Consider the following 57,671-nt stretch of genomic DNA (forward strand, 5'->3'; position numbering starts at 1 on the left):
ATGTATGAACTCTTCATTTATAAACCCCAGGAATGTTACACTTTTTTGAACGTTCAATTGTTTCGCTATTTTTTCATATTCGTTGCGGTGCGGCCCATCTCCTGCTATCACAAAATGGATTTTGGGAAAACGTGCCAAAATACCCGGTATCGCTCTTAAAAGAACATCAAACCCTTTTTCTTTTACGAGTCTTCCCATTGAAAAAATAAATGGCCGTTCCAATAGAGATCCCATTTGATGCTTATTTGAATTTTTATCATACATATTATTTTTAAAAGGATTTATTCCATTAGGAATGATGGATAATTTTTTAAAAGGGATCTTAAATTGCTTTATGAGTTCTCCCTTCATATAGTCACTGCACACAATAACTTTGTCAGCGGCCTCTACAAGCAGCCCCTCTTCTTCATGGATATGCTTTTGCATCGATGAAACGATCTCGCTGTTTCTGCCTAGTTCTGTTGCATGAATTGTCGCGATCATCGGTACATGAAAAATCTTCTGAATGGATTTTCCTGCTCCCGCTGTAAGCCACTCATGGGCATGAACAAGGTCAAAGTCAATCATTCGATTGCTCAATAGAAATTGAACAAATGCCAGATTGTGATTCATTATCCATTCCACAAGCGATCTATTCGAAATCTGAATAGGTTTTAACCGATAAATATGGAAGCTGGGATAAGGGTTTTCATAGTCAGGAAGCTCTTCCTCTGAAGAAATGGTAAGAAGAGTAACCTCGTAATTCATGTCAGCCAATGCATGTGTAAGATCAAACACATGTCTTCCAAGTCCCCCAACTATATTAGGGGGATACTCTGTTGATAGCATTAAAATTTTCGGTTTTTCAATATGTGAAACAGCCTGAAATGGGTCTTCAGTGTATAAAATAAATTTAAATAAGTCCGCTGCTGGGCGATATTTTTCCATTTGACCGTCGTTAAATGAGCAAATTTCATTGAATTGATGAATGTGTGTTTGGATCCGCTTATGCCCATAGTTTATCGATGTTCCATTCTCAATCATAAATGTCCAGTCACTGCTGACTGCAAGCATCCATTCTTTTATAAGAGCCGCATGCTGTTTTTGTTTCATTTCCCGGGAATTTACATATGATTGCCGCCAAGTCTTAAATAAATGGTTTTCCATAAGGTGAAATTGATGAAAGTAGCCTGCTGTTTTTTCATTAAGCCACATATCACCGAATCCGTTTTTCCCCCATGTAGAAAATGACAGTTCCATTTTTTGCTCAATCTGTTTTTCTTTCTTCAGCCATTCTGACGGTAAAATAAAAGGGTGATCTGAGTCCAATACTCCAGCCAGAAATTCCGGTCCTTCAAACCACCAGTGTCCAAATAACTCAAAATCAAACGGAAGCACATTGAGCCCATTTGCACGATTGAGCTTCTGCAGAAAATCATCTGCGTCAATCTTTGTTTGTGCAAAGGCTTTTTCAGGATGATAGATCTTTTTATCATCTGTCTTTCCAGTTATACCCCAAAGTTTCAGACCTGTATTTACTCTCACCTTTTTAAGGAAAGCAAACTCACTGATTTCATCCCACTCTCTTACAAAACCGACATCACGATAATATTCCCGGTACTCAGGATGAGAAGGGTACCCGCTATATTTATCCCAAACGTAATTTGTCTGCTGCCGGTTTCGCTTAAAGATTGTCAGCCCATTGTAGGTTATCGCAGGTTCTGAAAAATCAGGGGAATCAGAGAATGTATATTGAATTCCTTGTTCACAGAGAATTTTCGCTGTTTGCTCATTTATCGCCATTTCGGGCAGCCAAAATCCTTTAGGCACTGCTCCAAAATGATGTTGAAATGTTTTGATTCCCCACTCCACTTGTATTTTCACGCCTTTTTCTGTACAAAGATAAGGCAAAATGGCGTGTGTAGCAGATGTTGTGATGACTTCAATCTTTCCTTCTCTATACAGATTTTTATACCCATCAAGGATGTTGCCTCCGTACCTCATAAACGTCTCAATCAGCCGATTGTAATGTTTCAAATAAAAATCTAAAACTGATTGTTCAGTCTGAACCTCCCTGCTGTATTCCGCATGAATTAAAGCAATTGTTTTATGCAGATACCCAAGATAATTAGCTTGAATGATCTTATCTGCCATCATCTCCATAAGGGTAGGTGAAAAAGAAATAGTAACTGCAGGACGTTTCAATTCATTTAACTTCCAAAGCATAGGTATATAGGATTCTGAAAGTGCTTCATATAGCCATCTCTGCTCATATTGAGATTCGGAATAGTCCGTAATAAAAGGCATGTGGGCATGAAGGATTATTATACTGCTGCTTTCCATCAGAGTCATTCCCCTTTCCATCATTCATAGGCAGAGTATGCAGAAAATTGTCTTTTCCAAACACTCTCCTCCGGGTCGAGAGTTACCCATTTTAAATCGTTCATATATATTCCTTTCATTTTTATTTCGTTTGATTTAAGAATGGTAAGTCTATGCATACCGGATTGGAAGACAATGAATTCTGCATAGTATATGCCCCTGCCCTCAGTTTCTTCTATAAAAAGAAAAGGGTCGTTATCTGTAATGTTTATATCTTTAAACAAAACAGAGTTACTCTCTTTATGATAAAGACGAATTGTTTTATAAAGAGTGGAAAAAGGTACATTGCAAATAATAGAAAGACTCTTCTTTGTTTGAGCACTTATATTCCACTGCAGGAACAAGGTCGATTTATTTTTTATTAAAAGAGTCATTGCATCCCCATATGCTGGTTTTTGTGAACGTATTGTATTAAGGTTCTCTGATTGATGATGAACCACGATTTTTCCCCACTTTCAGATTAAACATTTGTTTTTATTATGACATAACATAGATCCGTGATAAATCGCACTGTAAGTAAGACATTTTTCGACATTTCACATATAACTCTTTTGAATGTACGAAATCTATGATATAAAGAATAAGGGAAAAAATATTAGAAGGTGAATAAAAATGGAGATTATTATCATTGCCCTGTTTGTTGTCAGCATTCTTTTAATTGGAATTTCTTTTTTCCAAAGAGACCAAGTAAAGGATATTGAACAGGAACTTGATCACCTGTCCGTTTCTTCCATGCAGGAGATATACAAGTTAAAGAAAAAAGTAAGAGTTTTAGAGGAAGAAATTCTTCAAAATGATTTAGAAATTTCCGAAGATGATTCGATTGATCCTCAAACACTTCAGCGCATTGTTATGAAACATAATCAAGGACTATCAAATGAAGCAATCGCCAGATCTGAATACTTAAGTGAGGAAGAGATCGAATCGATTCTTAAACAGAATGAGAGGGTCTTAACATGAGTAAAAAGGGATTTCAATCATTTGCAGCTGGGATGATTTTATCCACCTCTGTTCTTGCCGCTACTTATTACATGGGAGAAAGCAACGAAAAAACAGTTGCTTCAGTCAGCAAAGAAGTGACCGAAAATGATATAAAAGAATATTTAATAAAAAACGGTCAAACAGCCATTGATAATAAAGAATATGACGAGCTTGTTGCATTTAAAGAAACAACTCTTATTGAAAAACAAAAACAGGCAGAAGAGCAGCCAAAGCCTGAAGAACAGCCTCAAAATGAAAAATACACATTGAAAATTGTTGAAGGAATGAATACAGGGGATGTTTCAAATATCCTTGAACAAGAAGGTGTCATCACTTCAGCAAAAGATTTCAATGAATTCGTGATTTCCGGCAACTATCATACAAAAGTACGCATGGGAACATTTGAACTAACTAAAGGCATGAGCTTTAGTGAAATTGTAAATATTCTCGTTAAATAACTGATAAAAAAGCTTGTCACTCTGAGAGTGACAAGCTTTTTTGTTTAAGCATTTAAATCGTATCTTCTTCCTTTTACAAGATATAGGATACTTTCAGAAATATTTGTAGCATGATCTGCAGTTCGCTCAATATATCTGCAGACAAACATCAATTGAGTAATTTGCTGCATAAGTTCTTTTCGCTCAGGCATGATTCCAAGAAGTTCACGAATGGTTTGACCGTAAAATTCATCCACCTGATCATCCATATCAGCTACTTTTTTTGCTAAAACTACATCCTCCTCATTATATGCCTTAATCGAAAGAGACAGCATTTCTACAGCAATAGCATGCATTTTTTTGATCGTTTCAATCGGTTTAAATAATGGATCATCACCGATGCGAATCGTAGATTTAGCGATATTAACAGCAAAGTCTGCCATTCTCTCAATGTCATTTGAGATTTTTATGGCAACGATAATACGTCGCAAATCAATGGCAACCGGCTGCTGTTTAGCGATAAGTAAAATGGCAAGATCATTGATCTCCTCATCTAAATCATCAATACGCTCATCATTTTCGATGATCTCTAATGCTGCTTCTACATTTTGATTTTCTAATGCATGAATAGAAGCAGTTAACGCTTTTTCAGAAAGTTGTCCAATTTCAATTAATTTATCGCGCAATAATTTTAAGTCATATTCAAATTTTTCTCTAACTACCATATTATTTTCCTCCATGTTGTCGTTTAGTTTCTATTATATAGGATTTAATTATGATATGGGAAAAAGTCGTGCGAATTTCATTTGCACGACTTATTTATTTATAACTTATCCAAATCGTCCAGTAATGTAATCTTCTGTACGTTTATCTGATGGGTTTGAGAATAAGCGATCTGTTTTTGAATACTCGACTACTTCGCCATTTAGGAAGAAAGCAGTACGATCAGAAATCCGGGCAGCTTGCTGCATGTTGTGAGTAACAATGACGATGCTGTATTGTTTTTTCAATTCCTGAACTAGCTCTTCTACTTTTAATGTTGAAATTGGATCTAGTGCAGACGTAGGCTCATCCATTAGGATGACATCTGGCTCAATTGCTAGACAGCGGGCAATACATAAACGCTGCTGCTGACCACCTGATAAACCATAAGCATTTTCTTTAAGGCGATCTTTTACTTCATCCCAGATTGCAGCGCCTTTTAAGCTCTTTTCAACGATTTCATCAAGTGTCTTTTTGTCGCGGATGCCATGAATTCTTGGTCCATAGGCAACATTGTCATAAATTGATTTTGGGAATGGATTTGGTTTTTGGAAAACCATGCCAACACGGGTTCTAAGATCTTCCACACCGTATCCTTTGTCAAAAATATTTTTTCCGCGGTAAATAATTTTTCCAGATGTGCGAACGATAGGAATTAGCTCTACCATGCGGTTTAATGTTTTAATGTACGTTGATTTTCCACAGCCGGAAGGTCCGATAATGGCCGTTACTTCATTTTCATAGATATCAAGGTCAATATTTTTTAATGCTTGATCATTTCCGTACCAAAGATTAAGATTATCTGTTTTGTAAACGATGCTTTTTTCTTTTTCAGCCTTCGTTTCAAACTCCTCATTTTCTTTGCGCTCTTTCACAACTTTTGTCATTTCCATCGTGTGAAACCTCCTTCATCCTTATCAAAAAGCTTAGTAACGTTTTTGGAATTTATTACGAATTAACACTGCAATAGAATTCATGACGATCAAGAAAATAAATAATACGATAATCCCAGCAGCTGCTACGTCTTGGAAATCAGCTTGAGGTCTTGATGCCCAGTTGAAGATTTGAATTGGCATTACAGTAAATGTGCTCATAAAACTTTCAGGCAAATAATTAACAAATGCAAATGCTCCTACAACAAGAAGAGGTGCTGTTTCACCAATTGCTCTTGAGAAAGCTAATATACTCCCTGTTAATATACCTGGTATTGCAGCCGGCAAAACAACTTGACGAATCGTTTGCCACTTCGTTGCGCCCATTCCATAAGACGCTTCCCTCAATTCTTTAGGAACGGCACGGATTGCTTCTTGTGATGCTACAACAATGACCGGCAGCACAAGCAGTGCCATTGTGAATCCCCCGGCCAGAATGCTTCTTCCAAGTTCAAAGTATCGAACAAATACAGTTAAGCCTAATAGTCCAAATACAATCGATGGAACACCTGCAAGGTTTGCAATATTGATTTGCAGGAAATTTGTAAATCTGTTCTTCTTTGCATATTCTTCTAAATATAATGCTGTGCCTACTCCTAGAATCAAACCGACAGGAATAACGACTGCCATCACCCACATAGATCCGACTAATGCAGCCTTAATCCCTGAGGCAGATGGTCTCCTAGATGCAAAGTTTTGAAAAAATTCTGGAGTTAAATAGCTAAATCCTTGAGTGAATATCCGATATAAAAGGATTGCCAATACAACCAATGCAAAGCTTGTAGCTAATAGGAAGATACCTTTATATATTCCATTAACCGCTAATCTGCTTGACATTTTTTTAGCGACTTTCTCTTTATTGATGTAGTTCATTTTAATATTCCTCCCTAAAACGACGAGAGATAAACTGAGCCAGTAAATTCATCAGCAATGTGAATATAAACAGGGTCATCCCTACAGCGTAAATACTATAGTAAATCGTTGTTCCATATCCAGCATCACCTGAACTTACCTGAACAATATAAGCTGTCATTGTCTGAATCGATTCAGTTGGATCCAATGTTAGCTTAGGCGTAGCACCGCCTGCAAGAGTAACAATCATCGTTTCTCCGATAGCTCTTGAAATAGCTAAAACAAATGATGCAACAACACCTGAAACAGCAGCAGGCAAGACAACTTTAATTGCTACTTCAAATTTAGTAGAGCCAAGGGCCAAGGCTCCTTCTCGCATTGATTTAGGCACTGAGGTCATTGCATCTTCAGAAAGCGATGCAATCATAGGAATAATCATAATGCCTACAACAATTCCGGGGCTAAGCGCATTAAAAAATCCCAAGTCTGGCATGATGGATTGAAGCAATGGTGTCACGAATGATAAAGCGAAGAATCCATAAACAATTGTTGGGATTCCTGCTAAAACTTCTAATATCGGTTTAATAATTCTTCTTACTCGATCAGAAGCATATTCACTCAAATAAATAGCAGATGCTAAGCCGATAGGCAAAGCAACGATCATTGCGATGACAGCAACAAGAAGTGTTCCCGAAATTAATGCGATGATTCCATATGATGGATCACCTGCGAAGAATGGATACCATTCTTTTTGTGTAATGAAGTCCATAAATTTAACTCTGCTGAAAAACGTAAATGTTTCAACAATCAATGTGAATAATATACCAACGGTAGTTAGGATTGATATAATGGCTGTCAGCAGTAAAAAAGCAGGAACTAATTTCTCTGTAAATTTCAACCAAGATTTTTTCTCTTTTTTCTCTCTTATCATTTCGCTGACTGAGCGACTTGTTTGTGTAGCCATATTGTGAAAACCCCTTTCCAAAACATGGGAAGATGAGAAGCAGTTATGCTCCTCATCTATTAGATTTTGAAATTATTTTAAACCTTCGATTGTTTCAAGCTGCTCTGTGTATTTCTCTTCAGGAAGGCTTACATAGCCAACTTCTTCAGCTAACGCACCAGCGTTTTCCATGTAGAATTTAACATATTCTGCAACTTGTGGTTTTTCTTTCATTGAAGCGTTGTTTACATAGATGTATAATGGGCGTGAAAGTGGGTTGTATTCACCAGACTCAACTGATTCGTTTGTTGGTTCTACAGCTTTGCCCTCTTCATTTACGATTGGAACAACTTTTAAAGTGTCTTTGTTTTCTAAGTAATAAGCATACCCAAAGTAGCCCATTGCTGTTTTATCGCTTTGAACGCCTTTTACAAGAACGTTGTCATCTTCAGAAAGTGTTGCTTGTTTTGCTACTGCTTCATCTTCAAGGATTACTTCATTGAAATAATCATAAGTTCCTGAGTCAGTTCCAGGTGAGAAAAGTTTGATTGTTTCGTCTGGCCATTCAGGGTTAATATCTGACCATTTCTTTTCTTTGCCGTCTTCAACCCAGATCTTTTTCAAATCTTCAACCGTTAATTCTTTAATGAAGTCATTTTCTTTGTTAACTACGACAGATAATCCGTCAAATGCTACTTGTAGTTCTGTATATTCAATTCCAGCGTCTTTCGCTGCTTGTGCTTCTTCATCTTTAATTGGACGTGATGCTTGAGAAATATCAGTTTCACCAGCTACGAACTTTTCAAATCCTCCGCCAGTTCCTGATACGCCGATAGGAGCTTTAACATCTTTGTTTTCCATTGCGAATTCTTCTGATACTGCTTCACCGATAGGAGCTACAGTAGATGAACCGTCAATTCCAACTTCACCTTCTAATTGAGCTGCTTCGTCTTGTTCAGAAGATTTTTCACCAGTTGTGCCAGTGTCCTCTGCATTTTCACCATTTCCACAAGCTGCTGCGAATGCAAGCAATGATGAAATCATAATTGTCATGGCTAAAAATTTGAAGCTTTTCATATTTCTTAATTCCCCCTACAAAGTGGTGTTTTTGTCCTACAAGTAATACAATACAGCCTAACTGTAAACATGGTTTTAATCGAATGTTAAGGTTTTGTAAATACGTGAATATTTTTGTCGCGTTTTGTAGAATACATATGGCCGTAGAAAAAAGCACTCTATAAATAAGAGTGCTTTTATTTTCTACAGTTCTTTGTTAATTATTCATTTTCTTGGTCTTCCAATACCCTGGCATCCTCAGGCTGGCCAACACCTTCCTGAATTCCTTCTTTGCTTTGTTCGCTTTTCAGTTCATAATATTTATCCATCACCCGTCTGCCAATTTGATTATTAATAGGGTGAGAATTTTTTGCTTCGTCATATGCCCATGGCACTACAACCGCAAATGCAACTTCTGGATTATTATGAGGTGCATATCCAACAAGGGTTAAGTTATAGGTAGGTGACAGGAATTTATCTTTGTTCGGCCCGTCATAAAAAGCCTGTGCTGTTCCTGTTTTTCCTGCAGGAGAATAATCTGCTCCGGCAAAATAGGTATATGCTGTTCCGTTCTTCTCTTGTGTAACACGTCTAAAACCTTCTTGCACTCTTTCAATGTATTCACTCTTCATATCAAGTCGGTTTAAAATTTCTGGGTTAATTGATTCAATGACAGATCCGAGATTATCTTTCGGAGAAGGTTCTCTGATTTCTTTTACTAGCTGGGGCTTCATCCGATATCCGCCATTTGCAATTGTAGATACATATTGAGCCATTTGCAGGGGTGTATATGTATCATATTGACCAATTGCTAAATCAAGCAATAATCCTGGTGTCACATCCTGGCCTTTAAAGCCTGTTGCTTCATTGGGCAAATCAATTCCGGTTTTGACCCCAAGTCCGAATTGGCTGTAATAGTTTCTAAGCGTCGAAAAAGCTTCGATATCGAGCGGCAATGATTTATTTCGTCGATATTCTCCATTTGCCATAGCGATCGCTGTTTTAAACATATATACATTTGATGACCGCTGCAAAGCTTCTAGATCATTTATATTTCCCATATTGCGATACGATTTTTTTGGAGGAGATCCTTTTATATATAAAGGTTCATCCAGCAAAACAGATCCGGGTTTAATGACACCAGATTGAAATCCAGACAAGACTGTTGCACCTTTAACTGCTGATCCCATTGTATAAGAGCTTGTCATGGCACCTAAAGAATAATCCTCAAGAACCGTCTTACCATTTTCATCTTTTTTGATTTGTTTTCCTGCCATTGACAGCATTTCCCCGTTCCGAGGATCCATCATTACGACAAATGCGCGATCAAGCAGCGCTGTTCCCGGTTTCTTTTTAGCAGCAAGTAATTCTTCTTCAATAATTTTTTCAACTTCCTGCTGAAGGTCTACATCAATAGTCATGATTAAATCCTTGCCGCTTTCTCCTTCCGAAATGACCTCTGTTTCAAGAATGTTCCCTGATTTGTCGGTAATATTTCGAGCTTTAGCTTTTTGTCCTTGTAAAATATCTTCGTACTGATATTCCAGGTAGCTTTTCCCTACTCGATCATTGCGGCTGTATTCTCTGGACATATAGTAATCAAGACGTTCATGCGGAATCCCTTCATTTGATGAAGAGATGCTTCCAATTAATGTTCTTAATGTTTTATCGAACACATATTGGCGCTCCCAATCTGTCGTAATATCAACTCCAGGCAAATCTTCCAAATGCTCGCTTATATAAGCAAATTCCTCTTGTGAAATATTGTCTTTTTTTATAATTTGCGGTGTTAGCGCATATCCGCTGTCCATCTCTCTTTTAATCGCGAGGGCTTTCAATTCGTCTTTAGAAATATCCTGCAAATCTTTTTCTGTTATACGCTCAAGTTGAAGGTCGTAAAGATCATCATCGCTTATAACGCCGTCAAGAACCTTTTGTTTATCTGATTTGGTAATCTTTTTTTCTGCCTGCTCAGGCCGCGTTAAGATCCAATAATCTTTCTTGTCTCTTTCTGTAATCTTTTTCAAATCTTGTTCAATTGTCTCTTTATCATCATTTGAGGGATCTTGTTCAAAAATCTTTGCAAGCTTTGCTGCAACTTCTAAACGCTCTTCCTGAGAAGTAGTATTTGACCTCGTATATGTGATTGCATTGATTGGTTTGTTATCAACAATTGTATTGTAATTCCGGTCAAAGATTTTCCCCCTTGGAACTGAAGTACTGATATTGACTTCCTCATTCCGTTCAACTTCCTTGCGGTAATCCTCTCCGTATACAATTTGAACAATTCCAAGCCTCAAAATAATTCCTGAGAAAACGATAAAAACTAGAAAAAACAAGATATTAAGGCGAAGTGGGACTGTTCTTTTCTTTTTCTTTGTCATATAGCACCGCCTTATTTTCTTTATAAATAACACAATAGACACCCTAGAAGGTGTCTATTGTTATAGTTTATGAAAAATATCGACTAATTTCTATAAAATTCGACACTTGTAACATGATTGTCATATCTGTCTAACTGCTCTCTCCATCTACAAGATTCGGTTCAGTCATATTTTTCTGTCCGCTATCATCAATCTGTTCATTTGTTTTTTCCAGGTTCATCTTTCGAATGAAGAAATAGATAAAAGTGTGACCAGAACCTATGATGGCAAGCAAAATAGGTATACTTTGCTTTTCATCAAACATTGTAACTGACACAATAAATAAAATAATGGAAGTAATTCTGCCGAGGTTAAGGAAGAGTTCTCTGACAACAATATATTCTATTCTCGCTTCAGCTGCATTCCACGACCTCCCAATTACATCGTACGTTAAGGAAACATAAGGTACAAGGAGCATCGGATATGCTATTGCAATGGCAATTGCGTACATAATCAGCTTTGAGTAAGAAAGGTCAAATATCAGCAAAAAGATGGAAGCATATAATAAAATCCCTCCAGCCAATATTGATTTTTTTCTCATTTTCTTTGTTATCAGCCGAGTTGCCAGATAGTAACTTACAAAAGCGACCGCTGAATTCACGAGGCCAAATTTTCCTAATGCAAGCTCACTTCCCGTTGTAATAAATACAAGAACTCCAACAACAAAGATAAATGTGCCTTCACGAACCCCTTGGAAAAAATGGGCGTTTGTAATCATTCTCCAGTTCAAATTTCGTTTTCTTTCTTTTAAGACTTCAACCAGCAAATAGCGGCCGTGAGCGTTTCTTCTATTTAAAAACATGCTTAAGATAACCGCACAGAAAAATAGTCCCAGGGATATTGTAAAAATGGTTTTATATCCATTATCATCAGCCAGCCTTGAGATTACAAAACCTGCTACAATCGGGCCGATCATTCCCGCTGAAGATGTCATAATTCCCAGAAATCCATTAAAAAAATCTCTTGTTTCAGGTTCTGTAATTTCAAATGTAAGGACATTAAATGAAAGCCAGTAAAAACCAGATCCAATACCCAGCAGGCCTCCAAGAAGAACGATATTGTTAACAGCATTTTCTCCAATAAGTAAAACGGTTAAATAAAAAATGGCTAAAAAAGTGACTCCGAGTCTGAACACAATCACACGGTCAATTTTTTTCGCCCATCTGCCGGCTATCATAAATGTAATCGGCTGCATAATGACAATTGATAAATTATAAATGCCCAGATCCAAAAAGCTTTCCGATTGCTTCCATAGATACACATTTACAAACGAATTTGAAAGGGCAATCCCTAATGAATACATACCGCCGATAATCAGCAACAGTGCTAAATCCTTATTTACTTCTACTCCGCCAATTAGTTTTTGCAACTTAGACATACTTAAAACTCCCCTTTATGAACTAACCATTAGTCTGTCTTTATGAGAGGGAGATATGTATCCTAATTTCACATTAGAAAGATGGAGAACAGCACTAAAAAAAATTTAACACAAAAAACAGGGGATCAAAAGATCCCCTGCTTTTTATAGAGTGATTACTTTGCTTCTTCGTAACGTCTTGTTACTTCTTCCCAATTAACAACATTCCAGAAAGCAGAAATATAATCAGGTCGGCGATTTTGGTAGTTTAAGTAGTAAGCATGCTCCCAAACGTCAAGTCCAAGAATAGGTGTTTTACCTTCCATTAAAGGAGAGTCTTGGTTTGGAGTGCTTGTTACTTCTAATTCGCCATTATTGACAACCAGCCAAGCCCAGCCAGATCCGAAACGAGTTGCCCCAGCTTTTGCAAATTCTTCTTTGAATGTTTCAAAGCTGCCGAATTTGCTGTTGATTTTATCAGCAAGTTCTCCGGTTGGAGCTCCTCCGCCGTTTGGAGAAAGGATTGTCCAGAATAGACTGTGGTTTGCATGTCCTCCGCCATTGTTTCGTACAGCAGTACGGGCAGCTTCAGGAACTGCATCTAAATTTGAAACTAATTCTTCAACGCTTTTGCTAAGAAGATCTTCTTGACCTTCTAAAGCTGCGTTCACATTTGTAATATACGTATTGTGATGCTTTGTGTGGTGAATGTTCATTGTTTCCTTGTCAACATGAGGTTCCAATGCATCATATGCGTAAGGCAATTGCGGTAATTCGTAAGCCAATTAAATCTCCTCCTTCAAATGTATGTACACCTTAAGCTTAATCATCAACATAAGCTTGTCACATTAAGATTACCAAAATTGTCCGATTGTTTCAATTTATATGCATTAAAACATGTCAATTCTTTTTAAAATGTCCCATTTATAATACAGCATATAAAAAATACCCAATCATGATCAGCTGAATAATCGATTTTGCAAACACTCCTGAGATAAAACCGATCAAAGATCCAAGTCCAACTTTGGCAGACTCTTTCAGATCCTTTTTATGAATAAGGAGTTCAGCAAGAACAGCTCCAAGGAAGGGACCAATGATTATTCCGGCAATCGGGATAAGAAACGGTCCAATCAATAATCCGATTGTACTTCCCCAAATCGCAGCCTTGCTGCCGCCAACCCGCTTTATTCCCATCAAGTTTGACACATAATCAGCTGCAAACAACACCGCAACAAATACACCTTCAATCATCCAAAACTGGTACCCGAATTCTTCAAATCCAAAAAATGCCCCATATAGAAGAAATCCAGCCACTATAAAAATGACACTTGGAATTACAGGATAAACCAAACCTGCGAACGCAATGATAAACATTATAATGATCAGCGCCCAATAAATAAATTCCATTTCATCCCTCCATCTTAAAAAATGAACTGAGATAAAAGCAAGGGAATCTGCCCTTGCTTTCATTATAACTGAACATGTCGTTTTTAAACATTATGGCTTTTTCGTAAACGATAGTTGCTTTTCCAATCAAGTACAGTGTTTTCAATCGTTTCATTCGATTTTATTAGAAAAGAGCACGATATCCTAATAAATTCGGAAAAATTTATGCAATGACATGACAGCCAACATTATTTACGGTAGCCTAGAACAGCTTCCGCTATGTTTACTGAATGATCGCCAATTCGCTCTAAGTTGCTGATAATATCAACAAAGACAATTCCTGCCTGACCTGAACAGCTTCCTTCATTGATACGAAGAATGTGTTTTTTGCGAAGCGTTCTCTCCATTTTATCGATTTGCTCTTCTGATTTCATCACTTTCGCAGCCAATGATGTGTCCTTATCATCTAAAGCTGAAATGGCATCTTTCAGTGTTTCAATCGTTAATGTAAACATTTCTGATAAGTCAAAAAGCGCAGATTCAGTAAGTTTTACTTTATTGGTTAATTGATAATCTACTAGCTCGACAATATTCTCAAAGTGATCACCGACGCGCTCGATATCTCTCACCGTATCCAATAATGCTGAATGTTCCTCAGACTCGAATGCGGACATTTCCGCTCTTGAAATGAGGACCAGATATTCGGTAATCTTACGGTCAAGATTATTGATTGCGTCTTCAATTTGATAGGCTTTTTCTGAATGCTTTTGCTGATGTGATTCAAGATATTTATACGCTTCTTCCAATCCGCGTAACGCGAATTTACCCATACGCAAAATCTCTTCTTTTGCCTGTCCTAAAGCAATTGATGAGGATTGCTCGATGAAAACGGGATCAAGATGCTTAGCTTTATATTCAATCATTGCATCTTCGCCAGGTATAAGCTTCGTCACAATATAAGCAAGCAGACCAATGAACGGGAGCTGAATAATAGTATTCGCAACATTAAATGTACCATGCGCAAATGCAATGGTCATTTCAGGATTAAGGTCAATATTTGTTTTAAGCATCATGATAAAAGCAGTAAATAACGGAAGGAATACTAGAAAAATGGCAGCACCTATTAAGTTGAATAGAACATGTGCTAATGCAGCTCTGCGTGCAGCAACTGATGCGCCAATTGAAGCTAATACAGCAGTAATTGTCGTTCCTATATTGTCACCGAAAAGAACTGGAAGAGCACCTGTAAGGTCAATTAGACCTAATCCATGTAATTCCTGCAGAATTCCAATCGTCGCACTTGAACTTTGGATAATGACAGTAAAAATTGTTCCTATGACAACACCTAACAGAGGATTGTCACTCATGCTGACTGTAAGGTCCTGGAAATCTTCTAATGTGTGCAGAGGCACCATACCGTTACCCATTAATTCAAGTCCGTAGAAAAGAGCCCCTATGCCAAATATAATTTGCCCGATATTATGAATTTTTTTATTTTTAAAAAAGAAAAGTAAAATAGCGCCTATGAACAAGACCGGTAAAGAATATTCTGAAATGTCGATTCCGATAATGAATGCTGTGACGGTGGTACCAATGTTGGCACCCATGATGACACCAATAGCTTGTCTTAAACTCATGAATCCTGCACTGACAAGTCCGACAGTAATAACAGTAGTTCCACTGCTGGATTGTATGAGGATGGTCACAAAAATACCTGCAAGAACCCCCATGATGGGATTGGTAGTAAATTTATCTAAAACATCTCGAAGCCTGTCTCCGGCAGATTTTTGCAATCCGTCGCCCATGAACTTGATTCCGAACAAGAAAATACCTAGTCCGCCTGCAAATTCAAAGATCATTTTCTGTAGATCTAAATCCAACCTGTTTCAACCCCCTACCTCTTTAATCGACAACATTCTACAACCTCCCCAATTATTAACGAATTGTTGATTAATTGTAAAGGATTTTAGGGTGAATCCTTCAAAAATTTACATTATCTTAACATTCGTCTTCTTGCTGTACCTTTAGCCTTGTTTCTTTCTGATGAGATGTATAAAATGAAAGCTGTATTACTATGAAGGATGTGTACCATAATGAATATTTTTAAACAATTTGCTAAAAGTCTGTACTCTCCAAAAACGATTTCTATGTTTCGTTTTCAAGGAATCGGAAAAACCATTCTTTACGTGTTTTTACTTACCCTCCTTGCTACCTTGCCAATGGCTATTTATATGTCAACTGGCCTTTCAGGGCTGCTGAAAGGATTTGATTCCACGTTACAGGAAGACCTTCCCGATTTTAAAATAGAAGACGGCACATTAATCTCTGAAACGAAGGAACCGCTCGAATTTAAAAAGGATGAATTGTTTATTGTGTTCGATCCTACTGGTTCATTTACTGCAAATGAGATGGAAAATAAACAAAATGGAATTGGCTTTCTGAAAAATGAGTTTGTGTACACAGTAGCAGGTCAGGCCCAAAGCATCGACTATTCTATGCTAAATGCTGATATGACCAAGGATGACTTGTCTCAATACTCTTCCCAATTCGAGAGTGTTCTTCCAATTGTCCTAAGTGTTGTTATTTTCATCTTATTTATATTTACGTCCGCTTCTAAATTCATAGAGATTACTTTTTTGGCATTTGTGAGTATCCTATTTAGGAATAGCTTAAAGCGAAAAGTGAATTTTAAACAGCTTTGGGTCATGGCAGCCTATGCGATTACCCTTGCAACTTTCTTCTTTATTATAATGGAGTTCCTGCAAGTAACCGTTCCAAGCGGTATTTTTATCAACTGGTTCGTAAACCTGATCATTATGTACTTAGCATTAAAAGAAATTCCTGCTTCTAAACAGCCTGTTGAACGGAATTAGAAAAAGCGAACTCTCATACCGAGAGTTCGCTTTTTTAACTTACTTTATACTCTTTCGTTGTTTTTGACAGTTCACCGGAAAGTGTATTCAGCTTTAGTCCAATTTCATGGGTGCGATTCATGTGTGCGTTTTGTTCTTCAGAAGCTGCAAGCATCTGCTCCGCACTGGCAAGTGTTTCCTGGGAGATGGAGGCAAAGCTTTCTGCAGATTGTTCCATAACAGGAAGAGACCCGTTCAGCTGCTGAATATGTTCCTTCATATCCGAAAGTTTTACGTTTACAATGTCAATTTCGCTCATTAATTCATCAAAAGTAGCTTTTGATTGAGATGCTTCAGCAAGATGAGAATGGATATTGCCCAGCATATATTCAAATTCTTTGGATGCTTGAACTGATATTTGTTCCATTAATTCAATGGATTTTGTAATATCTTCGGTTGCCTGTGAAGACTGTTCAGCAAGTTTCTTAACCTCGTTGGCAACTACTGCAAATCCCTTCCCAGCTTCTCCTGCACGCGCTGCTTCAATTGTTGCATTGAGTGCCAGAAGCTTTGTCTGCTCTGCAATGGTTTGGATAATCGCCACAACATTAGCAATAGAAAGCGAATGCTCTTTCACACCTCTAATTGTCTTTGTCATTTTTTCAAATTCTTTTTCAAAGGAATTCATCGTTTCGATCATTTGTGACACACTTTTTTCTCCGCGATATGCTGATTGATTCATATCAGTAGCACTACTGAATAAATATTCCATATCCTGAAATACAACTTTTAATTCGTCCTTCATTTGTCCAAACGCAAGAATGCTTTCCTCTGAGCTGGATGCCGTTTGCTCTGCACCGACTTTTACAGTCTTAATCGCATCAACAAGCTGAATATTATGTACAATTACATCATCTGTAGCTTCTTTCAGATGTTCCCCTGTCTTTGACAAATCAGATGTCGCGCTGTCAATATTTACAACCATCATCCTCATTTGTGTCATCATTTGGTTAAAGCTTTTAATTAATGAATTAATTTCAGGAATAGTCGTTTTAACATGAATGTTCTTTGTTAAATCGCCTTCTCTTACTTCCCTCATTGTATTTCTGAATACTGCAAGCGGTTTTGTTAAACTGCGAATGACAAGGACAAGAAAAATCGTTGTAATCACTGCGCTTATCAACACCATCCACGCAGTAAAAGATGCTAGTTCACCCGTTGTTTTTAAATAATCCGCAGTAGGCACTGCTATTAAAAACTGACCTTTTAATTCCTGAACATTTTTAAACGATAATGTGTAGTCTATTCCATTAATTACTTTATGGATGACCCCATTTTCTTTTTCAATAATTTCGGTAATCAGCTGATCAGAAAACGAAATCTTTGTATTCTCATTTATTATATAAGGTGTCGACTTATTCTCGTTTACTAAAAAGAATTCCGCACCCAATCCATCCTGAATGAGTTCTGACGATTGATTCGTAAGAACTACTTTGTTAAACCGTTCCAAAAATTCTTCTTCATCCCCAAGATAAGCAAACATCAAATTGCCTGCAATTTCTCCGGTTGTATTCACTTCACGCTGCAATCTGTCTTCAATGATATCCATCGTCGTGTCTTTTGCTTTCGCGTAGGAAGTAAACCCTACAACAGAAATGGAAGCAATCAATAAAGCGAGCACCAGCATGAGCAATCTCGTCTGCAGGCTAATTCGCGAAAGAAATGATTCTTTCACATCACCCCCATGAATCTTATTTGGCCTTCTTCTCAGGTTTATAAAATTAAATAATGGCTTAAATTTCATATTTTTTTCATCCTTCCCATTGATTCATGAAAATTATCCCAAATAAATGTTAAGGAAATGTAAAGCCAGCATTAAATTAATAAAAAAAATGTCGAAAACTAAGTCAAATTGAGTTGTTTTTTTCCAATTATCTCTTTTTAGAGGGACTTTTCACCTCTTTTTTCATTAATATTACATATTTGAATGGGACAAGCATATTAATAATTATCGCAAATACTAGGGGGATTGATTATTTGAAGCGCTTATCCATTTTTATCCTAATGTTATTTCTAATATATATTGTCTACTTCGACATGAATAATGGAACAATCGCCATCAATCCTTCCCTTACAGAAGGTGAAAACAAAGCTATAGAAGTTTCCTCAGCAAAGGCTTCTCCTTATATTGAAAAAAAAATCAGACAGGGAGAAACGGTCCTATCGATTATAGAGCAGCTGCATAAGGAACAAATTCCTGTTTCCATTGAGCAGATTACAACCGACTTTGAAAGGCTGAATCCGAAGGAAAAAGCTGAATCCATCAAAGTAGGAAAAACATATAAATTTCCGCTTTATAAAAAAGAAGTTGCTTCATAATTCTTGTCAATATCGAGCATCCACTGTTACAATATGTGAGGGATAGCACATTTTCTCGCATCGAACGATAAAAATGGTTACCATTTTAGAATAGAACCATGATTATTAATTTAAGGAGCGATTTACACGTGAGTGAAATCATACATCGTACCAAAACCCGTCCTGTTAAAGTAGGAAATTTAACAATTGGCGGAAACAATGAATTAGTCATTCAAAGCATGACAACAACGAAAACACACGATGTGGAAGCTACAGTTGCTGAAATCCTGCGTTTAGAAGAAGCCGGCTGTCAGGTTGTGCGTGTGGCTTGTCCAGATGAGCGCGCTGCTGATGCCATTGCTGAGATTAAAAAACGCATTAACATTCCACTTGTTGTAGATATCCATTTTGATTATAAACTAGCCCTCAAAGCAATTGAAGGCGGCGCAGATAAAATTCGAATTAACCCGGGAAACATAGGCCGTCGCGAAAAAGTCGAAGCTGTTGTGAAAGCGGCAAAAGAAAAGGGTATTCCGATTCGCATAGGCGTAAATGCCGGATCTCTTGAAAAACGCATTATTGAGAAATACGGCTACCCAACAGCTGACGGTATGGTTGAAAGTGCCCTTCATCATATCAAAATTCTCGAAGATCTCGATTTTCATGACATTATTGTTTCGATGAAAGCATCTGATGTGAATCTTGCAATTGAAGCATATGAGAAGGCTGCAAAAGCTTTTGATTACCCGCTTCATTTAGGTATAACTGAGTCAGGCACTCTTTTTGCCGGAACAGTTAAAAGTGCAGCCGGTCTAGGTGCCATATTAAGCAAGGGCATTGGAAACACTCTTCGCATTTCTTTAAGTGCAGATCCTGTTGAAGAAGTAAAAGTCGCAAGAGAGCTACTGAAATCATTCGGCCTTTCATCAAATGCAGCTACACTTATCTCCTGCCCTACATGCGGCCGTATTGAGATTGATTTGATCAGCATTGCTAATGAGGTTGAAGAGTACATCTCAACAATAAAGGCTCCTATAAAAGTGGCAGTATTAGGCTGTGCTGTAAATGGTCCTGGAGAAGCACGCGAAGCAGACATAGGAATAGCAGGAGCAAGAGGCGAAGGTCTACTTTTCCGTAAAGGACAAATTGTCCGCAAAGTACCTGAGGAAACAATGGTAGAAGAATTGAAAAAAGAAATTGATAAAATCGCTGAAGAATATTATGCAAAACAGGAAGCTGAAAAAGCAGCTGCTGCTGAAATGCAATAAAAACACGCTTGGCACATTATGCCAAGCGTGTTTAATTTTATTAGAAGAATGGCAAAATGAAAATGCCAAGGATCAATGAAACAATACCAATTCCAATTGCCCATCCCCCTAATGCTTCAGCACCTCTTCGGCGGGCAATAAATCCAACTATAATCCCTGCCGCTCCGAGGATGACTGGAAAAACAAATAGTGAGATAACCGAAAGAACAATGGCTAAATACCCCATTCTTCTTCCATCAGCAGCTGTATCGCTTTTTTCTTCATCACGATCATAATCAGCATCTCTTCTTAAGGTTGCAGGTGCTGCAATTTCAGCTGCCGTTTCTTCTTTATAATCTTCACTCACATCTGGCCTGTTGTAGCCAACTTTATCTTCACGGAGATCATAATCTTTAATATTTCCGTGATAGTCGTAATCTTTCTCGTCTGCCATTTAAGGATCCCTCCATTCAAATTGTAAAGGAACATTTATAGTATGAGTCGTTAAACGCGACAGTATAACTGTTAAAGATTACTGTGATTGTCAGAAACGTTTATGATACACTAACAAGTATAGTTCAGACAGCAAGGGAGAGAATGCATTATGCTTCGTTTAGGCATCGATATCGATGGAACGGTTACATCACCTGAAACATTTGTTCCATATTTAAACAAATCATTTGGAATAAATATTACATTAAATGATATGAAAGAATACGACCTGACAAAATTATTAAAGATTTCAGAAGAAGACTTTTGGAAATGGATGGATGAGCAGGAACCAATCATTTATAAAGACGCTCCTATGGCACCTGATGCAAAAATAGTTTTGGATGAGTGGAGCAAAACTCATCAGCTATTGTTTATTAGCGCACGCAGAAATCATTTACAGGATATTACGTTAGACTGGTTTAAACGAAATGAGCTATTTTACCATCATATTGAACTTATCGGTACACATGATAAGCTGAGTGCCGTCAGAAAAAATAAAATTGACGTATTTTTTGAGGACAAGCACGATAATGCATGTATGATCAGTGAAGAGTTCAATATTCCAGTTATCTTATTTAATACACCATACAATCAGGAGCCTATTCCTAAAAACGTCATCCGTGTTAATAATTGGATTGAAGCGAAAGAATGGGTTAACGTTTGGAATTTGCAAACCGAAGCAAAATAATAAAATGAAAAAAGCTTGCAGAACTTCTGCAAGCTTTTTTTAGCATTCTAATGAAAACTTCCTTGAACCGCCTTTCTCAGCGGGTTATTCAGCAGTAAGAGGCTGTTCATGACATTCTGGACATGTCCCATAAATCTCAAACTTATGTCCGCTGATTTCATAGCCGCTTAAATTTTCTTTTAATTTTTCCATTGGACATGAAGCGATTTCTTTTGTTTTGCCGCAATTCAGGCAAATGAAATGATGATGATGATGATTCGTTGAACAGGTAAATCGGAAATGCTTTTCACCTGAAAGCTCTGTTGTTTCGAGAATACCCATTTCTGCAAAAAGAGAAAGGTTGCGGTAAATCGTATCAAAGCTTAAGCCTGGATAATCGTTTTTCATTTTTTCAAGTACGTCTCTAGCGGTTAAATATTTATTTGATTGCGCGAATAAATCAAGCATTTCTTCACGCTTATTTGTATATTTATATCCTTTTTCCTTCATTAGCAGCAAAGCTTCTTGAACATTCATCTTACTGACCCCTTTTTAGTTTGGTCCATAGTATTGACAATACAAGGATGAAGACTGACAGCATGACAATCGTTCCTCCAGGAGCTAAATCTAATTGATAAGCTAACACTAAACCAATAATAACAGAGATTTCTCCAAAGAGTACAGAAAAGAATATCGCCTGTTTAAACCCTTTTGCTATTCGGATACTTGCTGCTACAGGAAGCGTCATTAACGAAGACACTAGCAGGATGCCGACGATTCGCATAGAAGCAGCAATGACAAGAGCGACAGTTAAAATAAAAATAAAATGAATCCACTTTGAGTGTATACCTGATGCCGCAGCATGTTCTTCATCAAAAGATAGCAAAAACAATTCTTTGTATAAAGAAAAAATAACAATCAGGACAAAGACAGAAATTCCTGCTATGATCCATAAATCCGTACGTGTAACAGCACTTACGCTTCCGAAAAGATAGTTAAATAAATCTGTATTGAAACCATCAGCAAGTGATATAAAAATAACGCTTAAACCTACTCCTGCCGAAAGAATAATTGGAATCGCAAGCTCCTGAAAATGCTTATAGACCGCCCGCAGTTTTTCTATAAAAAGCGATCCTGCTACCGAAAAGCCCATTCCTAAATAAATGGGATTCAAACCTGCCATACCAAGCACTTTTTTCTCAAGAAGCAGGCTTGCAGCTATCCCTGCCAAAGTGACATGACTCAGCGCATCAGCAATTAAAGATAACCTTCTGACAACAACAAATACTCCAAGCAAAGGAGCAATTAACCCAATAAGAATACCTGAAATAAATGCATTTTGTAAAAATTCATAATGAAGAATACTGTTTATCATTTTTCTTACCTTACCTTCCCTCGTGATCATGATGATGATGATCATGAGTCAATACATGAACCGTGTGACCATAAAAGTCAGACATATCAGAGTTTTGCAGGCTCTCAAATTCCTTGGTATTTCCGTGGAAATGCAGATGTTTATTTAGACACGCGACATGAGTTACTTTATCTGTAATCGTACCAACATCGTGAGTTACAAGCAGCAAAGTGATTCCCATTTCTGTGTTTAAGTTTTTCAGCATTTCATAGAAACTTTGTACAGTTTGAGCGTCAACTCCAACTGTTGGCTCGTCAAGAATGAGCAGCTTTGGATCACTTACAAGCGCTCTTGCAATAAATGTACGCTGCTGCTGTCCACCTGATAGTTCCCCGATATTGTGTTTTGATAAGTGCTCAAGACCAACTGCTTCAATAGCGGCTTTTACTTTCTTGTGATGCACCGGTTTGAGCATTTTAAACAGGCCTAATTTAGAAGTGAGCCCGCTAGCTACAACCTCGTAAACAGAGGCAGGAAAGCCAGTATTAAAACTGTTGGCTTTTTGCGAGACAAAACCAATTTTATGCCACTCCTTAAATTTTCGGATATCCTCCCCGAAAAGCTTAATTTCTCCATGATCCGGCTTTAATAGACCAAGGAGGCATTTCAGCAGCGTTGTCTTGCCTGAACCATTAGGTCCGACCAATCCAAGAAAATCACCTTCTGTAACAATAAAGTTTATGTCTTCAAGTACTCTTCCGCGTTCGTATGTGAATGACAAATGACGTATATCAATAATAGGCTGATTCATGACTTTCACCTTCTAGTTTAAGAATGGTTCCGATTTAAAAATCGTAAAAAAAGATCAGAAACCAATGTCTGATCTTTAACATAAAAATTATACAGGATTATTAAGAAAAGCACAAGCACCCGTTTAGCTCCGACAGAAGGATAAGAATACGGCAGAAAAAGTCCGGGTTTGACTTTTTTGCCATATTTGTTCTGACCAAGCAATTGGATGAAGGAGCTGGGCATCATTTCTCTCTTTTGAAAAGCGCCAGCGCAATAGTCAGCTCGCAAAGAAAATTAATGAATGGCTGACTTGAAGTTCGTACCTTTCGTTTCTTGTGTATTCATTATGGTTATGAATGCATTTGTATCAATTTCATGAACGATTGACTTTAACTTTGTCACTTCAAGCCTTGTAATAACAGCATAAATGACCTCTTTCTCATCATCTGTGTAACCGCCTTTTCCTTTTAACTTCGTTGTTCCTCTGCCCAATCTTTGCAAAATAGCATCAGAAACATCTTCATAATAGTCAGAAACAATAATGACGGCTTTTGTTTCATCCAGCCCCTGAATCACAGTATCTATGGTTTTAAAGGCAATATAGTAAGCCATAACTGAATACATCGCTTGTTCAGCACCAAATACAAACGCTGCCCAGGTAAATACAAAAATATTAATAAACATAACAAACTCGCCTACCGAAAACGGTAGTTTTTTTGTAAGCAAGATACCTAAAATTTCGGCTCCATCAAGCGAACCTCCATTCCGGATAACTAAACCAACTCCAACACCAAGAATCAATCCTCCAAAAACTGTTGCTAAAATAGGTTCTTTCGTAAATGGTTCTGCATGATGAAGCAGCCCCTCAATTATTGCGAGGCATACAATCCCGAAAATAGATGAAACCATGAATGTCTTGCCGATTTGCTTGTAGCCGTAATACATAAATGGCAGATTTAAAACGACAACCAATGTTCCAAAGTTGATGAATGGAAGGCTGTCAGGTGTTATAGAATCTAAAATTAGCGAGACCCCAATGATTCCGCCATCGATAATGCTGTTTGGGATCAGGAAAAGCTCAATTGCCATTGCAGCAAGGGCTGCTCCGATAATAATTAAAATCAGCCTGGATAATAAACGGCCGACACTTTCTTTTTTATGCTGTTTTTTTGTCAATTGTATGACTCCTCTCCGTTTATTAAGAAAAGTGCAAGGGCCATTTTCAGCTCTCCTCGGTCAGAACGGATCTGACCGAGGAGTTTGGCCAACCGCTTGCCATCAATACACAAAACTTTATCTTTCTTATCTCTCAAAAAAATAGGCACTTTTCCCCTAAGTGAACCATACATTGAATTGTAGAGGAGGTATGTACGTGATTTTATTTCAAAAAATTATTAACCAAAAACTAAATTCTTTGGATGCCGATGGATTGCTGCAGCTTGCAAAACAAAACAGCCTTTCGATCGATCGAATTCAGGCTCAGGCGATTGTTAAAATTATTAGAGGGAAAAACATTAATATTTTCGATGATGCACAGCGTATCAGCCTTTTAAAAAAAGTAGCTGCAATTACTTCACCAGCAACTGCTCAGCAAGTGAATCAATTACTTCAGCAATTTATAGGCTAAAAAGCTGTCGGGCTTCATCGACAGCTTTCTTTTTTATGCTTGATTGCGGATTTGTTCCAGCAGGTTTTCATTGAATTCCTTTTGGCGCAGCATCGCTATCTCAAATTGATATGGCGGTTTTTTATCTTTCTTCTCTTCGCCAACATAAGGAGTTTCTAGAATTTTCGGCACATCTGCAAGCTGAGGATGATGGACGATGTAATTTAGAGCTTTAAAGCCGATATGACCAAAGCCGATGTTCTCATGACGGTCCTTTCGTGCTCCCGTAATGTTTTTGCTGTCATTGATGTGAAGGACTTTCAATCGGTCCAAACCCACAATTGAGTCAAATTGATGCAGCACGCCATCGAAATCATTGACGATATCATATCCTGCATCATGTGTATGACACGTATCAAAGCATACTGAAAGATGCTCATTATGTGTAACGCCATCAATGATCTGAGCAAGTTCTTCAAAGGAACGGCCGCATTCAGAGCCTTTCCCGGCCATCGTCTCGAGGGCGATTTGAATATTTTCATCTTTATCAAGAACTTCATTTAGGCCCTCGATAATTTTTTTGATTCCGATTTCTGCTCCTGCACCGACATGTGCTCCTGGATGAAGGACAATTTGCTTCGCTCCCAGTGCATGGGATCTGTCAATCTCTGATCTTAAAAACTGAACACCAAGTTCAAATGTCGCAGGATTTGTAGTATTGCCGATATTAATGATATATGGTGCATGTACAACGATATCAATAATTCCATTTTCACGCATATGAGCTTGTCCAGCTTCAATGTTCAAGTCTTCAATTTTTTTTCTTCTCGTATTTTGAGGTGCTCCTGTATAGATCATGAAAGTATTTGCTCCGTACGATACAGCTTCTTCGCTTGCAGCAAGCAGCATGTTTTTGCCGCTCATTGATACATGTGATCCTATTTTCAGCATCTGCTTATCCCCCTACTTGCGCTTTTGGTTTAATCTTCTTTGTCTCTTTTTAATTTCATCCATTTCTCTCGTCATTTTCTTTTTATAGCCAGGCTTCACGCCTTTTGGCTTTCTAACTTTGCTTTTTGCCATTTGATCGACGCCATCTGATGGTCTTACGCGTTTTTGTCTGCGTTTGCGATCCTCTACCTTTTTCCACTCGCCGTCGACAAGATCCTGATTTTCAAATTCAATGCCTAATTTCTCAAGTGTAATTAATGCATCTTCATTTTCTGGCTCATAAATAGTAGCTGCAATTCCAGAATAATCTGCACGACCGGTACGGCCTACACGATGAATATAAAAGTCAAGGTCACTTGGGAGTTCGAAATTAATAACATGGCTGACTCCTTCAATATCAATTCCCCTTGAAGCTAAATCGGTCGCAACTACATATTGATATTCAAGTTCATTGATTTGCTTCATCATTTTTTTGCGGTCCCGCGGTGATAAATCGCCATGGATACGGCCAACTTTAAAGCCTTTTGCAATTAGTCCGTCTGCAACCTCATCAGCCTTCTTTTTCGTATTTGTGAATACGATTGCTAAATACGGATTGAAGTTTTTCAGCATTTCAGATAACAGAACCGTTTTATTGCGGTGACGAAGAGGTACTAATACATGCTTAATTTTCTTTGCGGTTGCTTGTTTAGGTGCAACATGAGTAAATTTTGGGTTTTCCATGTATTTTTTCAAAAAAGGCTTTAATTTTTCAGGAATCGTAGCTGAAAAGACAAGAATTTGCAGTTTTTCTGGCATGTTTCCGCCAATCTTATCAACATCTTCGATGAATCCCATATCAAGCATCAAATCGGCTTCATCTACTACCAATGCTTTTGCCTGATGTACAAAAAGGGCTTTTTCGGCAATTAAATCCTTAATTCTTCCAGGTGTACCAATGACAAGCTGAGGCTGTGTTTTCAGCTTATCAATTGTGCGCTGCTTGTCTGTTCCGCCGATAAAACATTTAGCAGAAATCGTTTCGTCTTCTGGTGCGAATTTAATGACTTGAAGGGCATCCTGATAAATTTGATTGGCAAGCTCTCTAGTAGGGGCAGTAATGACAACTTGTACATTTTTGTTAGAGGGATCAATCCTTTGAATAAGAGGCAATAAATAAGCGTGCGTTTTTCCTGTGCCTGTCTGTGATTGTCCAATGGCTGTTTCCCCTTTTAAAAGCGCAGGGAATAAGCGTGCTTGAATTTCAGTCGGTTCATAAAAACCCAGCGCTTTAACAGCATCTATAATAAAAGGCTTAAATGGAAACTGATCGAACTTTGTTTGTTCCATGTTCATCATCTCCTTGATGAGTAAATTAGAAAATAAAAAATAAGACACGGGTGTCCATCAAAACATTATAAACGATAGCCGGCAAAAACTCCAATCGAATCCGCCTATTCTTATAACGATTGAAACCATTCCGCTTGATTCTGCATAACTTATAGGTAGAACAGACGTTAATTTAAAAGGAGGATCATCATGTTTCAGCAAAGACCTATGCCTCCAATGCCTTCTAGAGGATTCCCTCCTCAAAGAATGCAAATGGGCGGTCAGCCTTTTTTAAATCGAGCTTTTGGAAGCCGTCAAACTGGCGGATTTGGACGTGTTGGGTCATTCCAGCAATTCGGTCAGCAAATGAGGCCATTTTCTTCACAATTTGGCCCACAGGCATTCGGCGGTCAGCAATTTGGTGTTCAGCAGGCAATGGGCAGAGGCGGAGGAATTAAAGGCTTGCTATCAAGGTTTCTCCCAGGCGGCGGGGGTGCAGTGAATGCAACTGGCGCAGCACAAGGTTTGCAAGGAATTGCAAGTCCTGCCAACCTGTCGAGCATGCTTGGAAATGTTCAAAAAGTTCTCGGCATGGCTCAGCAAGTGACGCCTATGGTCCAGCAATATGGTCCGTTAGTTAGAAATCTTCCTGCTATGTTTAAGATTTACAGTGAACTAAAAAGCGGAGGATCTGGCGACAGTGAATCTGTATCAGAAGAAACAAGTTTAGAAGCAGACAATTCAGCTGAAGGTACTGAATCCGAAAGCGATCCGCCTAAAGAGATTTCGTCTCAGCCTGTCAAAAAGTCTGTGAAGGAAAAACCGCCAGCTGTAAAAGGGGCGTCTGCTCCAAAGCTTTACATCTGACATTCTTCTTTGTATTCTTCCTCATTCTCCGCTATAATAATAAGAGATTACGAGAGCCAAAAAGCCTTTTTCTTTGGCTTTTTTATATTCACTCTTCTCTTTAGGAGGATCTTTTATGGAAGTTATCAAGATTGCCCCGCGCGGATATTGCTATGGCGTTGTTGATGCCATGGTGATTGCAAAGAATGCGGCTTTAGATAAATCATTGCCAAGGCCTATCTATATATTAGGCATGATTGTTCACAATAAACATGTAACAAATGCATTTGAAGATGAAGGCATTATCACCTTAGACGGCAGCAATCGTATGGAAATACTAGAAAAAGTAAATAGCGGAACTGTCATTTTCACAGCTCACGGCGTATCACCTGAGGTTCGCAAAATTGCGGCAGAAAAAGGGCTTTTCACTCTTGATGCCACTTGTCCTGATGTAACAAAAACACACGACTTAATCCGTGAAAAGAAAGCTGAAGGCTATCATGTGATTTATATAGGAAAAAAATCACATCCTGAACCAGAAGGTGCTGTAGGTGTAGCGCCAGAAATCGTTCATCTGGTTGAAACAGAAGAAGATGTTGATGCACTTACATTTCAGAATGACAAAATTATCGTAACCAATCAAACGACGATGAGTCAATGGGACGTATTTGACATTATGGAACGTGTAAAAGAAAAGTATCCTCACGTTGAATATCATCAGGAGATATGCCTTGCGACTCAAGTACGCCAAGAAGCGGTTGCAGAGCAGGCAAAAGAGGCTGATTTAACGATTGTAGTTGGCGACCCTAAAAGCAACAATTCAAACCGTCTTGCTCAAGTCTCAGAGGAAATCGCCGGTACGAAGGCCTATCGGGTCTCAGATATCAGTGAATTGAAGCTGGAATGGTTTCAAGGAGTGAAAAAAGTGGCGATTACTGCCGGCGCCTCTACTCCTACACCCATTACAAAAGAAGTCATTCAGTTTTTAGAAAAATACGATCCTGAAAATGATTTAACCTGGAACATTGAACATAACGTTCCTTTACAAAAAATCCTGCCTAAAGTAAAAGCTGCAAAATAAAACAAGTGCCAAATCTAAGATTTGGCACTTGTTTTTTATAAAAAAATTATACAATCGTAAATGGATCTGTATGAATCTCCGATGGAAAAATACTTACCTCAAACTTCTTTTCCTCACACATAGAAAGAAGGATGTCTGTTACCCCTTTTTTCATCACTTTTTCCACATTATGTCCTGGATCTATTACATTTAATCCCATCATCATTGCATCATGTGCTGTGTGATAATAGAGATCGCCTGTTACATAGACATCTGCACCTTTTCTTTTTGCCTGATGGATATATTTGTTGCCGTCACCGCCGAGTACAGCAACTTTCTTAACCTTTGAATTTTTATCGCCTGTCATTCTTACAAAAGGAACTTCAAGCGTTTTTTTTACATGCTCAGCAAATTCATGAAGTGTCATCTCGTTTTCTAATATTCCGACTCGACCTAAGCCTAATGACTGACCCTGTGCTTCTACAGGATAGATGTCGTATGCCACTTCCTCATAAGGATGAGCTTTAAGCATGGCTGATACTATCTTTCTTTGCTGGCTGGCAGGAATAATGGTTTCAATTCTTTCTTCTTCTACAAATTCCGTTTTCCCGGCTTCTCCTACGTATGGATTAGAGCCTTCAAGCGGCAGGAAGCTTCCTGTACCGCTAGTAGTAAAAGAACAATGACTGTACATTCCAATATGTCCTGCACCTGATTGCCCTAGAACGGCCTTGAGATTGTCTGAATGGTCTTTGGGTACATAGACTACTAATTTCTTCAATTCCTCCTGATAGGTATCCTCAAGCACTTCTGTGTTCGTTAATTGCAGGGCCTCTGCGAGCAAATCATTTACTCCCCCTGCTGCAACGTCTAAATTAGTATGTGCGGCATACACAGCTATATCATGCTTGATGCATTTTTCAATGATGCGTCCTCCCGGCTGATCTGTCGCAATATTCTTGAGCGGGCGAAAAATTGGAGGATGATGGGCTATAATCAAGTTTGCTTTTTTCTCAATGGCTTCATCCACTACTTCTTCGAGAACATCCAGCGCGATCATAACACCATGAATCGGTTTACTCAATGTGCCGATTTGCAAACCGATTTTATCACCTTCCATTGCATATTCTTTTTTCGAATACGATTCAAACAATTGTATGATTTCAAAGCCGTTAGGTATTTTGCTCATTCCTCTATTACCTCCTTAAGCATTACGATTAAATCATGCAATTCTTTTTTCTTTGCCTCATTCTCACGGCTTGGGGCGGCACCGGATATGCTGTCGATAATACGATGATAATGTTCACATTCCTGCTTCCATTTTTTTAGAAAAGGCTCTGTTTTTTCTTTCATTAAAAATGGCCCTAAAAGCAATCCTTTTTTAAGCGTAGAATGCTGATAAGGAGCTTCTGCATTTCCCCTCTCAGCAACAAGTACTTCATATATTTTTCCGTCTTCTTCCAGAATTTCTTCATTGATCAGTTCCCAGCCGTTTTCAAGCAGCCATCTGCGCACATGATGAGCATGCAGGTTAGGCTGAAGAATTAACCGTTCAACACCTGCTAATTTTTGCTTTCCTGCTTCAAGAATTTTCTCAATTAACGCTCCGCCCATACCAGCAATAGTAATACAAGTTACTTCATTCGGCTGAATGACATCAAGCCCGCTCCCCAAACGAACGGATATGACGTCTTCAAGCCCGCTCTTCTTCACTTGTTTTTGGGCCGATTGAAATGGTCCCTCCACAACCTCTCCTGCAACAGCTGACAAAGCTAAGCCGTTTAAAAGGGCATAGCAAGGCAAATAAGCATGGTCTGATCCTATATCTGCTAACACAGCTTTTTCAGGTATATAATTGGCTACTGTTTTTAGCCTTTTGGATAAATTAACATCATTCATCTTTAAACCACCACATTCTTATGTACTTTAATATTCTGCTCTCTCTATAATAAGAAAAGTCCTTCACATATGCAAAGGACATTCTCACTTCATTATTTAATTTTAGAAACCCATTCTGCCATCTCGTCCAATTTTTCATCAGGAACTAGACCGGGAGGCATGTTTCCTCTGCCATTTTTAATTGTTTCTTTGATTCCGTCAACACCCAGTCTGTCGCCGGCACCTTTTAGAGCCGGACCTGCACCGCCTTCGTAATTCTCACCATGGCAAGAAATACAGCTTTGCTGGTAGATTTCCTCTGGTGAAGCGTTTGCAACTTCGCCCGATTTATCTTCCTCTTTACCTTCTCCAGCCATTTCTTTCATATCACCGAGCCCTTTTATAGATAAGAAAAACATAAGGCCGATTCCGATTATGGCAACTAAAGCAAATGGAATAAGTGGATTGCGATTCATTATGTAACCTCCCCTATGTAAAAATCTTGAAATGCAGGTAAACGATAGATTTAAACAATCTCTATTTTACTTCAAAATTTCACGAAGTAAAAGAACTTATTCTATAAGTTAAGCTGTTTTTCAAAATTTAGTCAAAAAAACTTCATCAATATAATGAAGTTTTTGATTTGTTATGATTCAGCACCCAATTTGCCGTGCAATGACCATGCGCTGCACTTCACTTGTTCCTTCGCCAATTTCCAGCAGTTTTGCATCTCGAAGGTATCTTTCAACATGATATTCTTTCATATAGCCGTATCCGCCATGAATCTGAATGGCTTGATTTGTCACTTCTGTACACATCTCAGATGCATACAGCTTGCAAAAAGAAGCTTCCTTCGTAAAGGGCTTTCCTTGATCTTTTAACCATGCTGCTTTATAGACCATCGTTCTTGCCAGTTCAATTTTCATTGCCATATCTGCGAGCTTAAATTGAATGGCCTGAAACTCGCTTAATGTTTTGCCGAATTGTTTTCTTTCTTTAGAATATGCCAAAGCTTTTTCAAAAGCAGCCTGAGCAATTCCAACCGCCATTGCTCCAATTCCTATTCTTCCACCATCAAGGGTCATTAAAAACTGTCTGAAGCCATTGCCTTTTTTACCGAGAAGATTCTCAGCAGGAACAACTACATCTTCTAAGATTAGTTCAGTCGTATTTGAAGCGTTTAATCCCATCTTTTCATAATTATCGATCACTTTAAATCCAGGTGCATCTGTTGGAACAATAATTGCACTTATTTCTTTTTTGCCCTCTGAACGATCTGTTATTGCTGTTAATGCAAGGAATTTGGCGTATGATGCGTTTGTAATATAGCACTTATTTCCGTTAATTGTAAACTTCCCATCATCCATTGTTGCTTCAGTAAGCGTACCTCCTGCATCAGATCCTGCGTTTGGTTCCGTTAGACCGAAAGCTCCTAAAGATTCACCTGAACAAATTTTCGAAAGATATGTTCTTTTTTGTTCTTCTGTTCCAAACATATGGATTGGTGCTCCGCCTAAAGAAATGTGAGCCGAATATGTAATTCCAGTTGAACCGCATGCCTTGCTGAGTTCTTCCGTTACGATTGCAAAGCTGATTGTATCCGCGCCGCTTCCTCCATATTCTTCTGAAAAGGGGAGTCCAAGCATCCCCATTTCTCCGAGCTGCTGAAAAATTTCAGCAGGAAACTGCTTGGATTTATCCCTGTCATATGCTCCAGGCTCAACCACTTCTTCTGCAAACTCTTTAATCGTTTTTTGAATCATGTTCTGTTCTTGTGATAATTCAAAATTCATGGTATCCCTCCGTTTTGTATACGCTTACATATTGAATTATAAATTGAAACAAACCATTTTCACAACTTTTTAAATTTTTATTTAATTAAAAAAAATTTCGTGACCTCATCCTTTCAAAAGGGAATGTGGTCATTCTTCGCGTTTTTATGAGGCTTTTCAAGGTTTTATTTCGAATTTCAAGAATTCTTTTCCAAAAAACATGAAGGGCTAATGTTCATTTATTAGGAAAGATAAGGGAAAATTCAGTTGAGGGTGATTTGCAAATTAAATAACAATTAAGTAAAATAAATGAAAAGAATGAAGTTTTGTTAACGTTATCATAATGAAATTGCTTTTTTAAGGCAAACAAACAGCATAAACATTGAGATATCAACTCAATAAAAAAAAGCGAACATAATGTCCGCTTTCTACTCCAAGAAATCTTTTAATCGTTTGCTTCTGCTTGGATGACGCAGCTTGCGAAGTGCTTTTGCTTCGATTTGACGGATACGTTCTCTTGTAACACCAAATACTTTGCCGACTTCTTCAAGAGTTCTCGTACGTCCATCGTCAAGGCCAAAACGAAGGCGAAGAACATTTTCTTCCCGATCAGTCAGTGTATCCAAAACATCTTCAAGCTGTTCTTTTAACAGCTCGTATGCTGCATGCTCTGATGGAGAGGTCGCATCCTGGTCTTCTATAAAATCACCAAGATGTGAATCGTCTTCTTCACCAATCGGTGTTTCAAGTGATACTGGTTCTTGGGCAATTTTTAAAATTTCTCTTACTTTATCAGGGGTTAAATCCATATCTTCAGCAATTTCTTCAGGTGAAGGTTCACGGCCAAGGTCTTGAAGAAGCTGACGTTGGACACGGATCAATTTATTAATTGTTTCAACCATATGAACAGGGATACGGATGGTTCTGGCCTGATCAGCTATCGCTCTTGTAATCGCCTGTCGGATCCACCATGTAGCATACGTACTGAACTTGAATCCTTTACGGTAATCAAACTTCTCAACAGCTTTCATGAGACCCATGTTGCCTTCTTGTATAAGGTCCAAAAACAGCATTCCGCGGCCTACGTATCTTTTGGCAATACTTACTACAAGACGAAGGTTTGCTTCAGCAAGTCTTCTCTTAGCTTCTTCATCGCCATCTTCAATTCGATTTGCAAGCTTAATTTCTTCATCAGCTGTCAGCAAATCAACGCGGCCTATTTCTTTCAGATACATACGAACAGGGTCATTAATTTTAACTCCAGGGGGTACGCTTAGATCATTTAAATCAAATTCTTCTTCTTTTGCAAGCTGCTGTATATTAGGATCATCGGTCTCCTCATTATCACCAACTAATTCAACACCCTGTTCACCAAGGTATTCGTAATACTCATCCATTTGGTCTGATTCAATTTCGAAGCCAGACATGCGTTCTGCAATCTCTTCGTATGTTAAAACACCACGTTTTTTTCCGATTTCTGTTAATTGGTCTTTTGCTTGTTCCAATGTCAACTCAGAATCATGGGTTTGTTTATCAGCCATTGGATCCCCTCCTTCCAAACTCTTGCAATTATACTTTATGTGAATGAGCTAAAAGGTATAAAACTGCCTTAGCTGCAATGAATCATAATTTTTTTGCGTTTATTCAGCTGCCATTATTTAAGGTCCCGCTTCAGCCGGATGACTTCCATTGCAATATTGGCGGCTTTCACAAAATCCTTTTGACGCTCTGCTTCAAGCTTTTCAGCTTCTTTTTCTTTTATCATTAACCAATTTTGGTGATTCAACACCTGTTTGATGTAATCTGCTAACTCTCTTTCAGAAATATCTTCATTAACGGAGAGCATGGCGATATCTGATACAAATTGGTGAAGCCCTGTGCCGGGGAGTTTTCTAAGAAAAGAGCTTACACTTGCTTCATTTCCTTCTTCGTAATAAGCATATAAGTAAGTTATAATAGCTCTGTGCTCTTCTATGTTGAATTGAAGCCCAATCCTATCAAGCACCTTTTGTGCAATTTCCCTATTGCGCAGCATATGTGCAATTAGCAGCCTTTCTGCATTGTGAAATGCAGGCAAAAGTCTTCTCTGCTGCGGCTTAAAAGCTGAAGCGGCTAGAGCGGTTTGCTGCTCCTTTTCCCTCTCAGGCTTTTTATTCAATTTTTTCTCCTGCATTTGACTCTTCAGCACATCCATCGATAAGGAAAATTCTCCAGATAGCTGTTTCAAATACAATTCAATTTCCACTGGGTTTTCAAGGAGGCTTAGTTCTTTCAGTATTTCTTCTATATACTGCAGTCTTTGTCCTTCATCTTGAAGATTTTTTCCTTTGCGAAAGAATTGCATTTTAAATGCCATTAACGTGATGCTGGCCCCTATTACATCTTTTTTGAACTTTTCTGGTCCATGTGTTCTAATGTAGTCATCAGGGTCTGTACCATCAGGCAAAGCCGCAACTCTCATTTTACAGCCTGCTGCAGCAAGTGTTTTGGAAGCTCTTAAAGTCGCTTCCAATCCTGCTGAATCAGAATCATAACAGATTATAACATCTCCGGCATTTCTTTTGATGATTTTTGCCTGAGCTTCTGTCAATGATGTTCCCATTGTTGCAATTGAGTGCTGTACACCAGACCGTACGGCGGAAATAACGTCTGCAAATCCTTCAAATAAGACAACTTGCTGATTTTTCCGTATATGTACTCTTGCGTTATGAAAATTATAAAGAACTTTGCTTTTATTAAAGATAGGTGTTTCAGGACTGTTTAAGTATTTAGGCTGTTCTTTTCCAAGTACTCTTCCTGAAAATGCAATCGGTCTGCCTCCATGATCAACTATTGGAAACATAATACGGTTACGAAAACGGTCTAAGTATTGATCAGAGGAGCTTTTTTTGACTAGAAGCCCTGCTTTTTCCATCAACTGCGGATTGTACCCCCGCTTTGTCAGGAATTTGGCAACAAAATCCCATGAATCCAGTGCATAGCCGATTTCAAATTGTTCAATGGACTCTTTTGTAAATCCCCGTGATGTTAAGTAATCCAAGGCAGCTTGACCTTCATTCGTGTTTACAAGCAAATGATGATAAAACTTTTTGAGCAGCTCGTGTGCTTCAATCATTTTTTCATTTTCGCTATTTGCATCTTTTGGCTGAACTGGATTTATTTGATCAGGAAGATCAATATGTAATTTATCAGCTAATGCTAAAGCAGCTTCAACAAATGAATAACCTTCAATTTGCATTAAGAATGAAAAGACGTTCCCGCCAGCACCACATCCAAAGCAATGATAAATCTGCTTATCATGTGAAACGGAGAACGATGGTGATTTCTCGCCATGAAATGGACAAAGTCCAAAATGATTTCGTCCTTGCTTCTTCAATTGAACATATTCACTGACAACATCCACAATGTCTGCGGATTGCTGAATTTTTTCGATGATTTCATCAGGAATGCGATTTGTCATTCTAACAACTCCGTGATACAAATATTCGTGATTTAACCACTAATTCCTGCATCTTTCGACAAAATCTTTTCTAAAGTGAAAATAAAGCTGTCTCTGTCTGCCTGGGTAAACTTCTTTGGACCTTTTGTATGCTTGCCGCCACGTCGTTCTTTAGCCGAAAGATACCTGTATTCCAATGCTGTTTCAATATTGTCTTCTGTATATTGTTTACCCCTTGGAGTCAGGACAATAACCCCTTTATTCAGGAGAAGTCCCGCAAGTCCAATATCTTGCGTCACAACAATATCATGACGATTAGAGTGATTAACGATATAAATATCAGCTGATTCTTTGCCGGTATCCACATAAGCCCAATCAAATCCGTATGTATTCGATGTCTGATGATTGTACGAGGCAACAAACAGAACACAGATATGATAGCGAATAGCAAGATCTGCAATTTCCTGTTTAACAGGGCAAGCATCCGCATCGACAATTATCTGCATCTTTTTTTCGTCATCTTTCACTATTCTACATCACTCCAATAGATTCCTTCTAAAGCATTTAGAAAAGATAGCTGAGAAACCGCGACTCTATTTGTCGAATTATTTTTCCTTGCTTTCCTTGACAGATCACAATAAATAGTTTATTCGTTCTAGGTCAAGTCTAAACCTAAAATAAGTAATTTTATCACAATTTTTTATTATAATACAAAGTCTTTAAATTTTCCATTCTTTTTAACTGACTAAATCCTGTTAATTTCAAGCAAACAGAAAACTCAGAGGGATCGAATCTCTGAGTTCAAATCTAGTTTCCGTTTTAATTATATCCGGTCATAATATTTTGAATCATATTAGCTGTTTCTTCAACTGCTTTGTTGGAAACATCAATGACTTGACAGCCAATTCTCTCGATTATCTTTTCAAAGTATTCAAGCTCTACTTTAATTCTGTCTATGTTTGCATAGATGGCTTTATCGTTAAGTCCGAGTGAAATCAGTCTTTCTTTTCGGATGTCATTTAATTTATCCGGGCTGATTTTTAATCCAATGCATTTTTTAGGAGATACTTTAAATAGCTCCTCTGGCGGCTCAACTTCTGGTACAATCGGCACATTTGCTACTTTGAACCGCTTATGAGCCAAGTATTGAGACAGGGGTGTTTTCGATGTTCTTGAAACACCTACCAAAATAATATCAGCTTTCATAATCCCGCGAGGATCACGGCCATCATCGTATTTAACAGCAAACTCAATCGCCTCTACCTTTTTAAAGTAGTCTTCATCAAGTTTGCGGACTCTGCCAGGTTCGTATTTTGCATTGATGCCATAAGCAGACTCCATTTTATCTATTAACGGGCCGATGATGTCATAATAAACAACCCCTTGCGCTTCAGCTTCTGCAATAAGTCCTTGCCTTAGATCAGGCACGACCAATGTAAAGCATACGATCGCCTGCTCAAGCTTAGCGAGAGCTATAACCTCTTTAATCGTACCGAGATCCTCTACATAAGGAATTCGTTTGATTTTTGTGTCAGCAGCATACCCGTTAAATTGGCTTATTGCCGCTTTTATGACCAGTTCAGCGGTTTCGCCCACAGAATCTGATACTACATAGACATGACGATTGTTCATACCATTCCTCACTCCCCAGTTAGATGATTTCATTCTCCGCTAGTCCGACCAAGATTTTCGTCATATTTGTTTTAGTAATTCTGCCAATTACTTCAAAACCCTTTTCAGTTTCTTTAATAACAGGAATGGCATCAATTTGTTTATTTATTAAGTACTTTGCAACATCCATAATATAATCTTCGCGCTGGCACATCGTAATGTTCGGCATTCGTGTCATAATAATATTTACAGGTATGGAAGCGAGCTCCTGCTTGCCGATGCTTGCTCTAAGCAGATCTTTTCTTGATAAAACTCCGACAAGAATTGACCCTTGGTCCACCACAAATAAAGTTCCGACATCTTCCAGAAACATCGTAACGATGGCGTCATACACAGATACATTTTCATTTACGACAACAGGAATAGATTGAAAATCTTTTACTTGTAATTTTTTGAGCTTTTCTGACAGGAGGCCTGCACCTGTTTTCCCAGTATAGAAGTAGCCTACCCTTGGTCTTGCCTCAAGGTAGCCTGCCATTGTCAGAATAGCAAGGTCAGGACGCAGTGTTGCCCTTGTCAAATTCAGCTGATCTGCGATATGTTCACCAGTAATCGGCCCATTGTCTTTAACAATTTGCAGAATATGATCTTGTCTTTTATTTAATTCGATTGTACTCACCGCCTTAAGGTTCCAATACATATGTATCGCTCGTTCTTCTATTTCCGATGATTAAATAGGTTATACTATATATAAATATTATATACTATTTGTTCGGTTTGAAAAGAACCTTTAGAAAAGAAAAGCGGAACCGCCTGTTTAACCCAGGCATAGCAGAAAAGGATCCGACGGGGAAGTCCGGGGTTAACTTCATCGGCGGAGCCGTTCTGACCGAGGGGTTAGGCGGTGGAGCTGGACAATTACGAAAAGCGGTTTCAATTTCTGCAATCAGTTATTTGTTCTCCTAAAAAAGAAGGAGACGATTGCCGTTTAGAGGCAACCGTCTTGTTTCTATTTTACAATGACAGCATCCATATTGGCAAAAGATTCAATCATGGCAGCAAGCTGTTTCATTTGCGCCAGACGATTCGTTTTTAGAGCCTCATCCCTAGCCATTACCATTGTTTCATTAAAGTATGATTGAATAAAAGGCTGCAATGTGCAAAGTGAAGCAAAAGCCTGTTTATAATCTCCGCCGGCAACGCTCGATTCATATTCTTTTTTCACCTGTACAGATATCTCGTAAAGAAGGTGCTCTTCATTATTTTGGAAGAGTTCAGGGTTCACTTCGTTAGCAGACCCTTTTTTCGAGATATTTTGAACCCTTGCAAAAGCTTCCATTGTTTCTTTAAAGTTTTCACCTTTAGAAGAAGCTTCCAACACTTTTGCTTTTTCTAAAATAGCTGTCAGCTCATGCTGATCTGCTCCAAGGACTGCATCAATAATATCGTATCGTATTTTCTTTTCATCCAAAACATGCTTAACTCTCATTTTGAAAAAAGCAATCAGATCATTTCTTACTTTGTTTTCATCAATGTCTTTAAACGGAACAAGAGCAATTTCAAATAATTCTTCTAAAGAAATTTTCCACTTCTTAGCCAGCAAAATCTGTACAATTCCGCTTGCTTGACGTCTTAGAGCATAAGGATCCTGCGAACCTGTTGGAATAACGCCAATTGCGAAGAAACCTGAGATAGTATCCAGTTTATCAGCAAGAGCCACAATAGCACCTGTGTTTGAAGCAGGAGCCTTATCGTCAGCATGCCGCGGCATATAATGTTCATTTATTGCTGCAGCCACTTCATCTGCTTCTCCAAATGCCTTAGCATATTTTTCACCAATAATCCCCTGTAATTCCGGAAATTCATATACCATATTTGTCACAAGGTCGAATTTACAGATTTCCGCTGTGCGTTTTACAAAAGATTTTTCTTCATCTGATGCATTAAATCGCTCTGCAAGAGCAACGGAAAGCTCAGTTATTCTTCTTACTTTATCTCCCGTCGTTCCAAGCTCTTCATGGAAAACAATTTTATCCAGTTTTTTCAAATTGTCTGCGATCACAAGCTTTTGATCTTCTTTATAGAAAAAAGCAGCATCTGATAGGCGTGCACGAAGAACCTTTTCATTCCCTCTTGCTACATTTTCAATGTGGTTGTGATCACCGTTTCTTACGGTTACGAAATATGGAAGCAAGCGTCCTTCATGATCTTTCACAGGGAAATAGCGCTGGTGCTCTTTCATCGTTGTCACAAGCACTTCTTCAGGAAGAGATAGGTACTCTTCTTCAAATTTCCCAAACAACGCTGTAGGATATTCAACCAGATTCGTTACTTCTTCCAATAGTTCCTGATCAATCGGAATGTTCCACTTGTTTTCCTCTTCAAGATGATGAAGCTGTGTCAAAATGGCTTCTTTTCTTTTAACGGGTGAGGCAATGACAAACTGAGACAGCAGGACCTTTTCATAATCAGCAGGACGCTCAATTAATTGTTTGGTTCCTAAAAAGCGATGCCCCATTGTTTCATTTCCTGTATGTACACCAGTGATGTTAAAAGAAATGACCTCCTGGGCAAATAAAGCAACGATCCATTTGATCGGACGTGCAAACCTAAGATCCTGTGATCCCCAGCGCATATTCTTAGGAAAGGTCAAGCTCGTTATGATTTCTCGCAGCTCAGTTAAAAGCTCTTTCGTTTCTTTTCCTTTAATAAACTTCTGAACATGAACATATTCGATGCCGCCAATTTCCTTGAAATAGATATCATCAACACTTGCACCCTGGCCTCTGGAAAAACCGATGGCTGCTTTGGACCAGTTTCCCTCTTGATCCAGTGCAATCTTCCTAGCGGGTCCTTTAGCTTCTTCTTCAATATCCATTTGTTTAATCGCTACACCCTGGATTTGAACAGCCAGTCTTCTTGGGGTGGAATACACGCTGACTTCCCCAAATGAGATATTTTTCTCCTTTAGCCAGTTTGTAACTTTGAGAGAAAGCTGATTCATAGCATCTGTCACAAACCTTGCGGGCAATTCCTCAAGTCCGACTTCAAGCAGCAAATCATGTTTACTCATTTGTTTTCGCCTCCTCTTGTTTCAGCATTGGGAACCCTAATTTTTCCCGCTCATCATAAAATGTTTTAGCCACTTTTCTGGCTAGATTCCGAACACGGCCAATATACCCGGTTCTTTCAGTTACAGAAATTGCACCTCTTGCATCAAGCAAATTAAACGTATGGGAGCATTTAAGTACGTAATCATATGCAGGATGCACAAGTCCCTCATCCATTTGTCGATGTGCTTCTTTTTCGTAAATAGCAAACAGCTCGAACAGCATGTCAGCATTAGATGTTTCGAATGTATATTTAGAATGCTCATATTCAGGCATTAAGAAAATATCACGAACCGTAAATCCTTCTGTCCATTCTAAGTCAAAAACATTCTCCTTATCCTGAATGTATGAAGCAAGTCTTTCAATCCCATAAGTGATCTCTACAGATACCGGTTTGCATTCAATTCCGCCAACTTGCTGGAAGTAGGTGAATTGTGTGATTTCCATCCCATCAAGCCAGACTTCCCATCCTAGTCCGGCACAGCCTAGAGAAGGATTTTCCCAGTTATCCTCAACAAAGCGAATATCATGCTGAAGCGGATCAATCCCAAGCGCTTTTAAAGAATCTAAATACCATTCTTGAATATTGTCAGGCGACGGTTTGATAATTACCTGAAATTGATGATGCTGATAAAGACGGTTCGGATTCTCTCCGTATCTTCCATCAGCCGGACGCCGTGACGGCTCTACATATGCCACTTTCCAAGGTTCAGGACCTATCGCCTTAAGGAACGTATAAGGGCTCATCGTTCCTGCTCCTTTTTCGGTATCATACGCTTGCATTAAAATACAGCCGTGATCTGACCAATGTTTTTGCAATGTTACAATCATGTCTTGAATGTTCAACCTAAGCACCTCCAAATGCTTTACTTATTTAAAAACTGTGTTCGCGAAACCAATAAATACTCATTACCGTATTTATTCAGGTTTCGTGCTTTTTTCTAAAAAAAGGCTGTTTTCGCATTGATAGTTGTTTTTGGATATAAACTTTAGCCGTGGATTTCCGCTGCAGGCTCTTGCCTTCCACTCCAATCCACTAAGTTTTTAACCATTTTTCCAAAAAGCAACTTAACTTTATGAAAAGAGCCTTTAGAAAACAAAAAACTCCCGTCTCTATGCAGCTGTCAGCTGCATAGGGACGAGAGTTAACCCGCGGTTCCACCCTAATTGCCAATGCATCAAAGCATTAGCCTCTTTCCGGAAAAGTTGCTCAAGAACGCCTTTTCTCTGCCTGTTATCCCCTAGCTCGCACCATCCTAAGGTCGCTTTTCATAACAAATGGCAAATACTCTTTTTCTCTCACCGCAACATATTAATTTATTAGCATCATAATTCAATTAAAAGACGATGTCAATATGTATCAGGACAGCTTTCCTTTTAACGACTCAATCTGATCTAAAAACTTTTTGGATTTAAGGAATAAACCGGAGTATTCATTATAATATGAATCAATGACCCTTTTAATTTCAGCCTTTGTCTCCGGTTTTACAGTCACTTTTCCAAGTCTTTCTAAATCAAAATAATAAAACAAGCGCAATAGTTTAGCTGTCCCTTGAGAGATTTGCAGTCTATACGGATCGATTTCAAAGCATCTGTGACAGATAAATCCGTTTTCTCTAACAGAAAAATGAAACGTCCCATCCTTGCTGCTGCAGTTTACACATGAATCGAGCTGAGGATATAAACCAAGTACATTCACTATTTTCATTTCAAAGATATGAAGCAATATATCCGGGTCAATGCCTTCATTCAAAAGCTGCAGCGTCTGACTGAACAATTCAAAAAGAAAGGGATTGGGTTCGCGCTGTTCCGTACTTTTATCAAGCAATTCAGCAATATATGAGGCATATGCCGTCAAAAAGATATCTTCCCTGATCCCCCGCATGGATGAAATTGTCTCGCCCTGCTGCAAAGCTCCAAGCCCTGAAGATTTTTGAAATAAGAAATGGCCATAAGTAAATAACTGAGTTGAAGAGGTTAATCGGCTGCTGGGTTTCTTTGCGCCTCTAGCCATAACCCCGATTTTACCCATTTCACGGGTAAAAATCGTAATAATTTTATTTGTTTCACCATAATCGGTTGTTCTAATCACAATTCCTTCACATTTTTGAAGCAATCTTTCTCACCATCCAGAAGGATACGGTCAGATCACGAAATTGGAAAATCAACTTCTGCTAGCTCATGATCTTGTAAATCGGGTCCGTCACCAGTATCTTTTTCCAGTTCCTTAAAAAGAAGATAGGTATCAATATTACCTGTATTAATAAAGACTTTCCAGGTAAAATCCAACATGTAAACCCCCACCTTTCTGTCGTTAAGACAAGCAAGCTATTATCCAATTTCTATAACGTTATTTTGACCTGATATCCTTCATTTCATGTTAAACAAATTTTGTAAAAAAGCAGTTAACAAAAGGCTTTGACAGCACCTGTATTATTAAAATGTCTTTGTTCGCAAAGACATTGGTTTAGAAAAGAGACTTTTTAATATTCGTCTTCTCTAAATCCGAAATCACGAAGCTGGGTCATCTTATTGCGCCAGTCTTTTTGAACTTTAACCCATAGCTCCAAAAAGACTTTTGTACCAAGCAATGCTTCAATGTCCGCTCTAGCCCTCTGGCCGACTTCTTTCAGCATTTTCCCCTGCTTGCCTATTACAATTCCCTTTTGGGAATCACGTTCAACTATGACCGTTGCACTCACATAGATTGACTGATTGTTATCCCGCCTTTTAATGGCATCAATAACAACAGCCACTGAATGAGGAATTTCTTCCCGTGTTAAATGCAGCACCTTTTCACGGATTAATTCAGAAATAATGAATCTTTCTGGATGATCTGTTACTTGATCTGCGGGATAATATTGCGGTCCGACAGGCAAGTAAGATTCAATTTGCTCGAGAAGTGTATCGACATTATTACCCTGCAGCGCAGAAATCGGGATGATCTCTTTGAATGGGTAAAATGCACGATACTGATCAATTAATGGCAGCAGCTGATCAGGATGAATCTGGTCAATTTTATTAATGATCAAAAAAACAGGAGTTTTAGTATGCTGCAGTTTTTCGATGATAAATTCATCACCGCGGCCATAACCTTCTTCCGCATTAATCATAAATAGGACAACATCGACTTCTTTCAGCGTGTTTTGTGCAACCTTCATCATGAAGTCGCCGAGCTTGTGCTTTGGTTTGTGAATTCCTGGTGTATCTATAAAAACAATTTGAGAATCGTTTGTCGTGTAAACGCCTTGAATTTTATTGCGAGTTGTTTGCGGTTTGTCGCTCATAATGGCAATCTTTTGGCCAATTACACGATTAAGGAATGTTGATTTCCCTACATTTGGCCTTCCAATGATGGAGACAAAACCAGATTTGTAGCCTTTTTCTGTATTATTCATTTAAATCCTCCGCTGAAAATGCTCCTGGCAGCAAATCTGCTACTGTCCACTCTTTTACATCACCCTGCAAGTTTGTTAAGATGACTTTCATGTCTTTAGGACAAAGTTCCGAAATAACCTGTCTGCAAGCTCCGCACGGTGAAACAGGACCTTCTGTGTCAGCAACAATCGCCATGGCAGCAAACTCCTTGTCACCTTCAGATACAGCTTTAAACAAAGCTGTTCGTTCTGCACAATTTGTCATGCCATATGATGCGTTTTCAATGTTGCATCCTCTGTATACTTTTCCGTCTTTAGTTAATAGAGCAGCTCCAACTTGGAATTTGGAATAAGGAACATATGCCATTTCACGTGCTGCTATTGCTTCTTTGATGAGTTGTTCTGATTTCAAAGCTCTACTTCCTTTCTCTTTGGCGACACCATGTATTTCTATTTTACCTAAAAAGAGCAGAAATTTCATCCAAATGCCGCAAATGTAATTTAATTGTAAGAATTTTCCCAAAACTTATAAAACTTTCGGAATAAAAATGATTAATCCTATAATAACCGCTAGCACAGCATAAATCAAAACAGCACCTGCGGCTGCGTCTTTTCCCGCTTTTGCCAATGGATGATATTCTGAGGTTACAAGATCTACAATCCGTTCTAACGCTGTATTCATTAACTCAAGAGAAAGCATTCCGCCCATTAAAAAAAGGACAATAATCCATTCTGAGAGCGATATATGAAAGAAAAAACTGGCAGCTGTGACCAGGATGCAAATGACGATATGAAATTGAAAGTTCCGTTCGGTTTTAAAAGTAGTCAGGATCCCGTCCCAAGCAAAAGAAAAACTCCGAAAAAACCGTTCCCGCTCAGATCTCCCTTTTAAGCCCATAAGCATCAAGGATTTCCTTTTGTTTAGTGAACATCTTTGCTTCATCTTCAGGTGTCATATGATCATACCCAAGAAGATGAAGAAAGCCATGTACCGCTAAGAATCCAAGCTCTCTTGTAAAGGAATGGCCATATTCAAGCGCTTGTTCCTCTGCACGGGGGACAGATATAATAATATCTCCTAAAACTTGAGGCATGTCCATCCCTTTTATTGAAACTTCCCCTTCGCCCTGCTCTTCCATTGCAAATGAAATAACATCTGTTGCCTGATCTTTATTGCGATAATCCCGATTGATTTCTTGTATTTTTTGATTATCAACGAAAGTAACGGATAGCTCAGCATCCTCAGAAATACCTTCTATTTCAGCTGCCTGCTGCAGAAGACGATTGACTATTTGCAGCTGATCTTCCGCGAGTATTCCTGTTTCATCTGTCATGTCGATGATTATTCGATTCATGCTTGTCTCACCTTCTGTTTTGTTAGTTCCGGATATTCAATCCGGGAATGAAAAATACCTTTTAATGTCTCACTAAGTGATTTGGCGATTATATCAAGTTCTCTTAACGTTAAATCACACTCATTCAGCTGATGATCTTGTAGTCTGTCCGCAATGATTCCTCTAATAAGCTTTTCAATCTTATCTGGAGTCGGGTTAGACATGGAGCGAACCGCAGCTTCAACACTATCAGCAATTGAAATGATGGCAATTTCTTTTGTTTGAGGTTTAGGTCCCGGATAACGAAACTCGTCTTCATAAATATCTGGATGGTTTTGTTTTGCTTTATGATAGAAAAATTTTAATAATGTTGTTCCATGATGCTGTTCAGCTATATCTACAAATTCCTTTGGCATCTTATGCTTTCGCAGAAGCTCTGCACCGTCTGTTGCATGTGCAATAATGACATTTTTGCTTAATTGAGGCGACAATTTATCATGCGGGTTGTCAATATTCATCTGATTTTCGATAAAATACTGAGGCCGTTTTGTTTTACCAATATCATGATAGTACGCTCCTACACGGGCCAGCAGCCCATTTGCACCAATCGCTTCACAAGCTGCCTCTGAAAGATTTGCAACCATGACGCTGTGATGATAGGTTCCAGGTGTTTCTGTCAAAATTTTACGTAGCAAAGGATGATTTGGGTTAGATAACTCAATTAATTTCATTGTTGATAATATGCCGAATCCTGTTTCAAAAAATGGCATGAACCCAATCGTCAATACGGAAGAAACAAGTCCTGATACAAGGGCCATAATAAAATAAGAGCCGAGTTCAATATTCGAATAGCTCCCATTTTGTATGAGAATAATCGAAGTAATGATCAGGATATTTATTAGCGCTATAAACAGCCCGGTTTGAAGAATTCTTGAACGGACATTATGCTCGTTAAGGAATAACACTCCCGCTAAACAGCCGAACAAGTAATAGACTCCAATGGTAAAATTGAATGTCCCTGTAACGCCTTCATTAAAGATAATACTTCCGCAAATGGCAAAAATAATACTCGTTAAGATCGCAAGCCTTTCATGAAGCAGAAGTTTAATCATCATAGCTCCCATCGCAACAGGCACAAGGTAGCCGATATGCGTATATTCAATTTCCTGAAAGAAACTGATGATTTTTATGAGGAGGATTGTAATGCTAAAAATCAAAACGTATAGAATCAGAGAGTGATTTTTCTTCTCTGCTGATTTATCAGGTGCTTCAAAATAATAAATAAGACCTGCAATAATCAGAAGAATGATCAGCATTAAACCAGCAAATGGCTTTAAAGAAAGCTGATTGTCAAGCAACCCGACAAGTTCAAGCTTACGGTAAATGTCTCTGCTGATGTATCCGTTTTCCTCGACAAGAATCTGACCCTGTTTAATTTGAACTTCTTTTACATCATCATATGCCAGCTGCTTTTTTTCTTCCGTTGCGTCCAAATCAAAGACAAAGTTGGCAATCACTGCATATCTGCCGAGCTGGATGGCCGCATCAGTGAGTTCAGCACGCAGCGTAGAGGATTTAAGTTCTTCTTCTACAGCATTCTTAGCCTCCTCTTGTTTTTGCAGAGGAATTTCATTGCTCATGACACGATTTACTGCTGTAATAATTGCATCCTGGGCAATTGACAATTCATTGTCAGTAGAATTTAGCAGCGCTACGAAAGCATCATCCGGTATTTCTTCCCGAATCTCTGCAGTAAGCTTTTCTTTTAAACGTTTAAGTTTTTCTTCTCCAGAAATAGTAAAGGCTTCTTCTCCTTCAGCCAGATTTTCATTCTGAAGTTTCATTTCATCTGCTGCTTCATTATTTGTTTCTTTTACAAAATCAAAAATGGATGTTATGACTTCTACTCTGTTTACAACATAGTCTTTTCTCAGCACATATTCATCTTCTACAGCATCATATGCTTCCTGGCGTTTTTTTTCTGTTTCATAGGTATCATCTGCCTGTGTAGGTGCGATAATCGTTTGATCTGAATACGTGAAAAGTTCAACATCAACTGTTTCCGGTTTTACATTGCTGTAAAGGGAAACAAATATAACTGCTGCCAGCATGACATACATTGAAATATGTATAAAACGGTAGTTTTTTGCTTTTTCAATCAGCTGGATAAATTTCGTCTTCTTCTTCGTTTTCATAACATCACCCCCTGCTCCCCTTCACCGTCTGGCGCCCATCCAATTTTGGCAGTAAGTTACTAAAAAAGAAAAAAAGCGACCCGAAATCGGGCTGTCGGGTCACTTTGTCTGATCATATGCTTCGATGATTTTCGCAACCAGCGGGTGGCGAACAACATCTGATTGCTGCAGTTCATTAAATGCTATGCCGTTTACAGATTGCAGTGTTTCTTTAGCAACTGCAAGTCCTGATTTAACGCCTTTTGGCAAGTCTACCTGTGTGATATCACCTGTAATAACCATTCTTGAGCCAAAGCCAAGCCTTGTCAAAAACATTTTCATTTGAGCAGGTGTCGTATTCTGAGCTTCGTCTAGAATAACAAATGCATCATCAAGCGTTCTTCCTCTCATATAGGCAAGAGGAGCGATTTCAATCGTACCTCGTTCAATTAAACGCTGGGTGTGCTCCATCCCAAGAACATCATGCAATGCGTCGTAAAGAGGGCGCAAGTAAGGATCGACCTTTTCTTTCAAATCACCTGGAAGGAAACCAAGACTTTCTCCAGCTTCAACTGCCGGCCTCGTTAAAATGATTTTTTTGATTTGATTATTCTTTAATGCGCTTACTGCCATGACCACAGCTAAATAAGTTTTTCCAGTTCCAGCCGGACCAATGCCAAATACAAGATCTTTATTCCTGATCGAAGAAATATAATGTCTTTGGCCAAGTGTTTTCACACGTATTGATTTTCCGCGCGCATCTTTGCTGATTTCATCTACATACAATGCTTCAAATTCATCCAGTTTCAATTGTTTCGCCATTTCAATTCCATAAATGACGTCTCTCTCACTAACTGAAATACCTTTTCGGATAAGGACCAGCAGTGATGTTAATACGTCATCTACTAATTGCACACTTTCAGAATCACCTGATACGTAAACCGCTTCGCCTCTTGTCACAATTGAGACGTTCAGTTCATCTTCCATTCGCTTGAGGTGTGCATCATTGTTTCCAAATAAAGCAACCGCTTCATTTGGATTCTCTAATTGCTGATTTATCGTAACTAGTTCTTCTGGCATTCTTTAATCTCCCTGAACAATTGGTGTTGTTTTTACGATATTTTCTATAACTTGGTAGAGCACTATTAGTTTTACTTTACCATTCTCACTCGATTGGTGCAAAACTTTTTGACCCTTTATTTCAGCTTCATCTCCTAATTTCTGCTGAAGTTCTTTTTTTCCATCGTTTAGTGCGGCTTCCTTTGCTTCATTGATGGAGTAGCTTCGTTTAACGACTTCTTTTTCACGATAAATTTCTTTTACGTATCCGAGAGGCAAGCTCCATTTTAAAAATTTTACAGTCCTCACATCGTCCTCCATTTCAAACGACGGAAATATCTCCTGATTAAATCCCCAAAACGGAACATGAAATGATCCCAGTTTTAAATAATACTTACGTTTATCTTTTCCAGAAAACACATTAAAAGTCGTCTCAATCGGTTTAATTACTTCTGCCCGGTACCACGTTTCACCGAATATCTCGGCTTTTGCTGCGACCTTTTGCTGGTTTTTCTCATTTCCGATAAAACCTGAAACAAGAATCTGCCCTTCACGTACATGTTCATGAATCGTTACAGCAGGCTGTCCTTGTTCCACGTACATTTTAGTGATAATTGCTTTTTTCTTCGAAACGATGTGCTGAGGACCTGATAGCGTTATTTTTTCAGGCTCGTTTTTTTCCACAACCTCCAGATGATAATTTGTCCCTATCAATTCCACCCCAACCCATGTGAGCTCTTGGATGTTGTTCGTAAGCTTCCGCTGTATCGTATCAGGATCATCAATAAAAAACTGCAGTTTCCCAACTTTTACTCCCATTGCATCAAGCTCTTTCTTGATTAAATGCTCTGTGCTGGGCTTGGCCCCTTTAATATCAATTCCCCATACCATGTTAGACAATAAGAGGATCACGATAAAAAACAGCCCGAAACCAATAATAAATCCGCTGTTCTTCAAGGATCTTTGAATAAGAAAAGGTAAGCCTGCCTTACGCTTCAAGTAGCATTTGCATTCATTTTTCCTTGCTACGGAACGGATGGCATGTACATCTTTAAGCCGAATAAAAAAAGAGAGTGACTCCTCTTCTCTTCGTACATTCCAAACGGGTATATCGTTTCTGATGCAGTCATTAATAAACCTTTCCATCCCTTTGCCGCGAATTGTCACTTTTACAATACCGTAAAAGAAATTGATCCATTGGTTTTTCATATCCCATCCTCCTATTCACGATTGATCCAAATAATTGACCTGGTCGATTTTTCCCTGCAGAAGGATTTCTTCCGGCAAAATCGTTTTTATTACAAAGGCTTCTCCTTTAATTTGAAGCTGACCCTGTTTCAGCAAAAGCCGCAGTTCATTCTCTGTAAAGGTGAGCAGCCCTCTATGATTTTCAATATAAATATGTATTTGGCCGATCATCGTGATACGGGGAAGATCCATCATGACATCCTGGGGTATTTCTACTGTTCTTGAGATCAACTCAGCAAGTTGCCTGCGCCATTTTTTTGCCATAAAAAAGAACCCCCTCTCATCTCATATGTATGAGTGGAAAGGGGGTTCTAACACTTCTTTTTTAACGCTTACCTTTTTGTTCTGGAATGCGGCTTTTTGGATCTCGGAGGACCGAGAATTTCGCTCCAAATGAAGCCTTGAACGGCATTTTCTCTATTTATTGCTGCGCTTGTTTTCTGTCGTTTGTGCAGACTGCTTTTTGGTTCAATTTGATTTGTTAATTGATTTTCATTTATTGCTGAGCCAATTTCAGCGCCAAGTTCACTGATGTCTTTTTTTGCTGAGTGATACCTCGATTCAATGGTCTCAATAGCATCCTTCATGCTTTCGTGATGAACAGGCTTTTTCACGTTTTCGTCGTTTGAAGGAAGTGAGACAGTTTCAGCGGATGATTGTTTTTCTTTCTGTCTGCGCTGTTTTTTTTCCTTTCCTTTCTTGCCGAATAAGGATGACAGAACAAAAATGAAACCAGCAACAACTAAAGGATTACTCAGAATAAAGTCGATGATCTCCATGTTTCAGCCCCCTCCTTAGTGTGAGAATGAGAGCTTATATTATTTATTGTCATGTTCCGGCTGATCTTTTGAAAGCTTTCCAATCGAATCTCTCATACCTGTATCCGCATTGATGTTTTCAAAATTCATATAGTCCATCACACCGATTTTGCCGTTCCGCAAAGCTTCTGCCATTGCGAGTGGAACGGTTGCTTCTGCTTCAACTACTTTCGCTCTCATTTCTTGTGTTTTTGCGTTCATTTCCTGTTCCAGCGCCACAGCCATTGCACGGCGTTCTTCCGCTTTTGCCTGTGCAATTTTCTTGTCAGCCTCAGCTTGATCTGTTTGTAGAATCGCACCAATATTTTTGCCGATATCAACATCAGCAATATCGATCGACAGAATTTCAAATGCAGTTCCTGAATCTAACCCTTTATTTAAAACGGTTTGTGAAATCATATCTGGATTCTCAAGCACTTTTTTATGGTTATTCGAGGAACCGATTGTACTGACAATCCCTTCACCTACACGCGCAATAATCGTTTCTTCGCCTGCACCGCCGACTAAGCGTTCAATATTTGCACGCACGGTAATACGGGCTTTTGCCTTAACCTCAATTCCGTCCATTGCAACACCCGCGATGAATGGCGTTTCAATGACTTTAGGATTAACGCTCATTTGAACAGCTTCTAAAACATCACGCCCAGCTAAATCAATTGCCGCACATCGCTCAAATGATAGCTCAATATTCGCACGCTCAGCAGCAATTAAGGCATTGACCACACGATCAACGTTCCCTCCTGCTAAATAATGGCTTTCAAGCTGATTGATTGTGACACCAAGTCCAGCTTTATGTGCTTTAATTAATGGATTTATAATTCTATTTGGGCTTACTCGGCGCAGCCTCATTCCGATTAACGTGAAAATACTGATCCTTACACCTGCTGCAAGCGCGGAAATCCACAGTGTGATCGGTACAAACGTAAATAAAACACCCAGCAAAATAACTCCAATGACCACTAAACCTAATGTTAAAAGCAATGATGGATCCATACTTTTCCTCCTTGTATTAAAGGATCTCTCTTACAACAACACGAGAGCCTTCAACTTTAACGATTTTAACTTTCTGATCCTTCTTGATATATGTTCCTTCTGTTACAGCATCAATCCGTTCATCGTCTATCAAGGCTGTGCCTGACGGTCTCATTGATGTCAGTGCTATCCCTGTTTTTCCGATTAGCTCCAATCGATTCCGATTCGAAACATACCCGCTTTCAGTATTTGCAGAATCACGCAAGATCAGTTTTTTAAATATATTCATACGTTTTCCAAACACCTTTACAAAAATGATGGCTGCCGAAATGGCAACAAGAAATGCTACAACTAATGAAAATGCCATATAGCCAATATCATCAGTTGCAATAAAGAAGCTTAAGAGGATTGCTCCAAATCCAATAAAGCCGATGATTCCGCCAGGGACAAAAATTTCCGCAAATACTAGAATTAATCCAACTATGAAGAGAATGACTGTTTCAAGTCCTGCAAGTCCAGCAATATAATGGCCGTAAAAGAATAAAAACAGTGAGGTTAATCCCATAAATCCTGGAAGGCCAAACCCCGGAGTATATAATTCTACAATCAGGCCAAGACTTCCAATCGATAACAAAATAGGAATGACAATCGGATTGGTCACAAATCTAGCTACTTTTTCCGCAAAACTTACTTCAATATCTATGACTTCAGCATCATTTAATTTTAAAGCTGATAAAAGACTGTCCAGATTATCAGCAACGCCCTCTGCATATCCTACATCCCTTGCCTGATCAGAATTGAGAGTCAATAAATCTCCTTTGCCGGCACCAAGCTCCGGTAGATCAACATCAGGATCTGCCATAGCTAACGCGTATTTTGAATCCCTGCCATTTTGTTCTGCAGATTCCTTCATTTCAGCAAGCCAGAGCGATTCAGCTTTTTTATCAGCCGTATTGCCCTCTAAATCAATGATTGCTGCAGAACCCATCTTAGCGCCTGGAACCATGTAGATCAGATCTGCATTAAGTGCAATGTATGCTCCTGCTGATAGTGCTCTTTTGTCAATAAAAGCGGTTACCGGGATGTCTGAAGCTCTAATGGTATCCGCAATTTCCAAGGCTGCATCTACTGCACCTCCAGGAGTATTTATATCCAGAATAATGTGGTCAGCCTTTTCTGCTTTTGCTTCTTCAAACGACCTTTTAATAAATTGTGATAATCCCTTTTCAACTGTTTCTTCTATAGGAATGACTGCTACTTTGTCAGAAGCATTTTTCGCTTCAGGCATGTAGGCACCGCCAAACAGCGAAAGAAACAAAACTACTCCCAGGGCAATATGAAATAGACTATTTTTCTTTACCGTCAATTGTGTCTTAAGCCCCCCTTCTCTAAAGGTTATCAGTAATACGTTTCATGTTAAGTATAAGTTTCAAATTAAGGAAAAATTCTTAAAGAGAAAATTGAATATAAAAACACCTTGTTCAAATGAACAAGGTGTTTTCCGTTTTTTATGATAGCTGTCCAGCTACAGTTTTATTGACCAGCGCACCATCAGCCTTACCTTTAACCTTAGGCATGATTGCAGCCATAACTTTTCCCATGTCTGCTTTTGAAGACGCATTTACTTCTGCAATTGTTTCTTTCACAATTGTAAGAAGCTGTTCTTCAGAAAGCTGTTCAGGCATGTAAACCGTTAAGATGTCAAGTTCAGCCTGTGTCTTTTCAACTAAATCTAAGCGATCAGCCTTACTGAATTCCTGGAGGGAGTCTTTACGTTGCTTTAATTCGCGAGAAAACACAGTCAGTTCCTCTTCAGCAGACAACTCCTGTTTACCCAGCTTGATGCCTTCATTTTGTAATGAGGCTTTCACCATGCGGATAACAGCCAGTTTGTCCTTCTCTTTGTTCTTCATCGCTTGTTTCATATCTTGATTCAAACGCTCAAGAAGACTCATAAATCCACCCTCTTTAGAATTTGCGTTTTCTAGCAGCTTCAGACTTTTTCTTACGTTTTACGCTAGGTTTTTCATAGAATTCGCGCTTTCTTGCTTCTTGTATAGTACCGCTTTTTGATACTGTACGTTTGAAGCGACGAAGAGCGTCCTCAAGCGACTCGTTTTTACGAACGACCGTTTTTGACATTCTTATTCCCTCCCTCCGAATACAACCAATCGACATCTTCTGTTTATTAAACATGTTTCAAGAAAACATGTACTTTGCAATTATAATATAACGTTTCACAGAGGTCAACTTATATAAGAAAAAGTTCGCAACTTCGTTCGTTTGCAGAACAAAAATACTGGAGCTGTACGAAGATACCCTTATTTCGTTTTCACTTTTTATTAAACTTGCTGATAAATTTTTAAAAAGAAGCATTCTATAAGCCGCTTGTCCATATAGTTTGTAAGAAGAGGTGATTAAATGGAGGCTGCAGGCTTATTCACGCTCTATTTAGCGGTTTTTTTAGCGGGAATGTTTACGCTGAAAAAAGGACTTGCGATTTTATCCGGCCATGCAATGAGAAGCTGGATCTATGCTTGCATTAATCATCCAGTTAAAGCATTCATGGCAGGCATCCTATTTACAGGTATTCTTCAAAGCAGTTCAGCGGTCATGGTTATCGTCATTGGACTTGTTTCAGCAGGTGTCATTTCGTTCAAACAGACGATTGGAATTATCCTTGGGACGAATATTGGCTCTACTTTTACAACACAGTTAATTACGTTAGATATCGGATCACTTATGATTCCGCTCTTCATAATTGGGTTCATTTGTTTTTTTGGCGGTATTCTTTTGAAAAAAGAATTGCTGATTCGAATGTGTGCTGTATTTTTCGGCCTAGGTTCCTTGTTTTTAGCGATGTCAGGGTTTGGGCAATTAGCCGAACCATTATCGAAGATGCAGCTTGTCAGTGAATTATTGCTGTACACAAACGAACATGCTTTGGCTGGAGTATTTAGCGGTACCGTTTTGACCGCCATCATTCATTCGAGTGCGGCAACCGTTGGAATCATTATGAGTTTTTTAAACGCAGATATTTTGAGCCTCAGTGCTGGAATAGCTTATGTGCTAGGTGCGAATATCGGCACTTGCATAACTGGGCTGATGGCTGCTGCCGGCGCCAATCAAGAAGCAAAACTGACAGCTTATTCTCATGTCTGGGTAAATATTATAGGCGTTGCCGTATTTTATCCATTCATTTCTTACTTTAGCTCATTAGCTGAACAACTCTCTTCTCATCCAGATGTTCAGCTTGCTCATTTCAGCTTGATTTTCAATGTGATTAGTTCACTGGCATTGTTGCCTTTTGCTAATGCTTTTGGCAGCTTTGTAGAGGCTTTTTCAGCTTTATTTAACAGAGGCGGACAATCTTAGTATTCATTTTAAAAACTTGATGGAACGTATTCTTTTATCAGCTTCAATGGTTTAATCAAAAAAGACTGCCAAAAAATCGGCAGTCTTTTTAATTTATCTATTAATAATCGGAGTTAGATTCTTCACCTTTAACGATAGAAATTCCAGCGCTTGCACCGATGCGTGTTGCACCAGCTTCAACCATCGCTAAAGCCCCAGCACGATCACGTACTCCTCCAGAAGCTTTTACGCCAAGAACTGGTCCTACTGTTTTACGCATAAGTGCGATATCTTCAACAGTTGCTCCGCCAGTGGAGAAACCAGTAGATGTTTTAACGAAATCTGCACCAGCTTTAACAGATAGTTCGCAAGCTCTTACTTTTTCTTCTTCAGTTAAAAGCGATGCTTCGATAATCACTTTCGTAAGCGCTTTTCCTTTAGCTGCATCAACAACAGCACGGATGTCACGTTCCACTAACTCATCATTTTTGTCTTTTAATGCGCCGATATTAATAACCATATCAACTTCTGTTGCGCCTTTTGCAATAGCATCCTTTGTTTCAAATGCTTTTGTTTCCACTGTAGTAGCTCCAAGCGGGAAACCGATAACAGTACAAACTTTAACATCTGTACCTTTTAATAAAGCAGCTGCATTTTCAACCCAAGTTGGATTTACACAAACAGATGCGAATTTATATTCCTTAGCTTCTGCACATAAAGCTTCAATTTGAGCCTTTGTTGTTTCTGGTTTTAATGCTGTATGGTCAATCATACTGCCAATATTTACTGACATATGTAGTACCCCTTTTCCAATTAATTAGTCGTCTGACCTCTTACATCTTAACATTTTTCTAAAAAAAATACGAGTACAAAGTTAATTTACACCAGCAAAAATATTCTAAACCATATTTCTTATAAATTGTCTTCATGCATGAATCTTCCAATGTGTTTTCGAAATGCAAAAAACCCGGTCGAATCGACCAGGTCAAGATGTTAAACGAATATTTTCTGGGATTGTTTCCTCATCCATGACACGTACAAATTGTCCTTCAGAGAAAGGATACCCTGATTTTGTTATTTTTACTTTGATAATTTTCCCGATCATTTCTTCTGAAGCCGGGAAAATCACTTTTAGATAATTATCTGTGTAGCCAACGTAGAGGCCGCTTTCAGGCTCTTCTTTATACAATTCTTCTGGAATAACCTCAAGAACTTCGTTTTCGTATGCTGATGCATACTCTTTTGCAAGCTGATCAGATAAAGCAATCAGCTTGTGAACGCGTTCGTTCTTAATTTCTTCATCCACCTGATCTTCCATTCTTGCAGCAGGCGTGCCTGTGCGTTTTGAATAAGGGAAGACGTGAAGCTCAGAGAATTGGTGCTCTTTAATAAAATTGTAGGTTTCCATAAATTCTTCTTCTGTTTCCCCAGGGAAACCAACGATAACATCAGAAGTGACAGCAAGACCCGGTAAAGCTTGCTTTAGACGTGTTAAACGCTCAGCAAAGAACTCCATCGTGTATTTGCGTCTCATTCTTTTCAGTACGGTATTTGAACCTGATTGAATCGGAATGTGCAAATGACGGACAATTTTATCTGATTGATCAAGAACTTCAATCACTTCGTCTGTAATCTGACTTGCTTCAATTGAAGAGATTCGGATGCGTTTTAAGCCGTGAACCTGAGAGTCGAGGTCACGAAGCAGCATCGCGAAGTTATAATCCTTCATGTCTTCACCGTAACCGCCAGTATGAATACCCGTTAATACGATTTCTTTATACCCTGCATCAACAAGCTGCTGTGCCTGCTTAATTACTTCTTTAGGATCACGTGATCGCATTAAGCCGCGTGCCCAAGGAATTATACAGAATGTGCAAAAGTTATTGCAGCCTTCTTGTATTTTTAACGACGCTCTTGTACGGTCTGTAAATGCAGGTACATCCAACTCTTCATATACTCGAGCCTTCATGATGTTGCTGACGCCATTAATCGGCTGTCTTTCATTCTTGAATTGCTCAATATAGTCAAGCATTTTCACACGGTCAGACGTACCGACAACGATGTCTACCCCAGGAATCGCCATGATTTCAGCTGGAGAGGTTTGAGCGTAACAGCCCGTTACGCATATAACGCCATCAGGATTTTTGCGGATTGCACGGCGAATGACCTGACGGCTTTTTTTGTCTCCAGTATTTGTTACTGTACATGTATTGATGACATAAACATCTGCTTTGCTTTCAAACTCAGACCGGTCGTAGCCTGCGTCTTTGAACAACTGCCAGATGGCTTCTGTTTCATAATGGTTCACTTTACAGCCAAGTGTATGAAATGCTACTGTTGGCATGATAATCACCTCGATAATTCAAAATTATAGGAGATCGCAGATAAAACATAAAGCGGAGCCGTTTCCGTCCTTAAAATTCTAGGCCCTAATCCGCATACGATAAAGTCCGTATCCGCAAGCTGTTTTATCTCTTCTTCTGTTAGTCCGCCCTCAGGTCC

60 protein-coding genes (2 of these 60 cut by a window edge) are annotated in these 57,671 nt (G+C 38.7%); 11 read left to right on the plus strand and 49 right to left on the minus strand.

All coding sequences use genetic code 11. From position 1 onward, the window contains the following. Together CYJ36_RS08465 and CYJ36_RS08470 are read right to left on the minus strand one after the other, a co-directional pair. Positions 1-2,322, minus strand: partial view of a 1,4-alpha-glucan branching protein domain-containing protein gene (locus CYJ36_RS08465; protein WP_180850183.1) — the 5' portion only. Its footprint begins 333 nt before the window's first position; only the first 2,322 of its 2,655 coding nucleotides appear in the window; the start codon lies at positions 2,320-2,322; the stop codon falls past the left edge of the window. Between the two features lie 20 nt (positions 2,323-2,342). Continuing rightward, positions 2,343-2,801, minus strand: coding sequence for a DUF4912 domain-containing protein (locus tag CYJ36_RS08470; protein ID WP_101566766.1), 459 nt, complete (start codon positions 2,799-2,801; stop codon positions 2,343-2,345). Between the two features lie 172 nt (positions 2,802-2,973). Between CYJ36_RS08470 and CYJ36_RS08475 the strand changes: the two genes are divergently transcribed. Beyond that, complete coding sequence (locus CYJ36_RS08475) at positions 2,974-3,321, plus strand: hypothetical protein (protein ID WP_101566767.1); 348 nt, start codon at positions 2,974-2,976, stop codon at positions 3,319-3,321. After that, positions 3,318-3,800: an endolytic transglycosylase MltG gene (locus CYJ36_RS08480; RefSeq protein ID WP_101566769.1), complete on the plus strand. Its 483-nt coding sequence runs from the start codon at positions 3,318-3,320 to the stop codon at positions 3,798-3,800. Before CYJ36_RS08475 ends, CYJ36_RS08480 begins: the two co-directional genes overlap by 4 nt. A 44-nt stretch (positions 3,801-3,844) precedes the next feature. Here CYJ36_RS08480 and phoU read toward each other — a convergent pair whose 3' ends face one another. From phoU to CYJ36_RS08530, 10 genes are all read right to left on the minus strand, one after another. Further along, positions 3,845-4,504 carry a phosphate signaling complex protein PhoU gene (gene phoU / locus CYJ36_RS08485; RefSeq protein WP_101566771.1) on the minus strand — a complete coding sequence of 220 codons (660 nt, stop codon included), beginning with the start codon at positions 4,502-4,504 and terminating at the stop codon, positions 3,845-3,847. A 105-nt stretch (positions 4,505-4,609) separates the two neighbouring features. Further along, positions 4,610-5,434 (minus strand): phosphate ABC transporter ATP-binding protein PstB, encoded by an 825-nt coding sequence (pstB, locus tag CYJ36_RS08490; RefSeq protein WP_101566773.1) that lies wholly within the window; start codon positions 5,432-5,434, stop codon positions 4,610-4,612. 33 nt (positions 5,435-5,467) lie between these two features. Beyond that, on the minus strand, positions 5,468-6,346 hold the full coding sequence (gene pstA, locus CYJ36_RS08495) for a phosphate ABC transporter permease PstA (RefSeq protein WP_101566776.1): 879 nt from the start codon (positions 6,344-6,346) through the stop codon (positions 5,468-5,470). A gap of 1 nt (position 6,347) precedes the next feature. Beyond that, positions 6,348-7,289 carry a phosphate ABC transporter permease subunit PstC gene (gene pstC, locus CYJ36_RS08500; protein WP_101566778.1) on the minus strand — a complete coding sequence of 314 codons (942 nt, stop codon included), beginning with the start codon at positions 7,287-7,289 and terminating at the stop codon, positions 6,348-6,350. A 72-nt stretch (positions 7,290-7,361) separates the two neighbouring features. Then, positions 7,362-8,345, minus strand: coding sequence for a PstS family phosphate ABC transporter substrate-binding protein (locus tag CYJ36_RS08505; RefSeq protein ID WP_101566780.1), 984 nt, complete (start codon positions 8,343-8,345; stop codon positions 7,362-7,364). A 200-nt stretch (positions 8,346-8,545) separates the two neighbouring features. Continuing rightward, positions 8,546-10,708 (minus strand): peptidoglycan D,D-transpeptidase FtsI family protein, encoded by a 2,163-nt coding sequence (locus tag CYJ36_RS08510; RefSeq protein ID WP_101566782.1) that lies wholly within the window; start codon positions 10,706-10,708, stop codon positions 8,546-8,548. Positions 10,709-10,838: 130 nt separating this feature from the next. Continuing rightward, complete coding sequence (locus tag CYJ36_RS08515) at positions 10,839-12,125, minus strand: MFS transporter (protein WP_101566784.1); 1,287 nt, start codon at positions 12,123-12,125, stop codon at positions 10,839-10,841. 155 nt (positions 12,126-12,280) lie between these two features. Next, entirely contained in the window at positions 12,281-12,889 is a 609-nt protein-coding gene (sodA, locus tag CYJ36_RS08520) for a superoxide dismutase SodA (protein WP_101566786.1), read from the minus strand. Positions 12,890-13,028: 139 nt separating this feature from the next. Further along, entirely contained in the window at positions 13,029-13,511 is a 483-nt protein-coding gene (locus CYJ36_RS08525) for a DUF456 domain-containing protein (RefSeq protein ID WP_101566788.1), read from the minus strand. A 227-nt stretch (positions 13,512-13,738) separates the two neighbouring features. Beyond that, on the minus strand, positions 13,739-15,370 hold the full coding sequence (locus tag CYJ36_RS08530) for a Na/Pi cotransporter family protein (protein WP_180850185.1): 1,632 nt from the start codon (positions 15,368-15,370) through the stop codon (positions 13,739-13,741). Positions 15,371-15,583: 213 nt separating this feature from the next. Here CYJ36_RS08530 and CYJ36_RS08535 point away from each other — a divergent pair, with 213 nt between their 5' ends. After that, positions 15,584-16,363 (plus strand): DUF1189 domain-containing protein, encoded by a 780-nt coding sequence (locus CYJ36_RS08535; RefSeq protein WP_180850187.1) that lies wholly within the window; start codon positions 15,584-15,586, stop codon positions 16,361-16,363. A gap of 34 nt (positions 16,364-16,397) precedes the next feature. Here the strand turns inward: CYJ36_RS08535 and CYJ36_RS08540 are convergent, their stop codons facing one another. Next, positions 16,398-18,146, minus strand: coding sequence for a methyl-accepting chemotaxis protein (locus CYJ36_RS08540; RefSeq protein WP_101566792.1), 1,749 nt, complete (start codon positions 18,144-18,146; stop codon positions 16,398-16,400). Positions 18,147-18,406: 260 nt separating this feature from the next. On the opposite strand from CYJ36_RS08540, the gene CYJ36_RS08545 reads away from it, so the two are divergent. Further along, a complete protein-coding gene (locus CYJ36_RS08545; RefSeq protein WP_101567136.1) occupies positions 18,407-18,721 on the plus strand; it encodes a hypothetical protein in 315 nt (104 codons plus the stop codon). Between the two features lie 98 nt (positions 18,722-18,819). Continuing rightward, on the plus strand, positions 18,820-19,968 hold the full coding sequence (ispG, locus tag CYJ36_RS08550) for a flavodoxin-dependent (E)-4-hydroxy-3-methylbut-2-enyl-diphosphate synthase (protein ID WP_101566794.1): 1,149 nt from the start codon (positions 18,820-18,822) through the stop codon (positions 19,966-19,968). A 40-nt stretch (positions 19,969-20,008) separates the two neighbouring features. Here ispG and CYJ36_RS08555 read toward each other — a convergent pair whose 3' ends face one another. Further along, positions 20,009-20,401, minus strand: coding sequence for a DUF308 domain-containing protein (locus CYJ36_RS08555; protein ID WP_224768229.1), 393 nt, complete (start codon positions 20,399-20,401; stop codon positions 20,009-20,011). A 150-nt stretch (positions 20,402-20,551) separates the two neighbouring features. Here CYJ36_RS08555 and CYJ36_RS08560 point away from each other — a divergent pair, with 150 nt between their 5' ends. Then, complete coding sequence (locus tag CYJ36_RS08560; protein ID WP_101566796.1) at positions 20,552-21,127, plus strand: hypothetical protein; 576 nt, start codon at positions 20,552-20,554, stop codon at positions 21,125-21,127. 84 nt (positions 21,128-21,211) lie between these two features. On the opposite strand, the gene CYJ36_RS08565 is transcribed toward CYJ36_RS08560, so the two are convergent. The 4 genes from CYJ36_RS08565 to CYJ36_RS08585 all read right to left on the minus strand — a co-directional run bounded on the left by CYJ36_RS08565 (position 21,212) and on the right by CYJ36_RS08585 (position 24,428). Beyond that, entirely contained in the window at positions 21,212-21,643 is a 432-nt protein-coding gene (locus CYJ36_RS08565) for a Fur family transcriptional regulator (protein WP_101566798.1), read from the minus strand. 1 nt (position 21,644) lies between these two features. Then, complete coding sequence (locus CYJ36_RS08570; protein WP_101566800.1) at positions 21,645-22,481, minus strand: metal ABC transporter permease; 837 nt, start codon at positions 22,479-22,481, stop codon at positions 21,645-21,647. A gap of 10 nt (positions 22,482-22,491) precedes the next feature. Next, positions 22,492-23,271, minus strand: coding sequence for a metal ABC transporter ATP-binding protein (locus tag CYJ36_RS08575; RefSeq protein WP_101566802.1), 780 nt, complete (start codon positions 23,269-23,271; stop codon positions 22,492-22,494). A 275-nt stretch (positions 23,272-23,546) separates the two neighbouring features. Then, positions 23,547-24,428 carry a YitT family protein gene (locus CYJ36_RS08585; RefSeq protein ID WP_101566806.1) on the minus strand — a complete coding sequence of 294 codons (882 nt, stop codon included), beginning with the start codon at positions 24,426-24,428 and terminating at the stop codon, positions 23,547-23,549. A gap of 196 nt (positions 24,429-24,624) precedes the next feature. On the opposite strand from CYJ36_RS08585, the gene CYJ36_RS08590 reads away from it, so the two are divergent. Continuing rightward, on the plus strand, positions 24,625-24,879 hold the full coding sequence (locus tag CYJ36_RS08590; RefSeq protein WP_101566808.1) for a DUF2624 domain-containing protein: 255 nt from the start codon (positions 24,625-24,627) through the stop codon (positions 24,877-24,879). 33 nt (positions 24,880-24,912) lie between these two features. Here CYJ36_RS08590 and CYJ36_RS08595 read toward each other — a convergent pair whose 3' ends face one another. Then, complete coding sequence (locus tag CYJ36_RS08595; RefSeq protein WP_101566810.1) at positions 24,913-25,809, minus strand: deoxyribonuclease IV; 897 nt, start codon at positions 25,807-25,809, stop codon at positions 24,913-24,915. Positions 25,810-25,821: 12 nt separating this feature from the next. Next, positions 25,822-27,138 carry a DEAD/DEAH box helicase gene (locus tag CYJ36_RS08600; protein ID WP_101566812.1) on the minus strand — a complete coding sequence of 439 codons (1,317 nt, stop codon included), beginning with the start codon at positions 27,136-27,138 and terminating at the stop codon, positions 25,822-25,824. 189 nt (positions 27,139-27,327) lie between these two features. On the opposite strand from CYJ36_RS08600, the gene vrrA reads away from it, so the two are divergent. Both vrrA and CYJ36_RS08610 read left to right on the plus strand, forming a co-directional pair. Beyond that, positions 27,328-27,984, plus strand: a complete 657-nt coding sequence (vrrA, locus tag CYJ36_RS08605) for a VrrA/YqfQ family protein (protein WP_308315274.1) — start codon at positions 27,328-27,330, stop codon at positions 27,982-27,984. A gap of 115 nt (positions 27,985-28,099) precedes the next feature. Beyond that, entirely contained in the window at positions 28,100-29,044 is a 945-nt protein-coding gene (locus CYJ36_RS08610; RefSeq protein ID WP_101566814.1) for a 4-hydroxy-3-methylbut-2-enyl diphosphate reductase, read from the plus strand. Positions 29,045-29,090: 46 nt separating this feature from the next. Here the strand turns inward: CYJ36_RS08610 and CYJ36_RS08615 are convergent, their stop codons facing one another. From CYJ36_RS08615 to CYJ36_RS08655, 9 genes are all read right to left on the minus strand, one after another. Continuing rightward, a complete protein-coding gene (locus CYJ36_RS08615; protein WP_101566816.1) occupies positions 29,091-30,212 on the minus strand; it encodes a Nif3-like dinuclear metal center hexameric protein in 1,122 nt (373 codons plus the stop codon). Next, entirely contained in the window at positions 30,209-30,922 is a 714-nt protein-coding gene (locus CYJ36_RS08620) for a tRNA (adenine(22)-N(1))-methyltransferase (RefSeq protein ID WP_101566817.1), read from the minus strand. Before CYJ36_RS08620 ends, CYJ36_RS08615 begins: the two co-directional genes overlap by 4 nt. Before the next feature lie 92 nt (positions 30,923-31,014). After that, complete coding sequence (gene cccA / locus CYJ36_RS08625; protein WP_101566818.1) at positions 31,015-31,377, minus strand: cytochrome c550; 363 nt, start codon at positions 31,375-31,377, stop codon at positions 31,015-31,017. A gap of 177 nt (positions 31,378-31,554) precedes the next feature. After that, positions 31,555-32,694: an acyl-CoA dehydrogenase family protein gene (locus CYJ36_RS08630; protein ID WP_101566819.1), complete on the minus strand. Its 1,140-nt coding sequence runs from the start codon at positions 32,692-32,694 to the stop codon at positions 31,555-31,557. A 407-nt stretch (positions 32,695-33,101) separates the two neighbouring features. Then, positions 33,102-34,214, minus strand: a complete 1,113-nt coding sequence (rpoD, locus tag CYJ36_RS08635; RefSeq protein WP_101566821.1) for an RNA polymerase sigma factor RpoD — start codon at positions 34,212-34,214, stop codon at positions 33,102-33,104. Positions 34,215-34,327: 113 nt separating this feature from the next. After that, positions 34,328-36,133 carry a DNA primase gene (dnaG, locus tag CYJ36_RS08640; RefSeq protein ID WP_101566823.1) on the minus strand — a complete coding sequence of 602 codons (1,806 nt, stop codon included), beginning with the start codon at positions 36,131-36,133 and terminating at the stop codon, positions 34,328-34,330. A gap of 32 nt (positions 36,134-36,165) precedes the next feature. Further along, positions 36,166-36,618, minus strand: a complete 453-nt coding sequence (locus CYJ36_RS08645; protein ID WP_101567139.1) for a YaiI/YqxD family protein — start codon at positions 36,616-36,618, stop codon at positions 36,166-36,168. Between the two features lie 313 nt (positions 36,619-36,931). After that, the gene (locus CYJ36_RS08650) at positions 36,932-37,744 is read right to left on the minus strand and encodes a pyruvate, water dikinase regulatory protein (protein ID WP_101566825.1); all 813 of its coding nucleotides are present in this window, start codon (positions 37,742-37,744) and stop codon (positions 36,932-36,934) included. Between the two features lie 19 nt (positions 37,745-37,763). Then, positions 37,764-38,402 carry a helix-turn-helix transcriptional regulator gene (locus CYJ36_RS08655; protein ID WP_101567140.1) on the minus strand — a complete coding sequence of 213 codons (639 nt, stop codon included), beginning with the start codon at positions 38,400-38,402 and terminating at the stop codon, positions 37,764-37,766. Positions 38,403-38,500: 98 nt separating this feature from the next. Here CYJ36_RS08655 and CYJ36_RS24045 point away from each other — a divergent pair, with 98 nt between their 5' ends. Beyond that, on the plus strand, positions 38,501-38,689 hold the full coding sequence (locus tag CYJ36_RS24045; RefSeq protein WP_219621078.1) for a hypothetical protein: 189 nt from the start codon (positions 38,501-38,503) through the stop codon (positions 38,687-38,689). Positions 38,690-38,732: 43 nt separating this feature from the next. On the opposite strand, the gene glyS is transcribed toward CYJ36_RS24045, so the two are convergent. From glyS to rpsU, 17 genes are all read right to left on the minus strand, one after another. Further along, on the minus strand, positions 38,733-40,796 hold the full coding sequence (glyS, locus tag CYJ36_RS08665; protein ID WP_101566829.1) for a glycine--tRNA ligase subunit beta: 2,064 nt from the start codon (positions 40,794-40,796) through the stop codon (positions 38,733-38,735). Next, entirely contained in the window at positions 40,789-41,679 is an 891-nt protein-coding gene (glyQ, locus tag CYJ36_RS08670) for a glycine--tRNA ligase subunit alpha (RefSeq protein WP_101566831.1), read from the minus strand. The genes glyS and glyQ overlap by 8 nt, the downstream gene beginning before the upstream one ends. Before the next feature lie 514 nt (positions 41,680-42,193). Beyond that, the gene (recO, locus tag CYJ36_RS08675; protein WP_101566833.1) at positions 42,194-42,949 is read right to left on the minus strand and encodes a DNA repair protein RecO; all 756 of its coding nucleotides are present in this window, start codon (positions 42,947-42,949) and stop codon (positions 42,194-42,196) included. Positions 42,950-42,981: 32 nt separating this feature from the next. After that, entirely contained in the window at positions 42,982-43,125 is a 144-nt protein-coding gene (locus CYJ36_RS08680) for a YqzL family protein (protein ID WP_101566835.1), read from the minus strand. A 191-nt stretch (positions 43,126-43,316) separates the two neighbouring features. Then, positions 43,317-44,231 (minus strand): GTPase Era, encoded by a 915-nt coding sequence (era, locus tag CYJ36_RS08685; protein ID WP_101566837.1) that lies wholly within the window; start codon positions 44,229-44,231, stop codon positions 43,317-43,319. Next, positions 44,224-44,622, minus strand: coding sequence for a cytidine deaminase (locus CYJ36_RS08690; protein ID WP_180850190.1), 399 nt, complete (start codon positions 44,620-44,622; stop codon positions 44,224-44,226). Before CYJ36_RS08690 ends, era begins: the two co-directional genes overlap by 8 nt. Positions 44,623-44,736: 114 nt before the next feature. After that, positions 44,737-45,114, minus strand: a complete 378-nt coding sequence (locus CYJ36_RS08695) for a diacylglycerol kinase family protein (protein ID WP_374702793.1) — start codon at positions 45,112-45,114, stop codon at positions 44,737-44,739. Then, complete coding sequence (ybeY, locus tag CYJ36_RS08700) at positions 45,086-45,565, minus strand: rRNA maturation RNase YbeY (RefSeq protein WP_101566839.1); 480 nt, start codon at positions 45,563-45,565, stop codon at positions 45,086-45,088. Before ybeY ends, CYJ36_RS08695 begins: the two co-directional genes overlap by 29 nt. Continuing rightward, positions 45,562-47,739 (minus strand): HD family phosphohydrolase, encoded by a 2,178-nt coding sequence (locus CYJ36_RS08705; RefSeq protein WP_101566842.1) that lies wholly within the window; start codon positions 47,737-47,739, stop codon positions 45,562-45,564. The genes ybeY and CYJ36_RS08705 overlap by 4 nt, the downstream gene beginning before the upstream one ends. A gap of 99 nt (positions 47,740-47,838) precedes the next feature. Then, positions 47,839-48,798: a PhoH family protein gene (locus CYJ36_RS08710; RefSeq protein ID WP_101566844.1), complete on the minus strand. Its 960-nt coding sequence runs from the start codon at positions 48,796-48,798 to the stop codon at positions 47,839-47,841. A 3-nt stretch (positions 48,799-48,801) separates the two neighbouring features. Then, the gene (yqfD, locus tag CYJ36_RS08715) at positions 48,802-49,986 is read right to left on the minus strand and encodes a sporulation protein YqfD (protein WP_101566846.1); all 1,185 of its coding nucleotides are present in this window, start codon (positions 49,984-49,986) and stop codon (positions 48,802-48,804) included. Between the two features lie 15 nt (positions 49,987-50,001). Further along, positions 50,002-50,289, minus strand: a complete 288-nt coding sequence (yqfC, locus tag CYJ36_RS08720) for a sporulation protein YqfC (protein WP_101566848.1) — start codon at positions 50,287-50,289, stop codon at positions 50,002-50,004. 68 nt (positions 50,290-50,357) lie between these two features. Continuing rightward, positions 50,358-50,804, minus strand: coding sequence for a hypothetical protein (locus tag CYJ36_RS08725; RefSeq protein WP_101566850.1), 447 nt, complete (start codon positions 50,802-50,804; stop codon positions 50,358-50,360). A 39-nt stretch (positions 50,805-50,843) separates the two neighbouring features. After that, positions 50,844-51,836 (minus strand): flotillin-like protein FloA, encoded by a 993-nt coding sequence (gene floA, locus CYJ36_RS08730; RefSeq protein WP_101566852.1) that lies wholly within the window; start codon positions 51,834-51,836, stop codon positions 50,844-50,846. Positions 51,837-51,852: 16 nt separating this feature from the next. Continuing rightward, positions 51,853-53,181: an NfeD family protein gene (locus CYJ36_RS08735; RefSeq protein WP_441296221.1), complete on the minus strand. Its 1,329-nt coding sequence runs from the start codon at positions 53,179-53,181 to the stop codon at positions 51,853-51,855. Between the two features lie 142 nt (positions 53,182-53,323). Beyond that, entirely contained in the window at positions 53,324-53,770 is a 447-nt protein-coding gene (locus CYJ36_RS08740; protein ID WP_101566854.1) for a GatB/YqeY domain-containing protein, read from the minus strand. A gap of 13 nt (positions 53,771-53,783) precedes the next feature. Next, positions 53,784-53,957, minus strand: a complete 174-nt coding sequence (rpsU, locus tag CYJ36_RS08745) for a 30S ribosomal protein S21 (RefSeq protein WP_015595024.1) — start codon at positions 53,955-53,957, stop codon at positions 53,784-53,786. Positions 53,958-54,236: 279 nt separating this feature from the next. On the opposite strand from rpsU, the gene CYJ36_RS08750 reads away from it, so the two are divergent. Beyond that, the gene (locus CYJ36_RS08750; RefSeq protein ID WP_101566856.1) at positions 54,237-55,190 is read left to right on the plus strand and encodes a Na/Pi symporter; all 954 of its coding nucleotides are present in this window, start codon (positions 54,237-54,239) and stop codon (positions 55,188-55,190) included. Positions 55,191-55,290: 100 nt separating this feature from the next. On the opposite strand, the gene deoC is transcribed toward CYJ36_RS08750, so the two are convergent. The 3 genes from deoC to CYJ36_RS08765 form a co-directional block, all read right to left on the minus strand. Further along, on the minus strand, positions 55,291-55,962 hold the full coding sequence (gene deoC, locus CYJ36_RS08755) for a deoxyribose-phosphate aldolase (RefSeq protein ID WP_101566858.1): 672 nt from the start codon (positions 55,960-55,962) through the stop codon (positions 55,291-55,293). Between the two features lie 192 nt (positions 55,963-56,154). Next, positions 56,155-57,513, minus strand: a complete 1,359-nt coding sequence (mtaB, locus tag CYJ36_RS08760) for a tRNA (N(6)-L-threonylcarbamoyladenosine(37)-C(2))-methylthiotransferase MtaB (protein ID WP_101566860.1) — start codon at positions 57,511-57,513, stop codon at positions 56,155-56,157. A gap of 5 nt (positions 57,514-57,518) precedes the next feature. Further along, positions 57,519-57,671, minus strand: partial view of a 16S rRNA (uracil(1498)-N(3))-methyltransferase gene (locus CYJ36_RS08765; protein WP_101566862.1) — the 3' end only. Its footprint extends 603 nt past the window's final position; only the last 153 of its 756 coding nucleotides appear in the window; its start codon lies beyond the right edge, outside the window; it ends in the stop codon at positions 57,519-57,521.

Origin of the sequence: Bacillus sp. UMB0893, from assembly GCF_002858905.1 — a bacterium.
Lineage (GTDB): Bacteria > Bacillota > Bacilli > Bacillales > Bacillaceae > Bacillus_P.

What these genes read in the sequence shown, in the direction of transcription:
- CYJ36_RS08475 (WP_101566767.1), top strand. Translation starts at nt 2,974, where the DNA reads ATGGAGATTATTATCATTGCCCTGTTTGTTGTCAGCATTCTTTTAATT.
- CYJ36_RS08480 (WP_101566769.1), top strand. Translation starts at nt 3,318, where the DNA reads ATGAGTAAAAAGGGATTTCAATCATTTGCAGCTGGGATGATTTTATCC.
- phoU (WP_101566771.1), bottom strand. Translation starts at nt 4,504, where the DNA reads ATGGTAGTTAGAGAAAAATTTGAATATGACTTAAAATTATTGCGCGAT.
- pstB (WP_101566773.1), bottom strand. Translation starts at nt 5,434, where the DNA reads ATGGAAATGACAAAAGTTGTGAAAGAGCGCAAAGAAAATGAGGAGTTT.
- pstA (WP_101566776.1), bottom strand. Translation starts at nt 6,346, where the DNA reads ATGAACTACATCAATAAAGAGAAAGTCGCTAAAAAAATGTCAAGCAGA.
- pstC (WP_101566778.1), bottom strand. Translation starts at nt 7,289, where the DNA reads ATGGCTACACAAACAAGTCGCTCAGTCAGCGAAATGATAAGAGAGAAA.
- CYJ36_RS08505 (WP_101566780.1), bottom strand. Translation starts at nt 8,345, where the DNA reads ATGAAAAGCTTCAAATTTTTAGCCATGACAATTATGATTTCATCATTG.
- CYJ36_RS08510 (WP_101566782.1), bottom strand. Translation starts at nt 10,708, where the DNA reads ATGACAAAGAAAAAGAAAAGAACAGTCCCACTTCGCCTTAATATCTTG.
- CYJ36_RS08515 (WP_101566784.1), bottom strand. Translation starts at nt 12,125, where the DNA reads ATGTCTAAGTTGCAAAAACTAATTGGCGGAGTAGAAGTAAATAAGGAT.
- CYJ36_RS08525 (WP_101566788.1), bottom strand. Translation starts at nt 13,511, where the DNA reads ATGGAATTTATTTATTGGGCGCTGATCATTATAATGTTTATCATTGCG.
- CYJ36_RS08535 (WP_180850187.1), top strand. Translation starts at nt 15,584, where the DNA reads ATGAATATTTTTAAACAATTTGCTAAAAGTCTGTACTCTCCAAAAACG.
- CYJ36_RS08540 (WP_101566792.1), bottom strand. Translation starts at nt 18,146, where the DNA reads ATGAAATTTAAGCCATTATTTAATTTTATAAACCTGAGAAGAAGGCCA.
- CYJ36_RS08545 (WP_101567136.1), top strand. Translation starts at nt 18,407, where the DNA reads ATGTTATTTCTAATATATATTGTCTACTTCGACATGAATAATGGAACA.
- ispG (WP_101566794.1), top strand. Translation starts at nt 18,820, where the DNA reads ATGATTATTAATTTAAGGAGCGATTTACACGTGAGTGAAATCATACAT.
- CYJ36_RS08555 (WP_224768229.1), bottom strand. Translation starts at nt 20,401, where the DNA reads ATGGCAGACGAGAAAGATTACGACTATCACGGAAATATTAAAGATTAT.
- CYJ36_RS08560 (WP_101566796.1), top strand. Translation starts at nt 20,552, where the DNA reads ATGCTTCGTTTAGGCATCGATATCGATGGAACGGTTACATCACCTGAA.
- CYJ36_RS08565 (WP_101566798.1), bottom strand. Translation starts at nt 21,643, where the DNA reads ATGAATGTTCAAGAAGCTTTGCTGCTAATGAAGGAAAAAGGATATAAA.
- CYJ36_RS08570 (WP_101566800.1), bottom strand. Translation starts at nt 22,481, where the DNA reads ATGATAAACAGTATTCTTCATTATGAATTTTTACAAAATGCATTTATT.
- CYJ36_RS08575 (WP_101566802.1), bottom strand. Translation starts at nt 23,271, where the DNA reads ATGAATCAGCCTATTATTGATATACGTCATTTGTCATTCACATACGAA.
- CYJ36_RS08595 (WP_101566810.1), bottom strand. Translation starts at nt 25,809, where the DNA reads ATGCTGAAAATAGGATCACATGTATCAATGAGCGGCAAAAACATGCTG.
- CYJ36_RS08600 (WP_101566812.1), bottom strand. Translation starts at nt 27,138, where the DNA reads ATGGAACAAACAAAGTTCGATCAGTTTCCATTTAAGCCTTTTATTATA.
- vrrA (WP_308315274.1), top strand. Translation starts at nt 27,328, where the DNA reads ATGTTTCAGCAAAGACCTATGCCTCCAATGCCTTCTAGAGGATTCCCT.
- CYJ36_RS08610 (WP_101566814.1), top strand. Translation starts at nt 28,100, where the DNA reads ATGGAAGTTATCAAGATTGCCCCGCGCGGATATTGCTATGGCGTTGTT.
- CYJ36_RS08615 (WP_101566816.1), bottom strand. Translation starts at nt 30,212, where the DNA reads ATGAGCAAAATACCTAACGGCTTTGAAATCATACAATTGTTTGAATCG.
- CYJ36_RS08620 (WP_101566817.1), bottom strand. Translation starts at nt 30,922, where the DNA reads ATGAATGATGTTAATTTATCCAAAAGGCTAAAAACAGTAGCCAATTAT.
- cccA (WP_101566818.1), bottom strand. Translation starts at nt 31,377, where the DNA reads ATGAATCGCAATCCACTTATTCCATTTGCTTTAGTTGCCATAATCGGA.
- CYJ36_RS08630 (WP_101566819.1), bottom strand. Translation starts at nt 32,694, where the DNA reads ATGAATTTTGAATTATCACAAGAACAGAACATGATTCAAAAAACGATT.
- rpoD (WP_101566821.1), bottom strand. Translation starts at nt 34,214, where the DNA reads ATGGCTGATAAACAAACCCATGATTCTGAGTTGACATTGGAACAAGCA.
- dnaG (WP_101566823.1), bottom strand. Translation starts at nt 36,133, where the DNA reads ATGACAAATCGCATTCCTGATGAAATCATCGAAAAAATTCAGCAATCC.
- CYJ36_RS08645 (WP_101567139.1), bottom strand. Translation starts at nt 36,618, where the DNA reads ATGCAGATAATTGTCGATGCGGATGCTTGCCCTGTTAAACAGGAAATT.
- CYJ36_RS08650 (WP_101566825.1), bottom strand. Translation starts at nt 37,744, where the DNA reads ATGAACAATCGTCATGTCTATGTAGTATCAGATTCTGTGGGCGAAACC.
- glyS (WP_101566829.1), bottom strand. Translation starts at nt 40,796, where the DNA reads ATGAGTAAACATGATTTGCTGCTTGAAGTCGGACTTGAGGAATTGCCC.
- CYJ36_RS08680 (WP_101566835.1), bottom strand. Translation starts at nt 43,125, where the DNA reads ATGTTGGATTTTACCTGGAAAGTCTTTATTAATACAGGTAATATTGAT.
- era (WP_101566837.1), bottom strand. Translation starts at nt 44,231, where the DNA reads ATGAATAATACAGAAAAAGGCTACAAATCTGGTTTTGTCTCCATCATT.
- CYJ36_RS08695 (WP_374702793.1), bottom strand. Translation starts at nt 45,114, where the DNA reads ATGCTTATGGGCTTAAAAGGGAGATCTGAGCGGGAACGGTTTTTTCGG.
- ybeY (WP_101566839.1), bottom strand. Translation starts at nt 45,565, where the DNA reads ATGAATCGAATAATCATCGACATGACAGATGAAACAGGAATACTCGCG.
- CYJ36_RS08705 (WP_101566842.1), bottom strand. Translation starts at nt 47,739, where the DNA reads ATGAAAACGAAGAAGAAGACGAAATTTATCCAGCTGATTGAAAAAGCA.
- CYJ36_RS08710 (WP_101566844.1), bottom strand. Translation starts at nt 48,798, where the DNA reads ATGCCAGAAGAACTAGTTACGATAAATCAGCAATTAGAGAATCCAAAT.
- yqfD (WP_101566846.1), bottom strand. Translation starts at nt 49,986, where the DNA reads ATGAAAAACCAATGGATCAATTTCTTTTACGGTATTGTAAAAGTGACA.
- yqfC (WP_101566848.1), bottom strand. Translation starts at nt 50,289, where the DNA reads ATGGCAAAAAAATGGCGCAGGCAACTTGCTGAGTTGATCTCAAGAACA.
- CYJ36_RS08725 (WP_101566850.1), bottom strand. Translation starts at nt 50,804, where the DNA reads ATGGAGATCATCGACTTTATTCTGAGTAATCCTTTAGTTGTTGCTGGT.
- floA (WP_101566852.1), bottom strand. Translation starts at nt 51,836, where the DNA reads ATGGATCCATCATTGCTTTTAACATTAGGTTTAGTGGTCATTGGAGTT.
- CYJ36_RS08740 (WP_101566854.1), bottom strand. Translation starts at nt 53,770, where the DNA reads ATGAGTCTTCTTGAGCGTTTGAATCAAGATATGAAACAAGCGATGAAG.
- rpsU (WP_015595024.1), bottom strand. Translation starts at nt 53,957, where the DNA reads ATGTCAAAAACGGTCGTTCGTAAAAACGAGTCGCTTGAGGACGCTCTT.
- CYJ36_RS08750 (WP_101566856.1), top strand. Translation starts at nt 54,237, where the DNA reads ATGGAGGCTGCAGGCTTATTCACGCTCTATTTAGCGGTTTTTTTAGCG.
- deoC (WP_101566858.1), bottom strand. Translation starts at nt 55,962, where the DNA reads ATGTCAGTAAATATTGGCAGTATGATTGACCATACAGCATTAAAACCA.
- mtaB (WP_101566860.1), bottom strand. Translation starts at nt 57,513, where the DNA reads ATGCCAACAGTAGCATTTCATACACTTGGCTGTAAAGTGAACCATTAT.